Source organism: Streptomyces sp. BoleA5 (assembly GCF_000373665.1).
In the GTDB taxonomy this organism is placed as follows: domain Bacteria; phylum Actinomycetota; class Actinomycetes; order Streptomycetales; family Streptomycetaceae; genus Actinacidiphila.
The window spans coordinates 282,640-337,749 of the sequence record NZ_KB892113.1 but is presented as its reverse complement, the minus strand read 5'-3'; the positions used below and the strand labels follow the sequence as shown (position 1 = coordinate 337,749).

Annotated in this window: 59 protein-coding genes (1 of these 59 only partly in view); 19 read left to right on the top strand and 40 right to left on the bottom strand. The window is 73.4% G+C overall.

Annotated elements, in window-relative coordinates; translation table 11 throughout:
- The 12 genes from moeZ to B085_RS0125790 all read right to left on the bottom strand — a co-directional run.
- A protein-coding gene (gene moeZ / locus B085_RS0125845; protein WP_018561509.1) for an adenylyltransferase/sulfurtransferase MoeZ crosses the window boundary here: on the bottom strand, positions 1 to 1,012 show its 5' portion. It extends 167 nt beyond the left edge of the window; 1,012 of the gene's 1,179 nt are visible here — the first part of the coding sequence; it begins with the start codon at positions 1,010 to 1,012; its stop codon lies beyond the left edge, outside the window.
- 105 nt (positions 1,013 to 1,117) lie between these two features.
- On the bottom strand, positions 1,118 to 1,879 hold the full coding sequence (locus B085_RS0125840) for a spherulation-specific family 4 protein (protein ID WP_018561508.1): 762 nt from the start codon (positions 1,877 to 1,879) through the stop codon (positions 1,118 to 1,120).
- Positions 1,867 to 2,787: an NAD-dependent epimerase/dehydratase family protein gene (locus B085_RS0125835; RefSeq protein WP_018561507.1), complete on the bottom strand. Its 921-nt coding sequence runs from the start codon at positions 2,785 to 2,787 to the stop codon at positions 1,867 to 1,869. Before B085_RS0125835 ends, B085_RS0125840 begins: the two co-directional genes overlap by 13 nt.
- Before the next feature lie 121 nt (positions 2,788 to 2,908).
- Positions 2,909 to 3,952: a hypothetical protein gene (locus B085_RS43775; protein WP_018561506.1), complete on the bottom strand. Its 1,044-nt coding sequence runs from the start codon at positions 3,950 to 3,952 to the stop codon at positions 2,909 to 2,911.
- Entirely contained in the window at positions 3,949 to 5,613 is a 1,665-nt protein-coding gene (locus B085_RS43770) for a DUF3492 domain-containing protein (RefSeq protein ID WP_037732406.1), read from the bottom strand. The genes B085_RS43775 and B085_RS43770 overlap by 4 nt, the downstream gene beginning before the upstream one ends.
- A 354-nt stretch (positions 5,614 to 5,967) precedes the next feature.
- Positions 5,968 to 7,587, bottom strand: a complete 1,620-nt coding sequence (locus B085_RS0125820) for a dipeptide ABC transporter ATP-binding protein (RefSeq protein ID WP_018561504.1) — start codon at positions 7,585 to 7,587, stop codon at positions 5,968 to 5,970.
- On the bottom strand, positions 7,584 to 8,582 hold the full coding sequence (locus B085_RS0125815) for an ABC transporter permease (protein ID WP_018561503.1): 999 nt from the start codon (positions 8,580 to 8,582) through the stop codon (positions 7,584 to 7,586). The genes B085_RS0125820 and B085_RS0125815 overlap by 4 nt, the downstream gene beginning before the upstream one ends.
- Positions 8,579 to 9,448, bottom strand: a complete 870-nt coding sequence (locus tag B085_RS43765; RefSeq protein ID WP_018561502.1) for an ABC transporter permease subunit — start codon at positions 9,446 to 9,448, stop codon at positions 8,579 to 8,581. The genes B085_RS0125815 and B085_RS43765 overlap by 4 nt, the downstream gene beginning before the upstream one ends.
- A gap of 79 nt (positions 9,449 to 9,527) precedes the next feature.
- Positions 9,528 to 11,240, bottom strand: a complete 1,713-nt coding sequence (locus B085_RS0125805; protein ID WP_018561501.1) for an ABC transporter substrate-binding protein — start codon at positions 11,238 to 11,240, stop codon at positions 9,528 to 9,530.
- A 163-nt stretch (positions 11,241 to 11,403) separates the two neighbouring features.
- Positions 11,404 to 11,520 carry an Ms4533A family Cys-rich leader peptide gene (locus B085_RS51715; protein ID WP_018561500.1) on the bottom strand — a complete coding sequence of 39 codons (117 nt, stop codon included), beginning with the start codon at positions 11,518 to 11,520 and terminating at the stop codon, positions 11,404 to 11,406.
- Between the two features lie 40 nt (positions 11,521 to 11,560).
- Entirely contained in the window at positions 11,561 to 12,967 is a 1,407-nt protein-coding gene (locus B085_RS43760; RefSeq protein WP_018561499.1) for a DUF3152 domain-containing protein, read from the bottom strand.
- Positions 12,968 to 12,971: 4 nt separating this feature from the next.
- Positions 12,972 to 13,940: an alpha/beta fold hydrolase gene (locus B085_RS0125790; protein ID WP_018561498.1), complete on the bottom strand. Its 969-nt coding sequence runs from the start codon at positions 13,938 to 13,940 to the stop codon at positions 12,972 to 12,974.
- 192 nt (positions 13,941 to 14,132) lie between these two features.
- Here B085_RS0125790 and B085_RS0125785 point away from each other — a divergent pair, with 192 nt between their 5' ends.
- The 4 genes from B085_RS0125785 (at position 14,133) to B085_RS0125770 (ending at position 15,860) form a co-directional block, all read left to right on the top strand.
- Complete coding sequence (locus tag B085_RS0125785) at positions 14,133 to 14,351, top strand: hypothetical protein (protein WP_202470921.1); 219 nt, start codon at positions 14,133 to 14,135, stop codon at positions 14,349 to 14,351.
- A 100-nt stretch (positions 14,352 to 14,451) separates the two neighbouring features.
- The gene (locus tag B085_RS0125780; RefSeq protein ID WP_026251442.1) at positions 14,452 to 15,087 is read left to right on the top strand and encodes a TetR/AcrR family transcriptional regulator; all 636 of its coding nucleotides are present in this window, start codon (positions 14,452 to 14,454) and stop codon (positions 15,085 to 15,087) included.
- Positions 15,088 to 15,220: 133 nt separating this feature from the next.
- Positions 15,221 to 15,451, top strand: a complete 231-nt coding sequence (locus B085_RS0125775) for a DUF3107 domain-containing protein (protein ID WP_018561495.1) — start codon at positions 15,221 to 15,223, stop codon at positions 15,449 to 15,451.
- A 133-nt stretch (positions 15,452 to 15,584) separates the two neighbouring features.
- Positions 15,585 to 15,860, top strand: a complete 276-nt coding sequence (locus B085_RS0125770) for a hypothetical protein (protein ID WP_018561494.1) — start codon at positions 15,585 to 15,587, stop codon at positions 15,858 to 15,860.
- Between the two features lie 14 nt (positions 15,861 to 15,874).
- Here B085_RS0125770 and B085_RS0125765 read toward each other — a convergent pair whose 3' ends face one another.
- Positions 15,875 to 16,609: a ferritin-like fold-containing protein gene (locus B085_RS0125765; protein WP_018561493.1), complete on the bottom strand. Its 735-nt coding sequence runs from the start codon at positions 16,607 to 16,609 to the stop codon at positions 15,875 to 15,877.
- Between the two features lie 476 nt (positions 16,610 to 17,085).
- Here B085_RS0125765 and B085_RS0125760 point away from each other — a divergent pair, with 476 nt between their 5' ends.
- Together B085_RS0125760 and B085_RS0125755 are read left to right on the top strand one after the other, a co-directional pair.
- Entirely contained in the window at positions 17,086 to 18,813 is a 1,728-nt protein-coding gene (locus B085_RS0125760) for a DEAD/DEAH box helicase (protein WP_018561492.1), read from the top strand.
- Between the two features lie 132 nt (positions 18,814 to 18,945).
- Positions 18,946 to 19,845, top strand: a complete 900-nt coding sequence (locus B085_RS0125755) for an alpha/beta fold hydrolase (RefSeq protein WP_018561491.1) — start codon at positions 18,946 to 18,948, stop codon at positions 19,843 to 19,845.
- Positions 19,846 to 19,871: 26 nt separating this feature from the next.
- Here the strand turns inward: B085_RS0125755 and B085_RS0125750 are convergent, their stop codons facing one another.
- Positions 19,872 to 20,780, bottom strand: coding sequence for an NYN domain-containing protein (locus B085_RS0125750; protein ID WP_018561490.1), 909 nt, complete (start codon positions 20,778 to 20,780; stop codon positions 19,872 to 19,874).
- A 224-nt stretch (positions 20,781 to 21,004) separates the two neighbouring features.
- Between B085_RS0125750 and B085_RS43755 the strand changes: the two genes are divergently transcribed.
- Positions 21,005 to 21,154 carry a hypothetical protein gene (locus B085_RS43755; protein WP_158689826.1) on the top strand — a complete coding sequence of 50 codons (150 nt, stop codon included), beginning with the start codon at positions 21,005 to 21,007 and terminating at the stop codon, positions 21,152 to 21,154.
- A 107-nt stretch (positions 21,155 to 21,261) separates the two neighbouring features.
- On the opposite strand, the gene B085_RS0125740 is transcribed toward B085_RS43755, so the two are convergent.
- The 4 genes from B085_RS0125740 to B085_RS0125725 form a co-directional block, all read right to left on the bottom strand.
- The gene (locus tag B085_RS0125740; protein WP_018561488.1) at positions 21,262 to 21,876 is read right to left on the bottom strand and encodes a MarC family protein; all 615 of its coding nucleotides are present in this window, start codon (positions 21,874 to 21,876) and stop codon (positions 21,262 to 21,264) included.
- Between the two features lie 81 nt (positions 21,877 to 21,957).
- A complete protein-coding gene (locus tag B085_RS0125735; protein ID WP_018561487.1) occupies positions 21,958 to 22,824 on the bottom strand; it encodes a PHP domain-containing protein in 867 nt (288 codons plus the stop codon).
- Between the two features lie 82 nt (positions 22,825 to 22,906).
- Positions 22,907 to 23,545 (bottom strand): DUF6758 family protein, encoded by a 639-nt coding sequence (locus tag B085_RS0125730; RefSeq protein ID WP_026251441.1) that lies wholly within the window; start codon positions 23,543 to 23,545, stop codon positions 22,907 to 22,909.
- Between the two features lie 173 nt (positions 23,546 to 23,718).
- Complete coding sequence (locus B085_RS0125725; RefSeq protein WP_026251440.1) at positions 23,719 to 24,309, bottom strand: suppressor of fused domain protein; 591 nt, start codon at positions 24,307 to 24,309, stop codon at positions 23,719 to 23,721.
- Positions 24,310 to 24,746: 437 nt separating this feature from the next.
- Between B085_RS0125725 and B085_RS0125720 the strand changes: the two genes are divergently transcribed.
- Positions 24,747 to 25,862 carry a magnesium and cobalt transport protein CorA gene (locus B085_RS0125720; protein WP_018561484.1) on the top strand — a complete coding sequence of 372 codons (1,116 nt, stop codon included), beginning with the start codon at positions 24,747 to 24,749 and terminating at the stop codon, positions 25,860 to 25,862.
- Positions 25,863 to 25,869: 7 nt separating this feature from the next.
- On the opposite strand, the gene B085_RS0125715 is transcribed toward B085_RS0125720, so the two are convergent.
- Positions 25,870 to 26,817 carry a DMT family transporter gene (locus B085_RS0125715; RefSeq protein WP_018561483.1) on the bottom strand — a complete coding sequence of 316 codons (948 nt, stop codon included), beginning with the start codon at positions 26,815 to 26,817 and terminating at the stop codon, positions 25,870 to 25,872.
- Between the two features lie 136 nt (positions 26,818 to 26,953).
- On the opposite strand from B085_RS0125715, the gene B085_RS0125710 reads away from it, so the two are divergent.
- Positions 26,954 to 27,481: a hypothetical protein gene (locus tag B085_RS0125710; RefSeq protein ID WP_018561482.1), complete on the top strand. Its 528-nt coding sequence runs from the start codon at positions 26,954 to 26,956 to the stop codon at positions 27,479 to 27,481.
- Positions 27,482 to 27,491: 10 nt separating this feature from the next.
- On the opposite strand, the gene B085_RS0125705 is transcribed toward B085_RS0125710, so the two are convergent.
- Complete coding sequence (locus B085_RS0125705) at positions 27,492 to 28,193, bottom strand: hypothetical protein (protein WP_018561481.1); 702 nt, start codon at positions 28,191 to 28,193, stop codon at positions 27,492 to 27,494.
- Between the two features lie 174 nt (positions 28,194 to 28,367).
- On the opposite strand from B085_RS0125705, the gene B085_RS0125700 reads away from it, so the two are divergent.
- The 3 genes from B085_RS0125700 (at position 28,368) to B085_RS0125690 (ending at position 31,404) form a co-directional block, all read left to right on the top strand.
- A complete protein-coding gene (locus B085_RS0125700; protein WP_026251439.1) occupies positions 28,368 to 29,672 on the top strand; it encodes a magnesium transporter MgtE N-terminal domain-containing protein in 1,305 nt (434 codons plus the stop codon).
- On the top strand, positions 29,669 to 30,163 hold the full coding sequence (locus B085_RS0125695; protein ID WP_018561479.1) for a DUF1003 domain-containing protein: 495 nt from the start codon (positions 29,669 to 29,671) through the stop codon (positions 30,161 to 30,163). The genes B085_RS0125700 and B085_RS0125695 overlap by 4 nt, the downstream gene beginning before the upstream one ends.
- Positions 30,164 to 30,243: 80 nt before the next feature.
- Positions 30,244 to 31,404 (top strand): Mrp/NBP35 family ATP-binding protein, encoded by a 1,161-nt coding sequence (locus tag B085_RS0125690; protein ID WP_051102159.1) that lies wholly within the window; start codon positions 30,244 to 30,246, stop codon positions 31,402 to 31,404.
- A 93-nt stretch (positions 31,405 to 31,497) separates the two neighbouring features.
- Here B085_RS0125690 and B085_RS0125685 read toward each other — a convergent pair whose 3' ends face one another.
- From B085_RS0125685 to sigE, 5 genes are all read right to left on the bottom strand, one after another.
- The gene (locus B085_RS0125685) at positions 31,498 to 32,109 is read right to left on the bottom strand and encodes a hypothetical protein (RefSeq protein ID WP_026251438.1); all 612 of its coding nucleotides are present in this window, start codon (positions 32,107 to 32,109) and stop codon (positions 31,498 to 31,500) included.
- A 78-nt stretch (positions 32,110 to 32,187) separates the two neighbouring features.
- On the bottom strand, positions 32,188 to 32,625 hold the full coding sequence (locus tag B085_RS0125680) for a sec-independent translocase (protein ID WP_018561476.1): 438 nt from the start codon (positions 32,623 to 32,625) through the stop codon (positions 32,188 to 32,190).
- 133 nt (positions 32,626 to 32,758) lie between these two features.
- Entirely contained in the window at positions 32,759 to 34,249 is a 1,491-nt protein-coding gene (locus B085_RS0125675; RefSeq protein ID WP_018561475.1) for a S1C family serine protease, read from the bottom strand.
- Positions 34,250 to 34,318: 69 nt separating this feature from the next.
- The gene (locus B085_RS43750; protein ID WP_018561474.1) at positions 34,319 to 35,284 is read right to left on the bottom strand and encodes a zf-HC2 domain-containing protein; all 966 of its coding nucleotides are present in this window, start codon (positions 35,282 to 35,284) and stop codon (positions 34,319 to 34,321) included.
- Entirely contained in the window at positions 35,281 to 36,057 is a 777-nt protein-coding gene (sigE, locus tag B085_RS0125665) for an RNA polymerase sigma factor SigE (RefSeq protein ID WP_026251437.1), read from the bottom strand. Before sigE ends, B085_RS43750 begins: the two co-directional genes overlap by 4 nt.
- 136 nt (positions 36,058 to 36,193) lie before the next feature.
- Between sigE and B085_RS0125660 the strand changes: the two genes are divergently transcribed.
- Positions 36,194 to 36,859 (top strand): O-methyltransferase, encoded by a 666-nt coding sequence (locus tag B085_RS0125660; RefSeq protein ID WP_026251436.1) that lies wholly within the window; start codon positions 36,194 to 36,196, stop codon positions 36,857 to 36,859.
- A gap of 106 nt (positions 36,860 to 36,965) precedes the next feature.
- Here the strand turns inward: B085_RS0125660 and B085_RS47365 are convergent, their stop codons facing one another.
- On the bottom strand, positions 36,966 to 37,133 hold the full coding sequence (locus B085_RS47365; RefSeq protein ID WP_018561471.1) for a DUF3117 domain-containing protein: 168 nt from the start codon (positions 37,131 to 37,133) through the stop codon (positions 36,966 to 36,968).
- A 262-nt stretch (positions 37,134 to 37,395) separates the two neighbouring features.
- Here B085_RS47365 and B085_RS0125650 point away from each other — a divergent pair, with 262 nt between their 5' ends.
- Entirely contained in the window at positions 37,396 to 38,187 is a 792-nt protein-coding gene (locus B085_RS0125650) for an enoyl-CoA hydratase/isomerase family protein (RefSeq protein ID WP_018561470.1), read from the top strand.
- A gap of 48 nt (positions 38,188 to 38,235) precedes the next feature.
- On the opposite strand, the gene B085_RS0125645 is transcribed toward B085_RS0125650, so the two are convergent.
- On the bottom strand, positions 38,236 to 38,826 hold the full coding sequence (locus tag B085_RS0125645) for a DNA-3-methyladenine glycosylase I (RefSeq protein WP_018561469.1): 591 nt from the start codon (positions 38,824 to 38,826) through the stop codon (positions 38,236 to 38,238).
- Positions 38,823 to 39,203: a hypothetical protein gene (locus B085_RS43745; protein ID WP_018561468.1), complete on the bottom strand. Its 381-nt coding sequence runs from the start codon at positions 39,201 to 39,203 to the stop codon at positions 38,823 to 38,825. The genes B085_RS0125645 and B085_RS43745 overlap by 4 nt, the downstream gene beginning before the upstream one ends.
- Positions 39,204 to 39,322: 119 nt before the next feature.
- Here B085_RS43745 and folP point away from each other — a divergent pair, with 119 nt between their 5' ends.
- Complete coding sequence (gene folP / locus B085_RS0125635) at positions 39,323 to 40,183, top strand: dihydropteroate synthase (protein WP_018561467.1); 861 nt, start codon at positions 39,323 to 39,325, stop codon at positions 40,181 to 40,183.
- Positions 40,184 to 40,189: 6 nt separating this feature from the next.
- Here folP and B085_RS43740 read toward each other — a convergent pair whose 3' ends face one another.
- The gene (locus tag B085_RS43740) at positions 40,190 to 40,984 is read right to left on the bottom strand and encodes a TIGR00730 family Rossman fold protein (protein WP_018561466.1); all 795 of its coding nucleotides are present in this window, start codon (positions 40,982 to 40,984) and stop codon (positions 40,190 to 40,192) included.
- An 81-nt stretch (positions 40,985 to 41,065) separates the two neighbouring features.
- Positions 41,066 to 42,133, bottom strand: a complete 1,068-nt coding sequence (gene dapE / locus B085_RS0125625; RefSeq protein WP_026251435.1) for a succinyl-diaminopimelate desuccinylase — start codon at positions 42,131 to 42,133, stop codon at positions 41,066 to 41,068.
- 64 nt (positions 42,134 to 42,197) lie between these two features.
- On the opposite strand from dapE, the gene B085_RS0125620 reads away from it, so the two are divergent.
- Both B085_RS0125620 and B085_RS0125615 read left to right on the top strand, forming a co-directional pair.
- Positions 42,198 to 43,217: a hypothetical protein gene (locus tag B085_RS0125620; protein WP_018561464.1), complete on the top strand. Its 1,020-nt coding sequence runs from the start codon at positions 42,198 to 42,200 to the stop codon at positions 43,215 to 43,217.
- 285 nt (positions 43,218 to 43,502) lie between these two features.
- Positions 43,503 to 43,913, top strand: a complete 411-nt coding sequence (locus B085_RS0125615; RefSeq protein ID WP_018561463.1) for a hypothetical protein — start codon at positions 43,503 to 43,505, stop codon at positions 43,911 to 43,913.
- 87 nt (positions 43,914 to 44,000) lie between these two features.
- Here B085_RS0125615 and dapC read toward each other — a convergent pair whose 3' ends face one another.
- Both dapC and fdxA read right to left on the bottom strand, forming a co-directional pair.
- Positions 44,001 to 45,113, bottom strand: coding sequence for a succinyldiaminopimelate transaminase (gene dapC, locus B085_RS0125610; RefSeq protein ID WP_018561462.1), 1,113 nt, complete (start codon positions 45,111 to 45,113; stop codon positions 44,001 to 44,003).
- Between the two features lie 95 nt (positions 45,114 to 45,208).
- The gene (gene fdxA / locus B085_RS0125605; protein ID WP_018561461.1) at positions 45,209 to 45,529 is read right to left on the bottom strand and encodes a ferredoxin; all 321 of its coding nucleotides are present in this window, start codon (positions 45,527 to 45,529) and stop codon (positions 45,209 to 45,211) included.
- Positions 45,530 to 45,642: 113 nt separating this feature from the next.
- Here fdxA and B085_RS0125600 point away from each other — a divergent pair, with 113 nt between their 5' ends.
- Entirely contained in the window at positions 45,643 to 46,665 is a 1,023-nt protein-coding gene (locus tag B085_RS0125600; RefSeq protein WP_078620066.1) for a GNAT family N-acetyltransferase, read from the top strand.
- Between the two features lie 10 nt (positions 46,666 to 46,675).
- Complete coding sequence (locus B085_RS0125595) at positions 46,676 to 47,500, top strand: transglutaminase-like domain-containing protein (RefSeq protein WP_018561459.1); 825 nt, start codon at positions 46,676 to 46,678, stop codon at positions 47,498 to 47,500.
- A 242-nt stretch (positions 47,501 to 47,742) separates the two neighbouring features.
- Here the strand turns inward: B085_RS0125595 and B085_RS0125590 are convergent, their stop codons facing one another.
- The 8 genes from B085_RS0125590 to B085_RS0125555 all read right to left on the bottom strand — a co-directional run bounded on the left by B085_RS0125590 (position 47,743) and on the right by B085_RS0125555 (position 55,088).
- Positions 47,743 to 48,351 (bottom strand): response regulator, encoded by a 609-nt coding sequence (locus B085_RS0125590; protein ID WP_026251434.1) that lies wholly within the window; start codon positions 48,349 to 48,351, stop codon positions 47,743 to 47,745.
- Positions 48,281 to 49,528, bottom strand: coding sequence for a sensor histidine kinase (locus B085_RS0125585; RefSeq protein WP_018561457.1), 1,248 nt, complete (start codon positions 49,526 to 49,528; stop codon positions 48,281 to 48,283). The genes B085_RS0125590 and B085_RS0125585 overlap by 71 nt, the downstream gene beginning before the upstream one ends.
- A gap of 13 nt (positions 49,529 to 49,541) precedes the next feature.
- Positions 49,542 to 50,255 (bottom strand): ABC transporter permease, encoded by a 714-nt coding sequence (locus B085_RS0125580; RefSeq protein WP_018561456.1) that lies wholly within the window; start codon positions 50,253 to 50,255, stop codon positions 49,542 to 49,544.
- A complete protein-coding gene (locus B085_RS0125575) occupies positions 50,252 to 51,157 on the bottom strand; it encodes an ABC transporter ATP-binding protein (RefSeq protein ID WP_026251433.1) in 906 nt (301 codons plus the stop codon). Before B085_RS0125575 ends, B085_RS0125580 begins: the two co-directional genes overlap by 4 nt.
- 136 nt (positions 51,158 to 51,293) lie before the next feature.
- Positions 51,294 to 53,402, bottom strand: a complete 2,109-nt coding sequence (locus B085_RS49535; protein ID WP_026251432.1) for a hypothetical protein — start codon at positions 53,400 to 53,402, stop codon at positions 51,294 to 51,296.
- Between the two features lie 194 nt (positions 53,403 to 53,596).
- Complete coding sequence (locus B085_RS0125565; protein WP_018561453.1) at positions 53,597 to 53,953, bottom strand: DUF6113 family protein; 357 nt, start codon at positions 53,951 to 53,953, stop codon at positions 53,597 to 53,599.
- Entirely contained in the window at positions 53,950 to 54,843 is an 894-nt protein-coding gene (gene mshB, locus B085_RS0125560) for an N-acetyl-1-D-myo-inositol-2-amino-2-deoxy-alpha-D-glucopyranoside deacetylase (RefSeq protein WP_018561452.1), read from the bottom strand. Before mshB ends, B085_RS0125565 begins: the two co-directional genes overlap by 4 nt.
- A gap of 50 nt (positions 54,844 to 54,893) precedes the next feature.
- A complete protein-coding gene (locus B085_RS0125555; protein WP_026251431.1) occupies positions 54,894 to 55,088 on the bottom strand; it encodes a hypothetical protein in 195 nt (64 codons plus the stop codon).
- Positions 55,089 to 55,110: the final 22 nt, after the last annotated feature.

Genomic DNA, 55,110 nt, shown 5'->3' with positions numbered 1-55,110 from the left:
GCAGGGCGCTGCCCATGAGGAACTCGTTCTTGGGGATCAGACGGGCGCCCGGGATGGAGACGATCTCGTACTCGTTGGGCTCGCGGACGTCGATGATGTCGATGTTCTCGCCGTCCTCGATCCACTCCTTGAGCTGCTTCGGAGTGATCGTCGACCCCATCGCCGCCTCCTGCGCCTCCTCGGAGACGACACCGCAGAAGGCCTCGTAGTCGATGAGCTCGGTGACGGTCGGGTTCTCGCCGCAGACCGCGCAGTCCGGGTCCTTGCGGACCTTGACCTGGCGGTACTGCATCTCCAGGGCGTCGTAGATCATCAGCCGGCCGACCAGCGGCTCGCCGGTGCCGGTGAGGACCTTGATCGCCTCGGTGACCTGGATGGAGCCGATGGACGCGCACAGCACGCCCAGGACGCCGCCCTCGGCGCAGGAGGGGACCATGCCCGGCGGCGGGGGCTCGGGGTAGAGGCAGCGGTAGCAGGGACCGTGCTCGGACCAGAAGACGGACGCCTGGCCGTCGAAGCGGTAGATCGAGCCCCAGACGTACGGCTTGTTGAGCAGCACGCACGCGTCGTTGACCAGGTAGCGGGTCGCGAAGTTGTCCGTGCCGTCGACGATCAGGTCGTACTGGCTGAAGATGTCCATCACGTTGTCGGCCTCGAGCCGCTCCTCGTGAAGGACCACGTCGACGTAGGGGTTGATGCCCTTGACGCTGTCGCGGGCGGACTCCGCCTTGGAGCGGCCGATGTCCGCCTGGCTGTGGATGATCTGGCGCTGCAGGTTGGACTCGTCGACCTCGTCGAACTCCACGATGCCGAGCGTGCCCACACCGGCGGCGGCCAGGTACATCAGGGCGGGTGATCCGAGACCGCCGGCGCCCACACAGAGCACCTTCGCGTTCTTCAGCCGCTTCTGCCCGTCCATCCCCACATCGGGGATGATCAGGTGGCGGGAGTACCTGCGGACCTCGTCGACGGTGAGCTCGGCGGCCGGCTCGACCAGGGGTGGCAGCGACACGGGGACTCCGTTTGTCGATCGATCACTACGGATGTTCTTCCCGTAACACTGCCACGCCCTTCTTCATTCCGAGACTGCCGTTCCGAAGGCCGAGACGGATTCCGGTCACATGCTGGGCGGCGGCTGGCGGCGCAGCATGCGCGAGGCCTCGTCCCAGTAACCCGGCAGGCCGTCCCAGGCCGCGTGGTCGGTGCGGTCGGTGAAGTAGACCGTCGCCGCGCCCTGCCAGCGGGCGATCCGCATGGCGTTCTCCAGGTGGGGTGCGGGGACGCCGTGCACGAGGTGGCAGAAGCGCTCCGGCGGGTACGCGGCCGTCCATTCCGGGGCCTCCGACCAGCGGTACTGGGTCCACGGCCCGGCGAAGGTCACCAGTTGGTCGGCCGCCTCGGCGTAGCCCTGGTACGGATGGCAGCCGTGGCCCAGCACGACGTGGCCGGTGCTGCCGCCCTCCACGCTCAGCAGCGCGCGCACGGTGGTGATCACACGCCGGCAGTCCGAGAGCTCCGAACTCGTGGTCGGGGCGCGGTCGAGGTAGAAACCGTCGACCCGGTACCAGTCGAGGAAGCGGTGCGCGTCGGCGACCAGCTGGCCGAAGGGGCGCGCCCCGTGCCGGGTGTCCAGGTAGCCGAGCACGGGCACCGCCGCGTCGCGCAGCCGGGCGCACGCCTCGGTGTAGAGCGGGTCGATCCGGGCGCCGGGGCCGCGCGCCACGTTGAGCACCACCCAGTGCATCGGGGCCTCCGGGCGGGCCAGTTCGGCCCATTCGCCCGGGGCGACCAGCGGGTGCGCGTACGCCGGGACCCCGAAGCCCAGTCCCTCACAGCGGTCGACCGGCCTGCGCAGGCCGCTCGGGTTCACACGCGGCATGCCGCCTCCATCCAGACGTCGGCGAGGGATTCCTCGAGGGCGATGCGCGGGCGCCACCCGAGGCGGTCGCGGGCGGTGCGGATGTCGGCCTGCTGCCAGACGCCGCAGCCGTCCGGGTAGTGGGGGTGGCCGCTGCCGTTCGCCGTCAGGTGCGGGTCCTCCACCTCGTGGAGGGCGCCCGTATAGCCCGCGGCGTTGGCCAGGGCCGCGGCGACCTCGCGCAGCGGTACGGCGCGGCCCGTGCCGATGTTGACCAGCCCCTGCGCGGCGGAGAGCGAGGCCGCGTGCACGGCGCGGGCCACGTCGCGCACGTCCACGAAGTCCCGCTGCACGCCGAGGCCGGTCAGCTTCAGGTCGCCGTCACCGGTCTGCATCGCCCGGCGCATCGCCTCCGCGAGCCGCCCGATCGGCGAGGCGGTGGACGTCCCCGGCCCGACCGGGGTGAAGACCCTCAGCACGACGGCGTCGAGTCCCGAGCCGAGGACGAGTTCCGTCCCGGCCAGCTTGCTGACCCCGTACGGGCCGCCCGGCCGTGGCACCGCGTCCTCGGCCGTCGAGGAGCCGGCGGGCGAGGGCCCGTACTCCGCGGCGCAGCCCACCTGGACCAGCCGGGCCGAGGTGGCGCTGCGGCGCATCGCCTCGCACACGGAGGCGACGGCGATCGTGTTGTGCCGGGTGAGTTCGCGCGCCCCGCCGCGTGTGGCGCCCGCGCAGTTGACGACCACCCCGGGGTGGACGGCGTCCATGAAGCGCGCCAGCGCGCCGGGGCTGCCGGACGACAGGTCGAAGCGCACGTCGGCGTCGTCGCTGCGGCCGAGCGCGGTCAGCTGCACGGCGGGGTCGGCCAGCAGTCGCTCGGCCACGTGGCGGCCGACGAATCCGTTGGCGCCCAGGAGGAGGACTCTCATAGCGAGCGCCTCCGCTGCGCGTGCCGTGGCCTGGGGTGCGGGTGGGTCATCGTGGGTGGCTCCTTGGCTTCTTCTTCGGAACTGTGGGGTGTGCCGGGCCGATCCGGCCGCCGCCGCCCGCTCATCGCGGCGCCGCCGCGGCCGTGTACGCCGAGGCGCGCGAGAGCGTGGTCAGGGCATGGGCCGCCAGCGCCAGGGCGGCGGCCCCGCAGGCCAGGGCGGGTACGGCGCCCGGCGGAAGGGGGAACCGGTCCAGCAGGGCGGCGGCGAGGGCCACGGCCTCGGCGGCGCAGGCGAGCCCGGTGCCGATGGCGGCGGGGTCCGGGTGGCCGTGCACCGCGAGCAGCCGGGCGGTGAACAGCAGCAGGGCGAGCGCGGCGGGACCGGCCAGCGCGGCGGGGGTGAGCGGGGCCCCGGTCAGGGCGCGGGCGGCGCACAGCAGGACGAGCGCACAGGCGAGGAAGAGCGCGAGCGTGCCCGCCAGCAGCGGCCGTACGGCGCCGCCGAACTCCTCCAGGGTGCGGCTGCGCAGCAGATGGGCCCGGGAACGCACCGCGAAGCGGTGGGCGCACCAGGCGGCGGGCGCGAGGGAGAGCGCCAGCGCGGTCAGCTCGGCGGCGTCCGCCGCGGGCAGCGCGCCCCCGGCGAGACCGTCGACGGCGCGCGGCCCGTACAGCCCGAAGACCACCAGCCAGCAGCTCCACACCGCGCCGCCCGGACCCGTGCCGTAGGGCGCTCTCAGCGGTCCGCGGCGCAGCGCGGCGAGGAGCGAGAGCAGCAGCAGCGGCACGGCCACGGCGACCACCGTGACCTGCGACAGCGCGTGCAGCGCCCCGCTCGCGGCCGCGCAGACGGCACCCGGGGCGAGGGTGAGCAGCAGGGCGGGGCGGCGCACCGGCCGACCCGCGGCGGGCGGGGCGCCGGCGCGGGGCACCCGGGCGTACAGCTCCTCGGCGAGGGTGAAGACGTCGCGGTGCCGGAAGCCCGCCGCGACGCGGTCGGTGACGCCCTGCGCCTCCAGTCCCGCCACGATCTCCAGCGGGTCCACGGCCTCGGCGCACAGCCGCTGGTGACGGTGCATCAGGGCGCGGACGGGGTCGGCGGGGCCGCGTCTGCGCGGGGCGCCCCCGCGGGCGCCGGTGCCGCTCTCCTGCACGTGGCTCATGCGCGCTCCCGCCTCTCGGCTCCGGCGTACGCGGGCTCGCGGGCGGCGAGCGCCCAGGCGGGCGCGGCCGTCCAGCGGCCTGGGACACGCGACTCGGCGGGCCTGCCGAAGGGGACGGGGGTGCCGTCCGGGTCGCGCAGCGGGGCGTGGCGCCCGGGCGCGTGGGCGACCAGGTCGAGGTAGATCTCGCGGAACGCCGCCAGGTTCCGCTCGACGGTGAAGAGCTCCAGGGCGCGTTCGCGGGCGGCGGCGCCGAGCCGCTGCCGGCGCTCGGGGTCGCGCAGCAGGGCGACGCAGGCCTCGGCGAGCGCCTTCGGGTTGCGCGGCGGCACGACCAGACCGGTCCCGCCGATGACCTCCCGTACGGCGCCGGCCTCGGTCGACACGGTGGCCCGGCCGCAGAGCATGGCCTCGACCAGGGTGACCGGGAATCCCTCGACGACGCTGGAGAGGACGACCACGTCGCCGGCGGCGTACGCGTCGGGCAGCGCCTGGGCGCCCGGCGAGCCGAGCTCCTCGAAGGTGACCGGGTTCTCCCCCGCGGTGACGGCGTCGGCCGCCTCGTCGGGGAAGAGCTGCGCGGCCAGCGAGCGGCACTGCTCCAGGTACGCGGGGTCGCCCTCACCGGCGCGGACGACGCGCAGCCGCGCCCCGGGCTCCTCCTTGCGCACCTCCCCGAAGGCGTGCAGCAGCCCGATCAGGTCCTTGCCGCGGTCGGCCCGGCCGACCCACACCAGCGTGGGGTCGCCGCCCTCGGCCTCGGCGGCCGGCTCGGGCAGGGGCCCCTGGTAGCCGGGGTAGACCGTGCGGACGCGCTCCCGGTCGGCGCCGCAGTGCTCCTGCCAGCGGCGCGCGTGGGCGTTGCCGGGGGTGACCAGGGCGGCCCTGTGGTAGGCCTCGCCCGCCAGATGGCGGTGGAAGGCGGCGAGCAGGGCGCGTACGGGGGCGGACAGGCCCGCGGCGCGGTGGAGCAGCAGGGTCTCGCGCAGCCGCACGCCGTACTCGGTCACCAGCAGCGGCGTACCGAAGAACCGTTTGGCCAGCAGCGCGGGCAGCAGCGCGGTGCCGCCCGTCACGGCGTGGCAGAGGTCGGCGGTGGCGAGGGCGTCGCCGAACTCGTCGTACCAGGGGGCGGAGAGCGGCCGCAGCGCGCGCTCCACCTGGTCGGCGGCGAGCAGGAGGTCGCCCACCCCGGCCTCCGCGACGAGGGGTCGCGCGCCGGGCGCCCGGCACACCTCCTCCAGCACGCGCACCGCGTGCTCGGAGCGCAGCAGCGCCGGGACGCCCCCGTCCTCCCGGGCGAGTTCGGCGAGGCCGTAGAGCGCGGAGGCGAAACGGTCCGCCACACCATTGGCCCCGGCGTCCCCGGCCAGCACACCGACCAGGTCGCGGTACTGCTCCAGCGCCTGCGCCCGCCTGCGGCGCGCCTTGCCGGGCACCGCCCCCGGCCCCGGCGGGGGCCCCCACAACGGCAGCGCGCGCACGTCCCGCACCTGCGGCGGCAGCGCCACCATCCCCGCCGCCTCGGCCCGTTCGCTCCTGCCGAGCGCGTACACCGCGAACTCGTGCCCGGTGAGCCCGCGTACGAGCCGGTCGACCCAGGCACCCCCCTCACCCCGGGCGTACGGATAACCACCCTCCGCGAGTAATGCGATACGCACGTCTTCCCCCTCTCGGCACCGGTCTGTTCGGGCGCGATGACCGTATTCCGGCGAAGTGGGGGCACGGCGGACGGTTGTCCGCCGTGCCACCGAAAGGGGTGAAGAGACGTAACTTTTCCCAGCGTTGTACGTTGTGACCGAGTAGACGTCCGCCTGGGCGGGTGCGCCGGGCCGGGCGGGGCGCGTTCCACTCGCGCACCGGCCCGTGTCACGAGGAAGCCCCGGGGCGAGTGCCCCGGGGCTTCGGTTTGCGGTCGATCGGCCGCAGGCCGAAGCCGGCGGCGCGGCCCGCTCCAGGCGCGGAGCGGCACGCCGGGGCGCGCCCGGCCGACCGGCCCGGGCGCGCCCGGCGGGTCAGGCGGTGGTCGCCAGGGCGCGCCGGCGGGCGGCGCGGCGAGCGGCGGACTCGTCCGGGTCGAGCACCGGGACCGCCGCCAGCAGCCCCTTGGTGTACTCGTGCTCCGGCGCCTCGTAGACCCGGCTCGCGGGCCCGTACTCGACGATCCGCCCCGCCCGCATCACCGCGACGTTGTCGCTGACCTGGCGCACCACGGCCAGGTCGTGGGCGATGAAGACCAGCGCGAGTCCCAGCTCGCGCTGCAGTTCGTCCAGCAGCCGGATGACCTGGGCCTGCGTCGTGACGTCGAGCGCCGACACCGGCTCGTCGCAGACGATCAGCCGCGGCTCGGGCGCCAGCGCCCGGGCGATGCCGACCCGCTGCCGCTGCCCGCCGCTGAACTCGTGCGGATAGCGGTGGTACCAGCCGGGGTCGAGCCCGACCCGCTCCAGCAGCTCACGCACGCGGGCGACGATCGCGGCCTCGTCGAGCACTCCCGCCGTGCGCAGCGGGTCCGCGATGGATTCGCCGATGCTGCGTCGCGGGTTGAGCGAGGACACCGGGTCCTGGAAGACCATCTGGAGTCCCGGCGTGCCCGTGACGGGGCGTGCGCCCGGGCGCCGCAGTTCGCCGCCGGTGGGCTCCAGGAGCCCGACGAGCATCCGCCCCAGCGTGGTCTTGCCGCTGCCGCTCTCCCCGACGACGCCGAGCGTCTCGCCCGCGCGCACGGTCAGCGAGACACCGTCGACCGCCGCGACCCGGGCGCCGCGCCGGCCGAACTCCCGCCGTACGCCCACGGCTTCGAGGAGGACCTCACCCGTGGTGGCGCCGCGCGGCTTCGCCGTCCCCACTCGCGGGACCGCGGCCACCAGGTCACGGGTGTACGGCTCCCGCGGCGCGCCCAGCACGGTGCCGACCGGTCCGCGCTCCACGGCGCGGCCGTCCTTCATCACCAGCACCTCGTCGACACTCCCGGCCACCACGCCCAGGTCGTGGGTGACCAGCAGCAGCCCCATCCCGGTCTCCTGCCGCAGTTCGCCGAGCAGGTCGAGGATCTGCGCCTGGACGGTGACGTCGAGCGCCGTCGTCGGTTCGTCGGCGACGAGCAGCCGCGGCTCGCAGGCGAGCGCCATGGCGATCAGGGCCCGCTGGCGCATGCCGCCGCTGAACTCGTGCGGCCGGAAGCGGGCCCGCCTCGCCGCGTCGGCGATGCCGACCCGGCCGAGCACCTCGACCGCCCGCTCACGGGCCGCCCGCCGGGACGCCCGCGGGTGGTGCACCCGGTACACCTCGGCGATCTGGTCACCGATCGCGAAGTACGGGTCGAGCGAGGACAGCGGGTCCTGGAAGACCATCGCCGCCAGCCCGCCGCGCAGCCCGCGCAGCTCCTTCTCCCCCGCGGTGAGGACGTCGACGCCGGCCACCCGCACCGATCCGCCGATCCGCGCGCCGCTGCCGCGGTGCAGTCCCAGCAGGGTGAAGGCGGTGGCGCTCTTGCCGCTGCCGGACTCGCCGACGACGCCCAGGGCGCCGCCCTGCTCCAAGGAGAAGGAGAGCGCGTCCACCGCGCGGACGGTGCCCGTGCCGGTGGGGAAGTCGATCGTGAGGTCCTCGACCTCGATCAGCGGTGACGTCATGCCAGCACCACCCGTCGGTCGGCCACCGCGTACAGGACGTCCGCGAGGGCGTTGGCGAGGACCACGAAGAATCCGGTGACCAGCACGAGCCCGACGACGACCGGCAGGTCCTCGGTCCTGACCGAGTCCACCAGGCTCTTGCCGAGCCCGGGGATGCCGAAGAGCGACTCGGTGAGCACCGCGCCGCCGAACATCGTCCCCAGGTCCAGTGCCGTCAGCGCGATGACCGGCGGCAGGGCGCCGCGCAGGGCGTGCCGTCCGATGACGGAACGCTCGCGGACGCCGTAGGCGCGGAAGGTGCGCACATGGTCCTCGGAGAGCGTGTCGAGCATCGAACCGCGGGTCAGCCGGGCGTACTTGGCGCTCTCCAGGATGGCCAGGGAGAGCCAGGGCAGCACCAGGTTCCAGGCCCACTGCTCGGGGTCCTCGGTCAGCGGGACGTAGGAGGGGAAGGGCAGCCAGCCCAGCACCGAGACGAACAGCAGCATCAGCAGGATGCCGATGATGAAGACGGGCACGGCGTTGCCCGCGAGGGTGAGCCCGGTCAGCAGCCGCTCGGTGAGCCCGCCGTGGCGCAGCGCCGAGAGCACGCCGGTGCCGACCCCGATGACCAGCCACAGCACCATCGCGCCGAGGGAGAGCGAGGCGGTGGCCGGCAGTCGCTGCGCGAGCAGGGAGGTGACCTGCTCGCCGTTCTGGTACGAGAAGCCCAGGCACGGGGCGCCGCAGTGCTCGGTGCCGACGCCGGTGCTGATGTCGGTACCGGCGAACAGGCCGTGCAGGAAGTGGGCGTACTGCGCGAGGGCCGGGTCGTCCAGGCCGAGCTGGGTGCGGACCTGGGCGACCTGGTCGGCGGTGCACTTGGGCCCGCAGGCCAGCCGGGCCGGGTCCCCGGGCAGGACGTAGAAGAGCGCGTAGACGGCGACGCTCAGCACCAGGAGCACCAGCAGGGCGGCCAGCAGGCGGCGGAGCGCGAAGCGGGCGAGGAGCGTCACGGCCGCGCCTCCTTCCGCCTGCGGACCACGGCCCGCAGGCGGCTGCCCGCCCGCGGGTCGAGGGCGGTGCGCACGCCGTCGCCGAGCGCGGTGAAGGCGAGGACGGTGACGAAGATCAGGCCGGCGGGCAGCAGCACGTACGTCGGATCGGCCTGGTACCAGGTGGTCGCGGAGGAGAGCATCTGTCCCCAGGAGGGCGTGGGCGGCTTGACGCCGATGCCGAGGAAGGACAGTCCCGCCTCCGAGGCGATGTTGGAGGGCACCAGCAGCGCGCTGTAGGTCACCACGGGCGCGGCCAGCGACGGCAGCAGTTCGCGGCGGGCGATCCGCCACCGTCCGGCGCCGCCGAGCCGGGCGGCGGCCACGTAGTCGAGGGACTTGAGACTCAGGGTCTGGGCCCGGACGATGCGGGAGGTGCCGCCCCAGCCGAGCAGGCCGAGGACGAGGACCAGCAGCACCGGCCGCGGGAAGCCGGCGGGGACGATCGCCAGCAGGGCGATGGCGAAGACCAGGGTGGGCAGCGCCAGCATGACGTCGGTGGTCCGGCTGAGCAGGTTGTCCAGGAAGCGGTTGCCGAGTCCGGCGGCGAGGCCGACGGCGACCCCGAGGACGACCTGCACGACGGTGGCGGCGAGGCCGATGCCGAGCGAGATCCGCGCACCGTGGACGAGGCGGGCGAACAGGTCGCGCCCGGTGCCGGGTTCGACGCCGAGCCAGTGGTCGGCGCTCACACCGCCGAAGGAGCCGACCGGGACGCCGCCGAGGGCGGAGTCGACGGCGGAGGCGTGGTACGCGTCCGGGTCCTGGCCCTCCAGGGCCGCGAGCAGCGGGGCGGCGAGGGCCACCAGGACGAGCAGGACGATCACGGCGACGCCGGCGAGGGCCGCGCGCTGGGCGCGCAGCCGCCGCCAGAGCTGCCGGGCGCGGCGAGCACGTCGGTGGTGGTCACTTGACCGAGACCTGCGAGACGTCGAGGACGCCGGTCCAGTCGCTGATGACGACGTTCTTGACGTCCTTGCCGTACAGGCGCTTGTAGACGGGGTGGACCAGCGGCACGGTCAGCGCCTGCTCGCCGATCTTCTTGTCGAGGGCGCCCCAGCGGACGGCGGCGGCCTTGAGGTCGGTGAGCTTGTTGATCTCGTCGATCTCCTTGTTCACCGCCGGGTCGTCCAGCTGCGCGTTGTTGAAGTTGTAGCCGTCCTTGACGATCTGCCGGCCGTCGAAGATCGGGGCCAGGAAGGGCCCGCCGGACGGCCAGTCGGCGCCCCAGCCGGCGAGGAAGAAGCCCGGCTCGGTCGTGACGCCGTGGATCTTCTCGCTGTAGGCGCTGGACTCCAGGCCCTCCAGCTTGACGGTGATGCCGGCCTTCTTCAGAGCGTCCTGCAGGGCGGTGGCGACCTCGGGGCCCTGCTCGTCGCCGCCGCTGCTGTCGTGGGTCAGCGTGACGGTCAGGCCGTTCGGGTGACCGGCCTCCTTCAGCAGCTCCCTGGCCTTGGCCGCGTCGCCGCTCTTGCCCGCCGGGAACGCGTCGTACGGCGTGTAGCCGAAGGACTCCTGCGCGGGCAGGAAGGTGGTGGCGGGCTCGGCGAGCGAGGAGCCGCCGAGGGCGTTGACGACGGTGCTGCGGTCCACCGCGTAGGAGATGGCCTGGCGCACCTTGGGGTCGTCGAAGGGCTTCACCTTCGGGTTGAAGGAGATGTAGTCGGTGTAGCCGAAGTGGCCGGTGCCGACGCGGCCGGCGAGCTCCTTGTCGCCGGTGATCTTGGCGAGTTCGGCGGCGGTGAGGTTGGTGTCGGTGGTGACGGCGGCCGCGTCCTTGCCGGCGCCGGAGGACAGGCGCTGGTTGATCACGGCGGCGTCGAGGCCGGAGCGCACGTCGATGCGGTCCGGGTAGGCCTTGCGCTCCTCGTCGGTCTTCGCGTCCCAGTGGGTGTTGCGTTCCAGGACGAGGTGCTCGCCGTCGTTCTCGTTGGCGACGACCTTGTAGGGGCCGGAGGAGAACGGGTGGTTCTCGTACTTGGTGCCGGTGTCCTTCGCCTTCGGCACGGGGGCGAAGGAGGTCTGGGTGGCCAGGAACGGGAAGTCGCCCTCGGGCTTGTTCAGGTGGAAGACGATGGTCTTCGCGTCCGGGGTCTCGATGGAGGCCAGGCCGCCCTTGTCCTTGTACGGGCCCTGGTACTCCTTGCCGCCAACCAGCCAGTCGCGCAGGTAGGGGGCACCGCCGGACAGTTCGGCGGCGAAGGAGCGCTCGATGCCGTACTTGATGTCGGCGGTGGTGATCGCGCTGCCGTCCTCGTACTTCAGGCCGTCCTTGAGGTGGTACGTCCAGACGGTGGCGTCCCCGTTGGGCGTGCCGGTGTCGGTGGCGAGGTCCGGGACGACCTTCGCACCGTCCGCGCCGTTCTCGCGGTTGCGCGTCGTCAGCGTGCGGAAGACCAGGCCGGGGACGTTGCCGCCGCCGGAGGTGTAGAGCCGCGCCGGGTCGAAGTCCTCCTGCGGGGCCTGGTTGAGGACGTAGAGCGTGCCGCCCTTGGCGGGCTTGCCGTCGGCCGCCTTGGCCCCGCTGTCCTCCGGGCCGCACGCGGCGGCGCCGCCGGTGATCGCCAGGACGACGGCGGCCGCTGCGAGGCGGCGGGGTGTGACGGACAGGTGAGACATCGAAGATCCCTTTCGCGGCTGCGAGATGGAGAAGAAGGCGGGGCTGGTGAAGACCCGCAGGCAGCGGCGACGGACCCCGCGAAGGGGACCGTGATGGATCGATCAAGCGTCGAGACGCGCGCCCACGGGTCGGAGAGGACCGGGGCGAGGGGAGTTGCGCCCTCTACGCGCCCGGCACCGTGGAACGGCGACACAGGATGTCGGCGACGCAGTGCCCGGCCACGCCGATGAGCGCCAGCTCGATGCTGGCGTCGGCGTCTGTGGCAGGGCTGTGCGGCATGCCGAAAACATTGAACGATTAATCGCCCGATGTCAAAAAGCTAGCCCCGGGGGTAGGGCCAGGCGTTGGGCTTGCAGGTCAGGCCCCCGTAGTTGAGGAACTTGGTCTGCTGCATCATGACCGGGGCCAGGGCGCCCTCCTTGGGGCAGAGCACATGGCCGTAGCCGAGCCGGTGCCCGACCTCGTGGTTGATCAGCATCTCGCGGTAGGCGAGCATCCGCTCCCGGCCGTAGGTCTCCGACCCCTGGGCCCAGCGGTACGCGTTGATCATCGTTCGCGGAGTCGACGCCGCGTCACATGACACGTTGTCAACCGTGGTGTCCAGGTCGGACTTGGCGCACCAGGTGGCCGTGGTTCCCGGACTGGCGAGGGTGATCACGATGTCGGCGGGGCCCGTTGAGACCCGCTCGAAGGTGCGGGCCCCGCCGTGGGCCCAACTTCGCTTGTCATTCAGCGTCTTGTAGACCGCGTCCGCGAAGAGCCGGGCATTGAGCGGCAGGCCCTTCTCGACGTCCACCCGGACCCGTAGCAGTGTGCCCCTGCCGGGGGCCTTCTCGCGGCCGCCCACGGTCTGGAACTTCCCGGCCAGGCTCAGGTCCTGGTCGAGCGGGTAGGCCTTGGTCATCGCCTGGCCGTAGGTGAGCGGAGCGGCGACCGCGGAGGGTGAGGCCGAGGGGGTCACCCGGTCCTTGGAGCGTGACGCGGCGTCGTCGGAGTCCCGGCCGGCGCCCGGCGCCGCGGCGGCGGCGGACGAGTGACGCTTCTCACCCCCGGCGGCCATCTGGCCCGCCACGACGACGGCCAGCACGGTCACGACCGCCGCGGCCGCGGCGCCGCTGAGGGCGCGAGTCCTGACGGTCTTCTTGGGCTGTTCGGGTTGTTCCCCGCCCTCGCCGCCCTCCCCGGTGCCCTCGACGGGGGCCCCGGGTCCGGTGGCGGCGGAAGGGGCGGAGGCGGAGGGGACGTCGAAGGCCTCGACGAAGTCCTTCCGCGGGCCGGGGACGTCACGGAACCCAGCGCCGGGCGCCCGGCGCTGGCGCGGGAAGCCGGATATTCGGGGCGCGGTGCGGACGCGCCCGTCGAGGGGGTCGTCGTCCTCCGGGTACTCGGTGCCGAGCGCGGTGTCCGCCAGCTCCGCGGGCCGGGTGCCGCGCGGTGTGCGCGGCGGAACCCAGGAACCGGCCCGGCCCCAGGCGGAGTGCTCCTGGTGCTCGGGGTGTGCGCGGCCCGGTGCGTCCTGGTGGCCGTGCCCGGGGTCGCCGGGCCGGAAACCGTCCCGGCCGGCCGGCGCGGAACCACCGGGCGCCTGGCCCGGTCCGCCCGTACGGGGCGGGGTCGGCGCCGGGCCGGGACGGCGGCGGCGGCCGCCGCCCGGGGTGCCGCCGGCTATACCCGGTACGTCGTCGCGGCGGCCGTCACGGCCGCCCGGTGCGCTGTGCCTGCCCATGAAGTCAGTGATCCGTCCGCGCGTCCGTGGCGTCCAGCAGTTCGCGGAAGGCCCGCTCCACCGCATCGGGGTGCTCCATCATCGCGACGTGCCCGCTGTCGGGGAGCGTCAGCAGCCGCGCGTCACGGAACGTCCGGGCGGCACGGTACGCCATCCGGGGGGAGATCAGCTTGTCCCGGCCGCCGTACACCAGCAGCGTCGGCGCGAGGACCCGCTCGGCCTGCCGCCACAGGTTGTGCTGGCCGCCGAGCGTGTAGGCGTCGACGATGCCGCGCGCCGAACGGGTCAGCGCGTCCCAGAAGTACGGCAGCTTCAGCCGGCGCTCGTACTCCGTGGCGTGCTCGGCGAAGGACGCCTCGCTGACCAGCGACGGGTCGCCGTAGCAGAGGTCCAGCAACTGCTTGGTGCGCCGCTCCGCGGACCAGTCGCGGGTCGCGCGGGTCACCACCGCGGTGGCGCCCGGCACCCCGAGGAGTGCGGTCGGCCACGCGCCGCGCCGGGGCGGCACCTCCGGCAGCGCCGGCGAGATCAGCGTCAGGGTGCGGACCAGGTCGGGCCGGGCCGCGGCGACCTTGGTGACGACGGCTCCGCCCAGCGAGTTGCCGAAGAGGTGCACGGGCCCGCGCCCGGAAGCCTCCAGCAGGCGCACGACGGCGCGCGCGTGCCCCCCGATCGAGTAGTTGCCGTCGTCCGGCGGCGGCGAATGCCCGAAACCGGGCAGGTCCAGGGCCTCGCAGGTCACCCGGTCCGCCAGCAGCCGCATCAGTGCCGACCAGTTGGAGGAGGACCCGCCCAGGCCGTGGACGAAGAGAGCGGACGGCAGCCCTTCGGCCTGCTCCGCCCGCGCTCGTACGGTCAGCGTCCGCCCTGGCAGGGCCACGGTCCGCACCGTCTCCCCGTCCCCGGCTCTGGCTCCCGAAGGCGGTACGGGCACGGCGGCGAGTGCGGCTTCGGAGGACTCCGTCGAGGACATGGGGCAATGTTACGAGGTGATCACGCGTGGGCTCGTGTGTTCGCACTCACACGCGTCGTGGGGATTTTCCGCCTCTCCCGTCACTCTGCACACCCCATCCCTGTCTCCTACGCTCGCAGAAGGGGAAAGAGGGGGACAGTGGGTAGCAGCGGGGGGACGCCAGCGCACGACCAGAGGAATCGGGAGGTGCCCGTGTCCGACGACATCGAGACCTTCGACGACGACGTCATCGACGACCTGGAGGACGCCGAGGCCGACATCGAGGCCCCCGAGGCGGACATCGCCGAACAGCATCTCGAACTGCTGCAGCACCGCGATGTCCCGATCACCGAACGCCCTGACGACGCCGATCCGGCGGACGTGGCCGAGCAGCACAGGGTGGTCGAACTCGACGAGGACGACTATCGCTGAGTTCCACTTGGTGAGAATGTGCGTTCGCACAGCGCATGCCCCCGCTACCGAAAAGTACGATGGCACCCGCAGCGCAGAACGACATCACTTGGGAGGCGGCGTGACAGCCATCGAGCAGACTGAGGCGCGCCCTCGCGGCACACGCCTGCCGCGCCGGGCCCGGAGGAACCAGCTGCTGGGCGCGGCTCAGGAGGTGTTCGTCGCCCAGGGTTACCACGCCGCCGCGATGGACGACATCGCCGAGCGTGCGGGCGTCAGCAAGCCCGTGCTCTACCAGCACTTCCCCGGCAAGCTCGAGCTCTACCTGGCGCTGCTGGACCAGCACTGCGAGGCCCTGCTGGACGCGGTGCGCACCGCACTGGCCTCCACCACCGACAACAAGCAGCGGGTGGCGGCGACCATGGACGCGTACTTCGCGTACGTGGAGGACGAGGGCGGCGCCTTCCGCCTGGTCTTCGAGTCCGACCTCACCAACGAGCCGGCCGTCCGCGAGCGCGTCGACAAGGTCGCGCTGCAGTGCGCCGAGGCGATCAGCGAGGTCATCGCCGAGGACACGGGTCTGACCACCGAGCAGTCCATGCTGCTCGCCGTCGGCCTCGGCGGCGTCTCGCAGGTCGTGGCCCGCTACTGGCTCTCCAGCGGCAGCTCCATGCCCCGCGACACCGCGGTGCAGTTGCTGACCTCCCTGGCCTGGCGCGGCATCGCCGGCTTCCCGCTGCACGGCACCGAGCACTGACGACGTCCCCCCGGGTGTTCGCTCTGGGCGTGCCCGTCCGCCGGTGTCCCGGTGCCGGGCGCGGCTAATGTGTCCTGCGTACGGCGCGATTTCCAACCGCGCACACCGCAGACCGTTCGGAGGGACGAAAGCCGTGGAGGTCAAGATCGGCGTGCAGCACGCGCCGCGCGAGATCATCATCGAGAGCGCGCAGACGGCCGAGGAGGTCGAGAAGGCCGTCGCCGAGGCGCTGACGGGCACCGGCAAGCTGCTCAGCCTCACCGACGAGCACGGCAAGCGCGTGCTCGTGCCGGCCGACCGGCTGGCCTACGTGGAGATCGGCGAGCCGGCGACGCGCCGGGTCGGCTTCGGCGCCCAGCTGTAGGCCGCAGCCTGACCGCTCCCGTGACGGGGAGGACGTACGGCGGGTCACCCCCGAATGGGGTGACCCGCCGTTTCGCCGTCCTGACCCGCGGGGTAGGACCCGTGCGACCGAAGTCTCCGGGAGGGGCCGCACGATGATGTGGGAAGCGCTCGCGTTCGCCGCCGTCGGATTGTCCGTCGCGTACGCCGCCACGCGGCTGCTCCCCCGCCGGCGCCTTCCCGAGGCGACGCTGGTGCTCGCCACGGGAGCCGTCGCCGCCGTACTGGGCGGCCTGATCACCCGTACCGTCCTCGGTTCCGACCGGTTCCTGATCAACCTCGCCGTGTCGGTGGGGGTGGCCGCCGTCCTGCTCTCGCTGCTGGTGCGCCCGCCGCGGAGCACCCGCCGGTCCTCGCCGCGCACGGTCTGAGCCGCGCGGTCCGCTCAGGCGGACAGGCCCAGCGCCGCCATCCGCTTGGTGTGGGCCTCGGTGATCCGGGTGAACATCCGGCCGACCTCCGCGAGGTCGAAGCCGTCCGCGACCCCGCCGACCAGCATCGTGCTGAGCGCGTCCCGGTCCGCCACGACCCGCTGCGCCTGCGACAGCGCCTCGCCCATGAGCCGGCGCGCCCACAGCGCGAGCCGCCCGCCGACCCGGGGCTCGGCCTCGATGGCCGAGCGCACCTTCTCCACCGCGAAGGAGGCGTGGCCGGTGTCGTCCAGCACCGCCAGCACCAGTTCGCGGGTGTCGGTGTCGAGCCGGGCGGCGACCTCGCGGTAGAAGTCGGACGCGATGGAGTCGCCGACGTACGCCTTGACCAGGCCCTCCAGCCAGTCCGACGGCGCGGTCTGGCGGTGGAACTCGTCGAGTGCGGCGGCGAAGGGCTCCATCGCCGCGGTCGGGTCCGCCTCGATGGTGGTGAGCCGCGCGCGGAGCTGCTCGAAGTGGTGGAACTCGGCGGACGCCATCGCCGCGAGCTCCGCCTTGTCCTCCAGGGACGGCGCGAGCTTGGCGTCCTCCGCGAGCCGCTCGAAGGCGGCCAGCTCGCCGTACGCGAGTGCCCCGAGCAGGTCCACGACCGCCGCGCGGTACTGCGGCGCCGCGGAGGCCGCGGCCCAGTCCTTGGCGGCGATGGTCGTCTCGGCGGGGGTGTCGGCGGGGGTGTGAGGCGTCTCCATGCTGCGCACAATAGCCAACCCCGCCAGTGCGGCAACCATCCCGTGCGGCCCGCCGCGCGGGTGCCGCGGGGTGACCTGTCCCGCGTACCGGAAAATCCATCCTCCGCCGGTGCGTGATTCCGGGGTACAGTGATATAGACCCGCCAGGTGACCCGGCGGGTCGCGCATGAATGGATGCCCGGTCGGTGGCCCGATCGGCTCCTACCGACCGCCCTCCCCACGTGGGGAGGGACAGCTTCGCGGCGCGCACGAGGGCAGTGGTCCCGCGCACCTCGGCCATCACGGCCGGACGACACTCCGCGGTCAGCGCAGTTCCTTGCGCCCGACCCTCCCCCGGAAACCGCTCGGCGCCGCGTCCCAATAGAAGAGGCAGCATCCTGACCACCACCACGACTTTCCGCGATCTGGGGATCCTCCCCGAGACCGCCGAGGCCCTCGAGGCCGTCGGCATCACCACTCCCTTCCCGATCCAGGAGATGACGCTTCCCGTCGCCCTCGCGGGCAACGACGTCATCGGCCAGGCCAAGACCGGCACCGGCAAGACCCTGGGCTTCGGCCTCCCGCTCCTGGAGCGGGTCGTCGTCCCGGTCGACGTCGAGGCCGGGCGGGCCAGGCCCGAGGACCTCGTCGACGGGCCGCAGGCCCTGATCATCGTCCCCACCCGTGAGCTGTGCACGCAGGTCAGCAACGACCTGCTGACCGCGGGCAAGGTGCGCAACGTCCGCGTTCTGGCGATCTACGGCGGCCGCGCGTACGAGCCGCAGGTCGAGGCCCTGAAGAAGGGCGTCGACGTGGTCGTCGGCACCCCGGGCCGGCTGCTCGACCTCGCGGGCCAGAAGAAGCTCAACCTGCGCAACGTCCGCGCGCTCGTCCTCGACGAGGCCGACGAGATGCTCGACCTGGGCTTCCTGCCCGACGTCGAGAAGATCATCGAGATGCTGCCGGCCAAGCGGCAGACGATGCTGTTCTCCGCGACGATGCCGGGCGCCGTCATCGGCCTCGCCCGCCGCTACATGTCGCAGCCCACGCACATCCGGGCCACCTCGCCGGACGACGAGGGCGCGACCGTCGCCAACATCACCCAGCACATCTTCCGCGCCCACTCGCTGGACAAGCCGGAGCTCGTCTCCCGGGTGCTGCAGGCCGACGGCCGCGGCCTGGCGATGATCTTCTGCCGTACCAAGCGCACGGCCGCCGACCTCGCGGAGCAGCTGGAGCAGCGCGGCTTCGCCTCCGGCGCCGTCCACGGCGACCTCGGCCAGGGTGCCCGCGAGCAGGCGCTGCGCGCCTTCCGCAACGGCAAGGTCGACGTCCTGGTCTGCACCGACGTCGCCGCGCGGGGTATCGACGTCGAGGGCGTCACACACGTGATCAACTACCAGACGCCGGAGGACGAGAAGACCTACCTCCACCGCATCGGCCGCACCGGCCGCGCGGGTGCGTCCGGCACGGCGATCACCCTGGTCGACTGGGACGACATCCCGCGCTGGCAGCTGATCAACAAGGCGCTGGACCTGCCGTTCAACGAGCCGGAGGAGACCTACTCCACCTCGGCCCACCTCTACGAGCTGCTCGGCATCCCCGAGGGCACCAAGGGCGTGCTGCCGCGTGCGGAGCGCACCCGTGCCGGGCTCGACGCGGAGGAGATCGAGGACCTCGGCGAGACCGGCGGCCGTGGCCGTGGCCGTGGCGGCCGCAGGTCCGGCCCCGCCGCCTCCGCCGAGGCGGAGGAGCGTCCGGCGCGTACCCGTACGCCGCGCCAGCGCCGCCGCACCCGCGGCGGGCAGTCGGTCGGCGAGACGCCCGCCGGGGCGGAGGCGGCCGTGGAGACCGCCGAGCCTCCGGCCACCACCGAGGCTCCGGCGCCGCGCCGTCGCCGCCGCACGCGTGCGGGTGCCGCGGGCACCGCGGGCACCGCGGGCACCGCGGGCACCGCGGGCACCGCGGGCACCGCGGGCACCGCGGGCACCGAGACCGTCGCGGACGCCCCGGCGGCCGAGGAGGTCCCGGCCCCGCGCCGCCGCCGCACCCGGTCCGCCGCCACAGGCACCGCCACCGGCGCCACCGGCGCCGCCGAGGCTCCGGCCGCTTCTGAGGCCGCGGCCCCGGAAGCCGCACCCGCCGAGGGCGAGGGCGCGGCCAAGACCGTCCGCCGCCGTCGCCGCACGCGGACGGCCAAGCCGGCCGACGAGGCCACCGGCTGAGGCCCGCACCCGTACCGCCGACGGCCGGGCGCCCCTGACGGGGGTGCCCGGCCGTCGGCGTTGCGTCCGCGCGGCGCCCGGGGTTGGGGAGCGCGTCGTGTGGGCGCAACCCGGCCCGGCTAGCCTCGCCCCATGAGCCGACCGCCCTTCCTGACGCTGCCCGAGAACGCCAACGCGTACCTCCTGGAGACGGCCCGAGGCGTCTTCGCCGTGCTGGACGCCGTACCGCCGGCCGGTACGCCGCGGCGCGGCACCGCGCTGCTGGTGCCCGGGTTCACCGGCAGCAAGGAGGACTTCCTCGCGCTGCTGGAGCCCCTCGCGGCCGCCGGCTACCGCACGGTCGCGGTGGACGGCCGGGGCCAGCACCAGTCCCCAGGCCCTCGGGACGAGGCGGCGTACGCGCAGGAAGAGCTGGCCGCCGACGTGCTCGCGCAGACCGCCGCGCTGGCCAGCGCGGACGGTGAGCCGGTGCACCTGCTGGGGCACTCGATGGGCGGCCTGGTCGTCCGCGCCGCCGTCCTGGCCGCGCACGACGAGGGCGCCGCCCTGCCCTGGGCCTCCCTCACCCTCATGAGCTCCGGCCCGGCCGCCGTCGAAGCGGCGCAGCAGGCCCGTACGAAGCTGCTGGTGGAGGCCCTGTCGGCGATGGACATGGAGAGCGTGTGGCTCGCGATGCGCGAGCTGGACGCCGAGGACCTCGAGGGTACGGCGAACGCCGCGGGCCCGGTCGAGGAGTTCCTGCACCGCCGCTGGCTGGCCACGGTGCCCGAGCAGCTGATCGTCACCGGCCGGCAGCTGATCGACGAGCCGGACCGGGTGGCGGAGCTCGCGGCGGTTCCGCTGCCGAAGCTGGTGCTCTCGGGCGCGGTGGACTACGCGTGGCCCGTCCCGTGGCTGGACGCGATGGCCGGGCGTCTCGGGGCGCGCCGGGTGGTCGTCGAGGGGGCCGAGCACTCCCCCAACGCCGAGCGGCCGGCCCCCACCGCACGGGCCCTCGCCGACTTCTGGGGCGGCACCGGTCCAGGGGCCTGAGAGCGCCTGGAGGGGCCTTGCGGGACCTACAGGCGCGCCTGGAGGTGCTCCCAGAAGCCGTCGCGCAGCACCCGCCGCAGGTCGGCGTGGCCGCGCAGCGAGATGTTGAGCATGCCCTCGGCCTCGACGAGGAGTTCCTGGTCGAAGGCCGGCGGCAGGTACGGATGGCCGGGCAGCAGCTCGGCCAGGGAGTCGCGGCCGCGGGTCGCCAGCCACTGCGAGGCGACCCGGGCCCCGACGAAGTGCACGTCCTCACGGCTCGGGATGGGCCCGGTGGGGATCGGTGCGTCGCCGTAGACGGGGGAGGTGCGCCGGGTGATGTACGACTTGCAGAAGTCCAGGTCGAGGGTGCGCAGGCTGTCGACCTCCCACAGCAGGGGGTCGGCCTGGTTGCGGCCGTCGGCGGCCTCGATGCCCCACAGGTGGACGCGGGCCCCGTAGCCCTGGGCGGCCTCGACCGCGGACACCAGGTCCTCGTCGCCGCCGATGAGGACGGCGTCGCTGATGGCGCGGTGCCGGGCCAGTGACTCCAGGTCGCTGCGGATCAGGGAGTCGACGCCCTTCTGCTGGCGGCTGGCGTTGAGGTTGCCGAGCCGGACCTTGACGTCGGGCAGCTCGGCGATGCGTTCCTGTTCCGCGGTGTGGATGCGGCGGCGGGCCCCGTCGTACCAGTAGACCCGCAGCAGGCGGCTGTCGGCGAAGAGGGTGCGGGCCCGGTCGATGAAGGCCTCGATGATCCCCTCGGCGTCGAGTTCGAAGGCCCTTCGGTCCTCGGTGCCCGCGACGAGGCGACCGGCCGCGGCGTACACGTACCCGGCGTCGACGAACACGGCGTGGGTCGCCGGGGTCGTGGCGACCTCGGCGAGCACCCGCTGCAGGAGCTCGTTCGTGCGCTCGATGCCGGCGGCGATGGCGGAAAGGGCGTCGTCGTTCATAGAGATCACATTGTCCGGCGCTTCCGTCCGCACACACAACCGGAACCAGGACCGCCGGTACCGGTGGCTACCCGCCGGTAGATGCGTGGGAAGAATTTTCTTTAGGACAGGGAAGGTTTTCGCCGGGGCAACTGTTGTTGATACATGAATGACCCCGGCAGGTAACGGCTGCGAAGCAGCCCCGTACTCCAATGGAGGAGTGCCCGGACGCGAAGGGAGAAGCCGTGAACACCATGCGCTTCGAGATCATGCGCCTCAACGACCAGGACGGCCGTGCCGTCGACTGCACGGTCGTGGACGCCGCCTCCGTCGACCAGATCGTCCAGCAGGCCGCCGCAATCGGCCAGCGCATCTACATCCGCCCCGCCCAGTAAGGCTCCGTCACCCCGGCGCGGCCGCAGGGCCGTAGGCCATGAACGCGAAGGGCCCCGTACACCACGGTACGGGGCCCTTGTCGCGTCCGGGTTCCGCCGACGGTCCGTCAGCCCTCGCCCCGGATGAAGCCGAAGACCCCGTTGGCGACCTGCTGCACCGCGATCGCCGAGAGCAGCATGCCGGAGAGCCGGGTGACCAGCACCACACCGCCGTCCTTGATCAGACGGATGATCACCAGCGAGTAACGCATCGTCAGCCAGAGCACCACGTGCATCGCGGCGATGGCGATCCACACCGACAGCTGCTGCCCGAACCCGTGGGCGCGCTGCACCGCGAGGATCACGGTGACGATCGCGCCTGGTCCGGCGAGCAGGGGCATGCCCAGCGGCACCAGCGCGACGTTGACGTCCTTGGTCTGGGTGGGCTCGTCCGCCTTGCCGGTGAGCAGGTCGAGGGCGATGAGCAGCAGGAGCAGCCCTCCGGCGATCATCAGGGCCGGCACCGAGACGTGCAGGTAGTCGAGGATCTGCTGGCCGCAGATGCCGAAGACGGTGATGACCCCCAGCGCGACGGCGGCGGCCTGCCAGGCCATGCGGCGCTGGACCTTGGCCGCGCGGCCGGAGGTGAGGGCGAGGAAGATCGGGGTGATCCCGGGCGGGTCCATGATCACGAAGAGTGTGACGAAGACCGAGCCGAACAGGGTGAGGGAGAAGAGATCCATGGGCCTAGCGGTGGTGCGGTTACAGGGGCAGGGGGCGGAAGGTCGGAACGTCAGGGGTTCACGGGTGATGGGCGCCGCGATTCACGGGGTGATGGGCGCCGCGCCGGTGGCCCGGCGGACGATCTCCCGGTAGACCTCGGGGTCGGTGGTGTACTCGCCGAGCCGGACGGTCTTGCGGGTGCCGTGGTAGTCGCTGGACCCGGTGGCCAGCAGTCCCAGCTCCGCGGCGAGGGAGCGCAGGCGGGCGCGGGTGGGCTCGTCGTGGTCCATGTGGTCCACCTCGATGCCGTCCAGCCCGGCCGCCGCCAGCTCGTGGATGACGCTCTCGGGCACGCAGGTGCCGCGCTTGACGGCGGCGGGATGGGCGAAGACCGTCACCCCGCCCGCGTTCCTCACGAGCCGGACCGCCTCGAAGGGGTCGAGTTCGTGCTTCTCGGCGTAGGCGCGGCCACCCGGCCCGATCCACTCGGGTGTGAACGCCTCGGCGATGCTGTCCACCAGCCCGGCCTCGATCAGCGCCTGGGCGATGTGCGGCCGGCCCACGGCGCCGTCGCCGGCGATCTGGGCCACGCGGTCCCAGGTCACCGGCACACCGTGCTCGCGGAGCCGGGCGACCATGGCCTGCGCGCGGGGCAGCCGGTCGTCGCGTACGAGCTCGCGCTCCCGGTGGAGCTCCGGTTCCTGCGGGTCGAAGAGATAGGCGAGCATGTGCAGGCTCACCCCGTCGATGCGGCAGGAGAGTTCGGCGCCGGTGACCAGGACGGGCGCCGCGGCGCCCGCGGCGCGCAGTTCGGCCAGCGCCTTCTCGGCCTCGGCGTAGCCGCCGACCGTGTCGTGGTCGGTGAGGGCGACGACGTCGAGCCCGGCCGCGCCCGCGGCACGGACCAGCTCCGCGGGGGTGTCCGTGCCGTCGGAGGCGGTGGAGTGGGCGTGCAGGTCGATTCGCACTCAGGTCACTCCAGGCGCTCGGTGCTCGGACGGATTCAGGGGTTGCGATTACCAGGATAACTGCCTGGCCAACCTCTGAATCTCAGGAGAGCAAGCGAGGGGACAGCGCCCCGCACGGTACGAGATCGACTTCGGCGCCGGCCTCGCGCAGATCGGTCAGTATCAGCTCGTCGTACATGAGCAGGCCCGACTCCTCCGGCCACACGATCGCCCACAGCCAGAGCCCGAACGACTCCCCCGCGAAGACCGCGCGGTCCGGTGGGGTCCCGTTCACGTGCCACAGGCCGGTCGGCCGCCCGGCGGCGATCACCTTGGCGGCCGGCGGCTTGCCGAGGCACATCGCCGGTCCGGGGTCCGGCCCCGGGATCCCGGCGAACCGCGCTCCGAGCCCGACCCCCAGCTCCTCCGCCACCAGCACCATCTCGCCCTGCCCGCCGAGCGGCCCCGGACCCGAGCACGCCACCGCCGTGGCCCGCCCGCCGCTGCGGTCGTCCCCCGCGGACGCGACCCCGGTGAACAGCCAGCCGACGGGCAGCGGCCAGGGCATCCACACCGGGACGCGCGACCGGCTCACGACCACGCCGAGGGCTTCCACACTCGGCGGGACGACAGGCTGCAACGGGTACACGGCGCCGTGCTCGTCGCACTGCCAGGAATCGGCGAAGAGCCCGGGCGCTCGGACCCGGCCACCGCACTTCGGGCAACTGGGTTCGCCCCTCATAACGCCCCACGGTCCTCCGGCGGCGTGCCCGCGTCAAGGACGATCACCCGTCCGGGTTCGGCGCGTGGCGCCGTCGTACGGCACACCTCCCCCGGCCACTCCCGGGCCGGCGAGGCGTCCGCCTGGCCCGCCTGAGGAGGTGTCACGGACCCCCGGGGTCCAGTCCGTCAGCCTCAGTCCGTCAGCGCGACCGCCGCGCGCAGGGGGTCACGCAGGTCGGTCCCGGCCTGCAGCCAGCGCTCCTGGAGCGCCCCCGCGCCCCGCACCCGCTTCCAGGCGGCCTCGTTCGCCGTCATCGGCAGCAGCGGGAAGAAGCGGACCGGGTCCATCGGGTCGTCGAGTTCAAGGTCCTCCACGAGACCGCCGGGCTCGGCGACCAGGACGGCGGAGAACGCCGCCCCGGGCCACAGCGGTTCGCCCACGTCCAGCGAGTTCCCCGGCGTGACGACGACGCCCTCGACCTGGGGGCTGGCGGCCAGCACGGCGAGCGGCCGCAGGACCATGTCGGTGTCGGCGCCGCGCCCGCCGCGCAGGGTGAGCACGAGTTCCGCGCGCGGGCCGCGCACCGGGTCCGCGACGACGGTGACGGGGTCGTTCATCGGCGCGCGCGACATGCCGAGGGTCACGTAGCGCAGCAGCTCACCGTCGCGGAAGCGCAGTACCTCGATCCGCTCGGCGCCCAGGAAGGTGACCGCGGCGCGGGCGTCCGGTTCCCCGAAGGCCATGCGCAGTCGCGTCTCCACCAACCCCAGTACGTCGACCATGGAGTGAGCATAGAGCGCGTATGGAACGTGCAAAGCAGCGGCTTCGCTCCAGGGCCGCCTGATAAGGTGGGCCGTCGGCTACGCCGCTCGAGGCGTGCACATCTTCCCCCAGCGGGGATCGGCCGGAGGAGGTGGGGCTGCAATGGATCCTAGTCGACCGTGCAGTACCGGCAGCTCTTCCGCCCGGCAACCCTCCTGATCCCCAGCGTTCCGTACCCGGTCGTCCGGGCGTGAAACCAGAGAACCACGGAACCGCCGGGGAATCCCGGAAATTTTCGCGAGCGCGATCGCGTGACATCGCCGCGTGCCCGCTCCCGAGACCTGTCCGGGTCACCCTGCCGCCTCCGGAAGAGCTCCCTGAACTGCGCAGTGATCAACGGTGATCACCCCTGCCCTGATCCGCATTTCAGCCCGGCCAGTCCGTGAAGGAGCTTGCCATGTCGATGATCCGCGACCTGCGCGCAGTCGTCCGCCCCGCCCTGCGCAAGAGCAGCACGTCATACGACTACGGCCCGGACCGCTCCCGCACCTCGTCGGCCACGCCCAGCTCGGTCGTGGACTGCGCCGTCTACCGGGACGGGCGCCGCGGCAGCGACCACATCTCGCCGCGCGAGGCCCTGGAGAAGGTGTGCGGCGGGGACGAGGGCTTCGTCTGGATCGGCCTGCACGAGCCGTCGGAGCGGGAGTTCGCTGAGATCGCCGAGGTGTTCGGGCTGCACCCGCTGGCGGTGGAGGACGCCGTCCACGCCCACCAGCGCCCCAAGCTGGAGCGTTACGACGACACGCTCTTCATGGTCTTCAAGACCATCCGCTACGTCGAGCACGCCGAACTCACCGCCACCAGCGAGGTGGTGGAGAGCGGCGAGGTGATGGTCTTCACCGGCCGGCACTTCGTCATCACCGTCCGGCACGGCGGCCACGGCTCGCTGCGCGCCCTGCGGCACCGTCTCGAGGACGACCCCGAGCTGCTCGCCAAGGGCCCCTCCGCGGTGCTGCACGCCATCGCCGACCAGGTCGTCGACGACTACCTGGCGGTCAGCGAGGCCGTCCAGGACGACATCGACGAGGTGGAGATCGACGTCTTCTCCGCCCAGGGCAAGTCCCCGCGTGCCACCGACGCCGGGCGCATCTACCAGCTCAAGCGCGAGGTACTGGAGTTCAAGCGGGCGGTCTCCCCGCTGCTGCGCCCGATGCAGATGCTCAGCGAGCGGCCGATGCGCGTGGTGGACCCGGAGATCCAGAAGTACTTCCGGGACGTCGCGGACCACGTCGCCCGCGTCCACGAGATGGTGGTCGGCTTCGACGACCTGCTCAACTCGATCCTGCAGGCCAACCTCGCCCAGGCGGCCGTCGCGCAGAACGAGGACATGCGCAAGATCACCTCGTGGGCGGCGATCATCGCCGTCCCGACCATGATCTGCGGTGTGTACGGCATGAACTTCGAGCACATGCCGGAACTCCACTGGCGGTACGGCTACCCGATGGTGCTGGTCGCGATCGGCGGGATCTGCCTCGCCATCCACCGCATCCTGCGCCGCAACGGCTGGCTGTAGGACAGGCCTAGCCGGCCTTCCTGCGGTCCGCCAGGATCACCAGGGCCAGTCCGGCGAGAATCACCACGAGCGCCGGGTAGGCCGCCGCGGGCGGGGTCTGGCCCAGCCAGACCGCCGCCACCAGGGCGGCGCCCGGCGTCTCCAGCAGGATCGCGGTGGACGTGGTCGACGCCCCGAGCCCGCGCACCACTCGGTTGAGCAGGCTGTGGCCGAGCAGCTGCGCGGCCACGGTCAGGGCGATGAGCTTGGCCCAGGTGCCGCCGTCGTAAGAGCCGAGCGCCGAGCCGGAGGCCAGGCAGACGGCCAGCAGGGCCACGGCCGTGGTGGAGTAGCAGACATAGGTGTACGCGGTCGTGCTGACGGTCCGTCGCACCTCCGCGCCGAGCAGGACGTAACCCGCCGCCGCGATGCCGCCGCCCAGCGCCAGCGCGTCCCCGGCCAGGGCGCGCGGCGACATCGACAGGTCGACGCCGGTCAGCAGCACCACGCCGGCGACCGCGAGCGCCGAGCCCAGCCACACCATCCGGGGCGGGCGGTGACCGCGCATCAGCAGGAACAGGGTGGTCCACACCGGTGTGGTGGTGCCGAGCGCCGTGGAGGACGCGACCGAGGTCATGGTGAGGCTCGGCAGCCACAGCCCGAAGTGCAGCGCCAGCACCAGACCGGACGCGACCGACAGCCCGAAGGCCCGGCGGCCCATCCCCAGCAGCTCCCGCCGGTGCCGCAACCAGGCGAAGGGGCTCAGCACCCCGACGGCCATGGCGTTCCGCCAGAAGGCGATGGCCAGCGCGGGCGCGGCGGTCGCGGCGATCAGCGGCGCGGACAGGGAGACACCGGCGATGGCGACCGCCAGGAGCGCGAAGTCCAGGGGCGCCTTCCCGTGCGGGGCCGCGCCGGACTCGGCGTCCGCCTTCGGTACGGCGGGCGTGGTTCTGGCGGGCGGCGCGGCGGACACGCGGGGTCTCCTCGGGCGGGGCGGGACGGTGACCCCCTTAGCGTAAGGCCCGTCCTGGCCCTGAGCTCCTGTCGTCTCAGCATGTGTGCGGAACCACGGCGGCGCCCGGCGCGGGCCACGCCATAGGGTGGGGCGCATGACGGACACCGTGACGCAGCCGCAGCTGGACCAGGCCCTGATCGAGGAGGCCGTGAAGAAGTCCGGCCTGCTCTGGGCCGACGGTCAGGCCCTGTGGCACGCCTGGGCCGACGGTGCCGTGGTGGTCGTCGGCGGCGGCCCCGGCGAGCAGCCGCTGCCCGCGCCGGGACTCACCGACGGCGGCACCGCCACGGTCACCGTCCGCAGCAAGGACAAGGGCGGCCGGCTGGTCGTCTTCCCCGTCCGGGTCACCGAACTGCGCCCGGACGGCGAGGCGTGGACGGCCGCGGTGGAGGAGCTCAAGGGCAAGCGGCTCAACGCGCCGGACGCCGCGACGATGACCCGACGCTGGGCCCGCGAGTGCCGCGTGCTGCGGCTGGAGCCCGCCGGCGACCTCCTGGAACGCCCCGGCGCGATGCCGGACGGCCGCGGCGCGGCGGCCCCGCTGCCGACGGCCGCGATCACCCGCCGCCCGATCCCGGCGGGCCTGCCGAAGCTGCTGCTGCGGCGCCGCAAGAAGGCCTGAGCCCCGTGGCCTACTGGGTGACGGCCTTGCCGTAGTCGACGACGTCGTCCTCGTCGGGCGCGCGCAGCGTGAAGTCCTTGCCCCAGTCGTCCATGGTCAGCGTGCCGGCGCCACCCGCGCGTTCGTAGCGCAGCGGGTACGGCTCGCCCNCCAGGGACACGTCGATCGTGCCGCCGTCGCCGCCCTCCGCGGCAACGGCGATGGTACGGACGCCGCCGACCGTACGGTGGTCCCCGACGGTGAGCGCGCCGCGCAGCACGAACAGGCCCTCCAGCAGCACCTCCTTGTCGGTGAAGCCGCTGAACTGGTCGTACGCGGGGTCCGCGGCGGGCACCTTGACGTACTTGTTCTTGAGCTTGGCGCCGACCTGGTCGCCGTAGAAGCCGGCGCCCGCCTTGAGGTAGAGGTCGTCGCCCACCCGCAGCAGTTCGAAGGTGCTGCCCTTGGAGGTGACCTCGCCCAGACCGCCGTTGCCGCGCAGCCGCATGTCGAGCGTGTAGGTCAGGCCCCTGCTGACGACGGTGCCCGTCAGCCGTACGGTGTCGGCCGCGTCGGCGGCGGTGCGGGCGCGCTTCTCGATGGTCTCGGCCGGCAGCTTGCCGACCCCGTTGGTCCCCGCGTCCGGATCGCCCGCGCACCCTGTCGCTCCGGCGATGAGGAGGGCCGCGCCCACAAGACTCACGAGGACGGACGACCTGCGGCCGAGGATCACGTGTTCTCTTCCTCCTGCGGTGGTGCGCACCCCCTCACACGAGGGGAGCGGCGAAGCGGAGCCGAAGCCACCGCAGCGTACCGCTGGCCGGGTGAACCGCTGTGAACGCCGTGCGAAGCCCCCGTGGAGCATTACCGCGCGCCCTGCCCGCGGGGGCGGCGTTAGCCTGGCGGCATGCCAGCGGGAACCTCCCGGGTCTTCGTCTCGCACCTGTCCGGGGTGCGGGTCTTCGATCCCAACGGCGACCAGGTCGGCCGGGTCCGGGACGTGGTCGTCATGCTGCGCGTCGGGGGCCGGCCGCCGCGCGTGCTGGGACTGGTGGTCGAGGTCGTCAGCCGGCGCCGGATCTTCCTGCCGATCACACGGGTGACGGGAGTGGAGTCCGGTCAGGTGATCACCACGGGTGTCGTCAACATGCAGCGCTTCGAGCAGCGCCCGACCGAGACCCTGGTCCTCGGTGAACTGCTCGACCGCCGGGTGAGGCTCGTGGAGACCGGCGAGGACGTGACCGTGCTGGACGTGTCCATGGTGCGGCTGGCCGCACGCCGGGACTGGGAGATCGACAAGGCCTTCGTCCGCCGCGGAAAGGGCGGGCCGCTGCGGCGCAGCGGCCTGACACTGACGGTGGAGTGGTCGGCGGTCACCGGCTTCTCGCTGGACGAGCACGCGCAGGGCGCGGAGGCGCTGCTCGCCACCTTCGACCAGTTGCGCGCCGCCGACCTGGCGAACGTCCTGCACCATCTGTCGCCCAAGCGCCGCGCCGAGGTGGCCGCCGCCCTCGACGACGACCGGCTCGCCGACGTCCTGGAGGAGCTGCCGGACGACGACCAGGTGGAGATCCTCGGCAAGCTGAAGGAGGAGCGGGCCGCCGACGTGCTGGAGGCGATGGACCCGGACGACGCCGCCGACCTGCTGGCCGAGCTGCCCGTGGAGGAGCAGGAGCGGCTGCTCGGGCTGATGGAGCCGCACGAGGCGGCCGACATGCGGCGGCTGATGTCGTACGAGGAGCGCACCGCCGGCGGTCTGATGACCACCGAGCCGATCGTGCTGCGCCCCGACGCCACCGTCGCCGACGCCCTGGCGCGGGTCCGCAACCCGGACCTGTCCCCCGCGCTCGCCGCCCAGGTGTACGTCTGCCGGCCGCCGGACGAGACCCCGACCGGCAAGTACCTGGGCACGGTGCACTTCCAGCGCCTGCTGCGCGACCCCCCGTTCACCCTGGTCAGCGCGCTCCTCGACAGCGACCTGCAGCCGCTGGCGCCGGACACCCCGCTGCCGGCGGTCACCAGCTTCCTCGCCACGTACAACATGGTGTCCGTACCGGTCGTCGACGACAGCGGCTCGCTGCTGGGCGCCGTCACCGTCGACGACGTCCTGGACCACCTGCTGCCGGAGGACTGGCGCGAGACGGAGTTGCACGAGGCGGAACTCGACGAGGCGGAACTCGACGAGGCGCAACCGAACGAGGCGGACCAGTGAGCGACGAGCGCCCCCGCATCCGCCTCGACCAGCCGCGGGTGCGGCGGATCAGCCTCCTGCCCACCTACGACCCGGAGGCCTTCGGGCGGCTGTCGGAGAAGATCGCCCGCTTCCTGGGGACCGGCCGCTTCATCGTCTGGATGACGGTGGTGATCATCGCGTGGGTGGCGTGGAACGCGCTGGCGCCGCGCCATCTGCGCTGGGACTCGTATCCCTTCATCTTCCTCACCCTGATGCTGTCGCTGCAGGCCTCCTACGCCGCCCCGCTGATCCTGCTGGCGCAGAACCGGCAGGACGACCGCGACCGGGTCAACCTGGAGCAGGACCGCAAGGCGAACGACCGCAGCATCGCCGACACCGAGTACCTGACCCGCGAGGTGGCCGCGCTGCGGCTCGGCCTCGGGGAGGTCGCCACGCGCGACTGGATCCGCTCGGAACTGCAGGAGCTCCTGAAGGACATCGACGAGCGGCAGCGGGCCGAGGCGGAGTGACCGCCGGGGTCCCGGCCAGGGCGGTGTGAACCCGCGCACCGGGGGTCCTGCGGGCACGGTGCGGGACGTACCATCGACGCATGGCTACCGATCCTCACCCAGGCTCCTCCCCCTCGCCCGACGCGGTGCGCGCCGCGCTCGCGACGGTGAACGATCCCGAGATCCACAAGCCGATCACCGACCTGGGCATGGTCAAATCGGTCGACATCGCGGACGACGGCGCGGTGCGGGTGGCGGTGTACCTGACGGTGTCGGGCTGCCCGCTGCGGGACACCATCACCAACCTGGTGACCACCGCCGTCGCGAAGGTCCCCGGGGTCACCGGCGTGGCCGTCGAGCTGGACGTGATGAGCGACGAGCAGCGCCGGGAGCTTGCCACCTCGCTGCGCGGCGGCCAGGCGGAGCGGGAGATCCCGTTCGCCAAGCCCGGTTCGCTGACCCGGGTGTACGCGGTCGCCTCCGGCAAGGGCGGCGTCGGCAAGTCCTCGGTGACGGTGAACCTGGCCGCCGCGATGGCGGCCGACGGCCTGAAGGTCGGTGTCGTCGACGCCGACATCTACGGCCACAGCGTGCCGCGGATGCTGGGCGCCGACGGCCGTCCGACGCAGGTCGAGAACATGATCATGCCGCCCTCGGCCAACGGCGTGAAGGTCATCTCCATCGGCATGTTCACCCCGGGCAACGCCCCGGTGGTGTGGCGCGGCCCGATGCTCCACCGCGCGCTGCAGCAGTTCCTCGCCGACGTGTACTGGGGCGACCTGGACGTGCTGCTGCTCGACCTGCCGCCCGGCACCGGCGACATCGCGATCTCCGTCGCGCAGCTCGTCCCGAACGCCGAGATCCTCGTGGTCACCACGCCCCAGCAGGCGGCGGCGGAGGTCGCCGAGCGCGCGGGCACCATCGCCGTGCAGACCCACCAGAAGATCGTCGGTGTCATCGAGAACATGTCCGGGCTGCCCTGCCCGCACTGCGGCGAGATGGTCGACGTCTTCGGCACCGGCGGCGGCGAGCGGGTCGCCGAGGGCCTGACCCGCACTACCGGCGCCACCGTGCCCGTGCTCGGCCAGATCCCCATCGACGTGCGGCTGCGCGAGGGCGGCGACGACGGCCGCCCGGTCGTCCTGACCGACCCGCAGTCCCCTGCGGGCTCGGCACTGCGGGCCATCGCGGGCAAGCTCGGCGGGCGGCAGCGCGGTCTGGCCGGCCTGTCGCTCGGCATCACGCCGCGCAACAAGTTCTGATCCCGCCCGTCGGGTCCCGTGGTCCGGACCCCACCGGCCCCGGGAACACCTCAGGGGCGCCTTCCCTTCCGGGAGACGCCCCTGAGCCGTCTCTCACGCCTGGTAGGCCTTGATGTCCTTCACCTGGGCCAGGCCGAGGCCGTAGGCACTCATCCCGCGCCCGAAGGCACCCAGGTGCACTCCGCGCGCCGATCCGGCCATCACCCAGCCGTACTCCGACTCCCGGTAGTGGAAGGGCGTGGGGACGCCGTCCACCGGCAGGGTGAGCGCCGACCAGTCGGGGCCCTCGAGACCGTCCGCGAGGTCCCAGGCGATGGCGGTCTGCTGGTCGAGCCAGTTCTGCCGCAGGTGCCGCTCCATCTGGGTGGGCCAGGTGCAGGACAGCAGCCCCGAGCCCGCCAGCCAGGCGGCCGTGGCGACCGAGGTGGCGTCCAGCACGCCGGTACCGTCCGAGCTGCGACGGACCGGGCGCTCGGCGACCGTGACGACCACCACGAAGCGGCGGTTGTCGGGGGTGGGCTCGACCTTGACGGACGGTTCGTCCCCGTGGCCGGTGGAGCCGTGCTCGACCGTGCCGTCGGCGTTCATGCCGACGGGGGCGAGCCAGCGGTCGCCGCTGAACGCCTCGTCCAGCCCGTACCAGGGGAAGTCGGCCTTGAGATAGCCGTCGGCCATACGATCCGCCGGATCAGCTGTGGTCTCCATACGCGCGGGGCCTCCTCCATAAGGGCAAACAAAGGGAGAATAGCCACTCGCGCTGCGTGAACGGGGCAGGCCCCCGGATCAGGTGGCGTCGGAATCGAACGGCGGGGCCTCGCCGGGCGTCAGGCCGTCGCGCTTGCGCAGCCGGTCCGGGGTGCCCGAGGAGCCCGGCGAACCGGAGCCCGCGCCGCTGTCGCGGCCGTGGACGGCGTCGGTGACCGACGACATCTCCTCCTTGAAGTCGAATCCGTTGCGGATCTCCTTCAGGCCCAGCTCGTCGTTGTCCAGCAGCTGCTTGCGGACGAAGTTCTTGGGGTGCAGGTCCTCGAACTCGAAGTCCTTGAACTCCGGGCCCAGCTCGCTGCGGATGTCGGCCTTGGCGCTGTCCGAGAACTCCCGCACCTTGCGGACGAACTGCATCACGTCCTTGATGACCTTGGGCAGCTTGTCCGGCCCGAACACGAGCACGGCAAGGATCACGAGCGCGACGACCTCCAGCGCGCCTATGTCTGAAAACACCGTGCAGCTCCTCGTGGTCCTCGGCCGGCGGACGGAATCCGGCGGATCTCACCGTACCTGCCCCAACCGTCCGCACGGGAGTGGGCAGGGTCAACAGTAGGCCGCGCCCCGGTAAATCCCGAATTCGCCGGGCTCAGCTCCCGCCGGCTGCCGAGCCGAGGGTCAGCTCCACGGCGCGCTCCTTGCCGTCCCGCTTCACGGTCAGCTGCAGCGTGTCGCCGGGCCGGTGGGCGCGGATCCGCACGATCAGCTCCTCGCCGTTGTGCACCCGCTTGCCGTCGATGGCGGTGATCACGTCGCCCGGTTCGATGCCCGCCTTGGCGCCCGGGCCGTTCGGGGTCACCGAGTCCCCCTCGCCCTGGCCCTCGGGGCTGACCTGGGCGCCGTCCCCGGAGTACTGCAGGTTGATGCTGACGCCGATCACCGGGTGGGTGGCCTCGCCGTCGTTGATCAGTTGCTCGGCGACCCGCTTGGCCTGGTTGACGGGGATCGCGAAGCCGAGGCCGATGCTCCCGCCCTGGCTGCCGTTGCCGAAGGGGTCGGTGCCGCTGTCCGCCGACCGGATGGCACTGTTGATCCCGATGACCAGGCCCTTGGCGTCGACCAGCGGACCGCCGGAGTTTCCGGGGTTGATCGGGGCGTCGGTCTGGATGGCGTCGACGTAGCTGACGTCGCTGCTGTTGGTCTCCCCGCCGGCGGTGATCGGGCGCTGGGTGGCGCTGATGATGCCGGACGTGACGGTGCCCTCCAGGCCGTACGGGGCGCCGATGGCCACGACCGGGTCGCCGACCTGGGCGGAGTCGGAGTCGCCGAGGGTCAGCGGGTGGAGCTCCTTGACTCCGTTGACCTTGATGACCGCCAGGTCGTAGCCGGTGTCCCGGCCCACGATGGTGGCGGGCTTCACCTGGCCGCCGTTGAAGGTGACCGAGATGGTGCCGCCCTTGGCGACGCCCTCCACCACGTGGTTGTTGGTGAGGATGTGACCCTCGCGGTCCAGCACGAAGCCGGTGCCGGTGCCCTCCCCGTCGTCGCCCTTGACGTGGATGTAGACGACGCCGGGCAGGACCTGCGCGGCGATGCCCGCGATGCTGTCCGGGGCCCGGGGTCCGGCCGACGCGGTGGCCTGCGGCAGGGTCACGTCCGGCGCGCCGCCGCTGTCGTGGACGTAGGCGCCCAGCGCCCCGCCGATGCCGCCGGCGATCAGGGTGACGGCGACCAGCGCGGCCGCCAGAGGGGCCCGCCGGCTGCCTGTCGCCTGGGACGCGGGCCGCTGCGGGCCGTTGGTGCCGCCCGGGGGCGCCCAGGGGTCGTAGCGCTGCCACTGGCCGACCGACAGCGGCGGCGGAGGCACGGGCGCGGGGGTGGGGGCGGGCGGGCCGCTGGGCGGCGGGGCGGCCCCGCCGGCGGGGTGCTGCACGGGCGGCGCGGGCGCCCAGGGGCCGGGCTCGCCGTACGGCGGGGTGTCGTACGGGTCCGGGGCGTGCCGGGGGGCCGCTCCGGCGGAGGGCCCGGCGGGTGCCTCGGGCGCGTCCGGGGCGGGCCGGTCCTGCGGCTCAGGGGGTACCGGCGCGACCGTCTCCGGCCGGCTCCACCACTTCGGCCCTTCGGCCTTCCCCTCGTCCACGGTGCTCCCCTACGACGACCAGTCCTCCCTGGATTGAACCAGGAGTCGGCGCCGCCCGCAGCCGACCGCTCAGCGGGTCACGGGGAAGTGGCCGACCAGGGGGACGACCGAGTCGAGCGGAACGGGCGCGGCCGGGGAGACCGCGGCGCCGCTCGTGGCGGCGGGAGAGGCGGACGAGGCCACCGTCGACGGCGGGGCCAGGGCGGGTGCCGGGGTCACGCCCGGGACGGCGGACGCGGCCGGTGCGGCGATCGACCGCTCGTCGGCGGACAGGCCCAGCGGCCGGGTGAGGGCGCCGGGCCCGCGGCCGTCGGGCGCGCCGACGCCGTACGGGTGCATGCCGCCCGAGCCGGGGTGGATCAGGTCGCTGGTGGCGGTGCTCCACACGTCGGCCGCCGCACGGGCCGTCCCACCGGTGAACGGTGTCGCGGGGGCACCCGCGCCGCTGCGGGAGAGCGGGGTGCCGCCGGCTCCGTCGACCGCGGCGTCCAGCGGAAGGGCGCCGCCGAGCGCGATGGCCGCCATGGACACCGCGCCGGCCGCGGCGAACGCGAAACGGCGCCGGCCGCGGACCGCGGTGACGGACGGGGAGGGGCCGACGGGCGCGACCGCGGCGCCGGAGCGGCCGCTCTCGTGGATCCGGAAGCCGCGGGACGCGGAGGCCGACAGGGGCAGCGAGAACTCCTCGCGCGCCTTGCCGAACAGGCCGCCACCGAGGCGCTCACCGCCGAGGCTGGCCGTCTCCATCAGTCCGCCGTCGCCGAAGGGTCCCTCTCCGCCGTCGCCGTCACCCCCGGGCAACTCCTGGAGGCGGGCGAGCAGGCCCGCCGAGATCGCGGGCGGCGCGGTGGCGGCCACCACGTCCTTCATCCGCCGCTGCTCGTCGGCCGCGGCCTTGCAGTCGGCGCAGGTCGCCAGGTGGGCCAGCACCCGGTCGCGGGCGTCGTCGTGCAGCTCACCGTCGACGAAGGCGGCGAGATGGTCACCCAAGTGCTGGTCGGCACACGTGAGGTGCCGGCTGACACCGTTGCTCACGTGCTCCCGCCCTCCAGGGCCGGCCGGCCGGTGGCCAGGACGGGCGCGCGGCCGGGACGGGCGGCCGGCGCACGGTGCTCCAGCGCCTTGCGCAGATGCGAACGACCACGGTGGATACGGCTGCGCACGGTGCCCAGCTTCACCCCGAGCGTCGCGGCGATCTCCTCGTAGGACAGCCCCTCGATGTCGCAGAGGACCACGGCCGCGCGGAACTCCGGGGCGAGGGTGTCCAGCGCCTGCTGGATGTCCGCGTCGAAGTGGGTGTCGGCGAAGTGCTGCGCCGGGGACGGCTCGCGGCTCGGCAGCCGCTCGGCGGCGTCGTCGCCGAGGGCGTCGAAGCGGATGCGCTGCCGCCGGCGGACCATGTCGAGGAAGAGGTTGGTGGTGATGCGGTGCAGCCAGCCCTCGAAGGTGCCGGGGGTGTACGTCGACAGCGAGCGGAAGACCCGCACGAAGACCTCCTGCGTGAGGTCCTCGGCGTCGTGCTGGTTACCGGTGAGGCGGTACGCGAGGCGGTAGACCCGGGCGCTGTGCGTACTGACGATCTCCTCCCAGGAAGGGGGAGTCCACGCCTGGTTGTCCCGGTCGGTGGCGAAGGTCGCGTTGGCGGCCACAGTCGCGGACTCGTCGGTGCGCGGACGGTCGTCAGCTGTATCGGTCACGGATTTCGGCTCGCCGGCCGCCCTGCGGAAGCGCGACAGCACTCCCCGGTGACCCGCCGCAGCCGCACCTCCCCTGTCGGCTCTGGTGGTGTCCAGTAGAGCCCCTACCATAGCCACCTCGCCCGTTAGCTCCGGATAAATGCCGGGCGCATCGCTCCCGGCCCCTGTCGTTCAGGTCCGTCGCAGGTACCAACGCGCGGTCCCATCTGCGGGTTCCCGACCGCAACGGATACAGTCGCCGGGCGGGCTGCAACCGTCAGGCGGACAGGAGAGGGCAATTACCGGCAACCGGCAGGCGAGCTGGGCGTTCGCGGACGCCTTCGTCGCCGAGGACGACGCGCTGATACGAGCCCGCGGGCGGGCCCGTGAGGCAGGCGTGCGCCCGGTCTCCCCCGGCACCGGCGCGGCACTGCGGCTGCTGGCCGCCGCCACGGACGCCAAGGCGGTCGTGGAGATCGGCACCGGTGCCGGGGTCTCCGGCATCCACCTGCTGCACGGCATGCGTCCCGACGGCGTGCTGACCACCGTCGACACCGAGCCGGACCGCCAGCAGCTCGCCCGCACCGCCTACCGGGAGGCGGGGTTCGCGGGGAACCGCGCCCGCTTCATCCCCGGGCGGGCGCTGGACGTCCTCCCCCGGCTCGCCGACGGCGGCTACGACCTGGTGTTCTGCGACGGGGACCGGCTGGAGTACCCGGACTATCTGGGCGAATCGTTGCGCCTGCTGCGTCCCGGGGGGCTGGTCTGCTTCGAGGGGGCCTTCGCGCAGGGCCGCTCCATGGACGCCGCCCACTCCGAACCGGAGGTCATCCGGCTGCGCGAGCTGATGCGGACGGTACGGGACAACGCGGCCCTCGCCCCCGTCCTGCTGCCGACCGACGACGGTCTGCTCTGCGCGGTACGGCGCGGCTGAGAATTCCCCGCCCGGAATGCACCCGTTTCCGGAGCGGCGCCGGAACGGACGAACAAGTGGGCCCCCGGCGCATGGCGCCAGGGGCCCAAGGCTTGGATCGGCCGGTTCAGGCGATGGCCTTCTTCAAAGCCTCGCCGAGTGCATCCGCCTCGTCCGGAGTCAGCTCGACGACAAGCCGTCCGCCGCCCTCGAGCGGAACGCGCATGATGATGCTCCGCCCCTCCTTGGTCACCTCGAGCGGGCCATCACCCGTCCGCGGCTTCATGGCCGCCATGCTCGTTCCCCTTCCTGAAACCAGCTCTTCGCACACGGTGGCCCAGGCGCCACCGGACTCGAACACATTGGTTCTCAGCCATTATCCCGCATCGGGTGACCCGATGACCAACATCGGTTCCCATCCGTTCGAGAACCCTGTCCCGCAAAACCGTCCATTTCGGTGATCGCACTCCCGGGCGCGTTTGACGCAGGTCACATGTCCGCACCCGGCGATCTCCGGCATGCTGACCCCGAACATGAGCCGCGACGAAGGGGATTACATGGCCGACACCGTGCTGTACGAGGTGAGCGACGGGCTCGCCACCATCACCCTGAACCGCCCCGAGGTGATGAACTCGCTGAACGTCGACACCAAGGTCGCGCTGCGGGACGCCCTCCAGGCGGCGGGCGCCGACCCCGCGGTGCGGGCCGTGCTGCTCACCGCGAACGGCACGGCCTTCTGCGTCGGCCAGGACCTCAAGGAGCACGTCGGGTTCCTCCAGGAGGAGGGCGGCGGGCCGGCCATGTCCACGGTGCGCGAGCACTACAACCCGATCGTCACCGCCATCGCCACCATGCCCAAGCCGGTCGTGGCGGGGGTCAACGGGGTCGCCGCGGGCGCCGGCGCGGGCTTCGCCTTCGCCTGCGACTACCGCGTGGTCGCCGACACGGCCGCCTTCAACACGTCCTTCGTCGGCGTCGCCCTGACCGCCGACTCCGGGGCCTCCTGGACGCTGCCCCGGCTGGTCGGCCGCAGCCGCGCCGCCGACCTGCTGCTCTTCCCGCGCAAGATCGGCGCGCGGGAGGCGTACGAGCTGGGCATCGCCAACCGTCTGGTGCCGGCCGGCGAGCTGGCCGCGGAGGCCGCCTCGGTCGCCCGCCGGCTCGCCGAGGGTCCGACGGTCGCCTACGCGGCGATCAAGGCCTCCCTCGCGTACGCCGAGGGCCACTCGCTGGCCGACACCCTGGCCAAGGAGGACGAGCTGCAGACGGCCGCCGGCGCCTCCGAGGACCACCGGATCGCGGTCGAGGCCTTCCTGAAGAAGGAGAAGCCCCGCTTCCTCGGCCGCTGAGCCGGGACCGCGAAGGCGCGGCAGGCGCGGCAGGCGCGGCCGGGACGCTCAGCGACGGGCGCAGCAGTCGGCCAGGTGGTCGTCCACCAGGCCGCAGGCCTGCATCAGCGCGTAGGCGGTGGTGGGGCCGACGAAGCGGAAGCCGCGCTTCTTGAGGTCCTTGGCCAGCGCGGTGGACTCCGCCGTGACGGCCGGCACGTCCGCGACCGTTCGGGGTGCCGGGCGTCCGGCGGGGTCCGGGGCGTACGACCAGATGAGGGCGTCCAGGCCGCCCTCGTACCCCTCGCGCAGCGCCAGGGTGGCGTGCGCGTTGGCGACGGCGGCGTCGATCTTCGCGCGGTTGCGGATGATGCCGGGGTCGGCGAGCAGCCGCTCCCGGTCCGCGTCGGTGAAGGCGGCGACCGCCTCCGGGGAGAACTCCGCGAAGGCCTTCCGGAAGCCCTCTCGGCGCCGCAGGATCGTGATCCAGGACAGGCCCGACTGGAAGGCCTCCAGGCTCAGCCGCTCGTAGAGGGCCGCCTCGCCGTGCACCGGGCGGCCCCACTCCGTGTCGTGGTACAGGACGTAGTCGTCCGTGGACAGCCCCCACGGGCAGCGCGCCAGGCCGTCCGGCCCGGTCACCGCTCCGCCGTCGCTCACAGCCCGCTCCCGGGGCCACGCGGGTCCTCCGGGGGCAGCGGGGCCTGCTCGGCGTCCTTGACCAGCGAGTGGCCGCCGAGCCGGGTGGCGTGGGCGCCGGCCAGCGCGGCCTCCAGGTCGGCGATGTGGGCGTCGCGCTGGGCCAGTTCCGCGCCGAGGCGCTCCAGTACGTCGTCGACGTCCAGCATGCGGTAGCCGCGCACGGTCACCGGCAGGCGCAGCCGCTCGACGTCCGCGCGGCCCACCGGGCGCTCCGGCGGCAGCCGGTCGTCCACCCGGTCCGGCTCCACGTCGCGGAGCACCCCGCCGTCGCCGAGCACCGCGAGGGCGACCGCGGCGACCACCGCGACCAGCGCGATGAGAATGAACCAGAACAAGACCTCTCCCGGGGTCGGCGCGACGTATACGCCACGATCGTGCCACGTCGCGCCGTGCCTGCGGTGTGCGGTCGGCGACTATCTTCGATCGGCGTACGACATTTCGAGGGAGGCGCGACATGCTGCGGCTGGGCACACGGGAATTCGGCGGGCACGAACCCGTGATCATGGCGATCGTGAACCGGACGCCGGACTCGTTCTACGACCAGGGCGCCACGTTCACCGACGCGCCGGCCCTCGAACGCGTCGAGCGCGCGGTCGCCGAGGGCGCCGCGATCATCGACGTCGGCGGAGTGAAGGCGGGCCCCGGCGAGGAGGTCTCGACGCAGGAGGAGATCCGCAGGACCGCGGGTTTCGTCGCCGAGGTGCGCCGGCGCCACCCGGACGTGGTGATCAGCGTCGACACCTGGCGCCACGAGGTCGGTGAGGCGGTGTGCGAGGTGGGCGCGGACCTGCTCAACGACGCCTGGGGCGGCGTCGACCCCCGGCTGGCCGAGGTCGCCGCGAAGCACGGCGCCGGCCTGGTGTGCACCCACGCGGGCGGCGCGCGGCCGCGGACCCGGCCGCACCGGGTGGGCTACGAGGACGTGATGGCCGACATCCTGGAGGTGACGGTGGGCCTCGCCGAGCGGGCGGCCGCGCTCGGGGTGCGGCGCGACGCCATCCTCATCGACCCGGGACACGACTTCGGGAAGAACACCCGGCACTCGCTGGAGGCGACGCGGCGGCTGCCGGAGATGACGGCCACGGGCTGGCCGGTGCTGGTCTCGCTCTCCAACAAGGACTTCGTGGGCGAGACCCTGGACCGCCCCGTCAAGGAGCGGCTGATCGGCACCCTGGCGACGACCGCCGTCTCGGCGTGGCTCGGCGCCCAGGTGTACCGGGTGCACGAGGTCGCCGAGACGCGTCAGGTGCTCGACATGGTGGCCTCGATCGCGGGACACCGGCCCCCGGCGGTCGCCCGGCGGGGGCTGGCGTAGCGCCTGTCAGTCGCCGATCTCCTTGGTCACCAGGGCGACCGCCTCGTCGACGTCGTCCGTGACGTGGAGGAGTTCCAGGTCGACGGGGGACGCCTTGCCGCCGTCCACGACGGTGTCGCGGACCCAGTCGACCAGGCCGCGCCAGTAGGCGGAGCCGAACAGGACGATGGGGAACCGCGTGACCTTGCGGGTCTGGACCAGCGTGAGGGCCTCGAAGAGCTCGTCGAGGGTGCCGAAGCCGCCCGGCAGCACGATGAACCCGGAGGCGTACTTCACGAACATCGTCTTGCGGACGAAGAAGTACCGGAAGTTCACGCCGATGTCGACGTACGGGTTGAGCCCCTGCTCGAAGGGGAGCTCGATGCCCAGGCCCACCGAGACCCCGCCTGCCTCGCAGGCGCCCCGGTTGGCCGCCTCCATGGCGCCGGGGCCGCCGCCGGTGATGACGGCGAAGCCCGCCTCGGCCAGGGCACGGCCGATGCGGACGCCGGTCTCGTAGTCGGCCGAGCCCTCGGCCATCCGGGCGGAACCGAAGACGCTGACCGCGCTGCCGAGTTCGGCGAGCGCGCCGAAGCCCTCGACGAACTCCGACTGGATGCGCATCACGCGCCACGGGTCGCCGTGGACCCAGTCCGAGGGTCCACGGGTGTCCAGCAGCCGCTGGTCGGTCGTGGACTTCTGCACCTGGCCCCGGCGCCGCAGGACGGGACCGGTGTGGCGCTCGGGCCAGCCGCGCCCCGTGGGGCGGCCCTCCGCCGCGGCTGTCTCGGCGGCCGACGCCTCCTCCGCGTCACTGTCCATGTCGCGCTCCTTTCGCTGCCGTCCGGTCAGGGTACGACCGCGTCCGGCGGGCGGATCAAGAACGCGCCGCTGAATTGCCCGTTACGAGAGCCAGGCACGCAGCTTCTCCTCCGCCTCCAGGACGGCGGCGACGGCGACGTGCTCCTCGCGCGTGTGGGCGAGCCGGGGGTCACCGGGACCGTAGTTGACCGCGGGGACGCCCAGCGCGGAGAAGCGGGCCACGTCGGTCCAGGCCTCCTTGGGCGCGGGCTCGGTGCCGATGGCCGCGACGAAGGCGGCCGCCGCCGGGTGGGACAGGCCCGGCAGGGCACCGGGGGCGCTGTCGGTGAGCCGCACCTCGTAGCCCTCGAAGACCTCGCGGACGTGGTCGAAGGCCTCGGCCTCGGAACGGTCGGGGGCGAAGCGGAAGTTGACGATCACCGCACAGGAGTCGGGGATCACGTTGCCGGCGTGACCGCCCTCGATCATGACCGCGTTGAGCCCCTCGCGGTAGACGAGGCCGTCGACGGCCGCCTGCCGCGGCTCGTAGGCGGCGAGCCGGGCCAGCACGGGCGCGGCCTTGTGGATGGCGTTCTCGCCCAGCCAGCTGCGCGCGGAGTGGGCGCGGCGGCCGGTGGTCTCCACGCGCACCCGCAGGGTGCCCTGGCAGCCGCCCTCGACCTTGGCGTCGGTGGGCTCAAGGAGGACGGCGAAGTCGCCGGCGAGCCATTCCGGGTGGTTCTCGGCGAGCCGCTTGAGGCCGTTGTGCTCCGCCGCGATCTCCTCGGCGTCGTAGAAGACGAAGGTCAGGTCGCGGTTGGGTGCGGTGAGGGTGGCGGCGAGCCGCAGCTGGACGGCGACCCCGGACTTCATGTCGGAGGTGCCGCAGCCCCACAGGACGCCGTCCTCGTCGAGGCGGGACGGCACGTTCTCGGCGATCGGCACGGTGTCCAGGTGCCCGGCGAGCACGACCCGCTCGGCCCGGCCGAGCCGCGTGCGGGCGACGACGGCGTCCCCGTCCCGGTCCACCGTCAGGTGCGGCAGGGCGCGCAGGGCGCTCTCCACGGCGTCCGCCAGCGGTTTCTCGGCGAGGCTGACGGAGGGGATGTCGACGAGCTGCGCCGTCACGGCGGCGGCGTCCTGGCTGAGATCGAGCACGGGCCGTTCCATGCCGCCGACCCTACCCGGGGGCGGGTCGGGGCCCCGGCGCAGCGGGCTTCGGTACGGTGTGCGCGTGCCGAAGCCACCGTCGACCTCGACACCCGCCGCACGCGCCCCCCGCAGGCGGGGGCGCGCTGCCCGTCTGGTCACCGCGGGCCTGGTCCTGCTGGGGGTCGCGGGCTACGCCGCCTACCACCTGGCCGGTGTCGGGGGCGGTCCGCGCCATCCGGCGTGCACGGTCACCACGCAGGCGGGCAGCCTCACCCTGGAGCCCCAGCAGGCGGCGAACGCCTCGACGATCGCCGCGGTGGCGACCTCGCGCGGGCTGCCGGAGCGGGCGGTGACGATAGCGCTGGCCACCTCCATGCAGGAGTCGGCGCTGCGCAATCTCGACCACGGCGACCGCGACTCGGTCGGCCTGTTCCAGCAGCGCCCTTCGCAGGGCTGGGGCACGGCGGCGCAGATCATGGACCCGGTCTACGCCTCCAACGAATTCTTCGACGGCCTGGTGAAGATCCACGGCTATTCCCGGCTCCCCCTCACGGTGGCCGCCCAGAAAGTGCAGAAGAGCGGCTTCCCGCAGGCGTACGCCAAGCACGAGGCGGACGCCGCCCTGCTGGCCGGGGCGCTCACCGGCCGCCACGCCGGGGCGCTGACCTGTGTCACCCCGGTCGCCGCGGGGAGGACGGTCTCCGGGGGCGACCCGGCGAAGGTGCGGCAGCGGCTGGTGCGGGAGTTCGGGGCCGATGTGGCGCCGCGGACCATCGAGACGCCCGCGGACCCGGAGGACGATGCCGCGCGGGACGAGGCCGCGCAGGACGCCAAGAACGGTGCGCGGGGCGGGGGTCCGGCCCGGCGCACGGTGTCCGTTCCGTCGGCCCCGGCGGGGAACCAGGCGCACGGCGACGAGAGCCGGCGGGGCTGGGAGCTGGCTCAGTGGGCGGTGGCGCACGCTCAAGAACTGAGGGTGGAGAAGGTGTCCTTCGGGGACCGCCAGTGGTCGGCGGAGACCTCCGACCGGGGCTGGACCGAATCGCGTTCCGGTGCCGCGCACAAGACCGGGGGCGACGTCAGGATCACCGTCGCGCAATAGTGCGGGTATTCACCCCCAGGCGGGTGATTGATACGCCAAACCCATCAGATGCGAATCCCCTCGTTCGGGGGTGCGAAAAAAGCTTCTGATCAAGGGCTGTGACGTTTCCGCGACACTTACCGCTCCGCCCGAATTGATCCGCTTTACCGCCCCGGGAATCCCATCGCATTACCAACTCTTTACTCTTGGCGGCCGCAACCTTCGGCCCCCTTCACGCGGTAGTCACGACGTCCGCCCCGCGGACATGTCACGTCGAAACCGTCGTCTCTCCGTAAAAGGAGCACCATGTCTCTCCCCCTCGCGCGTCGGATCGCCCGGGCCGCTCTGCTGGTCGGCGCGGCCGCGGCTCCCCTCATCGGTGCCGGTGCCGCGTCCGCCGCCGCGCTGCCGCAGGTCGGCGACCTGGGTGGGCTGACCAACGTGGACAAGGCCCCCGAGCTCACCGGCACCGTGAACGGTGTGGCCAAGAAGTCCGGCGCCGTGAAGACCGTGCAGGAGGCGCTGCCCGCGACGACAGAGACGGTCGGCGGCCTGGCCAAGAGCGCACAGCCGACCGTCAAGGGCACGGCGACGCAGGCCGCCACGACCGTCGGCGGCGCCGCCCAGGAGCTCGGGAAGACCGCCAAGGGCGGGCTGCCGGGCGGCCTCCCCTCCACCGGCCAACTGCCCCTCCAGGGCCTCCCCATCGGCGGCTGACCCCCCACAGCCGGACCGAAAGGGCCCGGGGAGCGGTGCTCCCCGGGCCCTTTGCGCCGTCGTGTGCGCCGTCGTGGTGCCGCGGGCTCAGGAGGACAGCCGGCGCACCGCCGCCGCGACCCGCTCGTCCGTGGCCGTGAAGGCGATCCGTACGTACCGCTCCCCCGCCGCACCGTAGAAGTCGCCGGGCGCCACGAGGATGCCGTGCTTGGACAGGTCCGCCACGGTGTCCCAGCAGGACTCGTCGCGCGTGGCCCACAGGTACAGGCTCGCCTCGCTGTGCTCCACGCGGAAGCCGGCGGTCTCGAAGGCCTCCCGCAGCGCCGCCCGCCGCCGCGCGTAGCGCTCGCGCTGCCGGGCCACATGGGCGTCGTCCCCGAGCGCGGCGACCGTGGCGGCCTGCACCGGGGCGGGCGTCATCATGCCGCCGTGCTTGCGGATCTGCAGCAGCTCGCCCAGCACGGCCGGGTCGCCCAGGAGGAAGGCCGAGCGGTAGCCGGCCAGGTTGGAGCGCTTGGACAGGGAGTGGACGGCCACGATGCCCTCGTAGGAGCCGCCGCAGACGTCCGGGTGCAGCACCGAGACCGGGTCGGCGTCCCAGCCCAGCTCCAGGTAGCACTCGTCGCTGAACACCAGCACGCCGTGCGCGCGAGCCCAGGCGACCGCACGGGTCAGCTCGTCCTTGGACAGCACCCGACCGGTGGGGTTGGAGGGGCTGTTGAGCCACAGGAGACGCAGTCCGGCCGGGTCGGGCTCGGTCGGTTCGTCGTAGACGACCGCCTCGGCGCCCGCCAGCCGCGCCCCGACCTCGTACGTCGGGTAGGCGAGCCGCGGGTACGCCACCTTGTCGCCCGCGCCGAGGCCCAGTTGGGTCGGCAGCCAGGCGACCAGCTCCTTGGAGCCGACCACCGGCAGCACGTGCGCGTCGGTCAGCCCGGTGGCGCCCAGCCGGCGCCCGGCCCAGCCGGTGATGGCGGCGCGCAGCTCGGGCGTCCCCCACACGGTCGGGTACCCGGGGCTGTCCGCGGCCCCGGCCAGGGCCCGCTGCACGATGTGCGGGACGGGGTCGACCGGGGTGCCGACCGACAGGTCGACGATGCCGCCGGGATGGGCGGCCGCCGTGGCCTTGTACGGTTCGAGCCGGTCCCACGGGAAGACGGGGAGTCTGGACGAGACTGGCTGCGCCACGGTGGTGCTCACTTTCCGTTCCTCGCAGGCACGCGGCCTGCCACTGCCTCAAACACGGCGGTCCCGCACGGCGATGTGCCGTACGGGACCGCCCGGCAACTGTCGGGTCACTCGCCCTGCGGCGGCAGGGCGGCGATGAAGGGGTGGTCGCGCTCGATCAGCCCGAGCTTGGAGGCACCACCGGGCGAGCCGAGCTCGTCGAAGAACTCGACGTTCGCCTTGTAGTAGTCCTTCCACTCCTCCGGGGTGTCGTCCTCGTAGAAGATGGCCTCCACCGGGCAGACCGGCTCACAGGCTCCGCAGTCGACGCATTCGTCCGGGTGGATGTACAAGGACCGCTGGCCCTCGTAGATGCAGTCGACGGGGCACTCCTCGATGCACGCCTTGTCCTTGACGTCGACACAAGGCTGCGCGATGACGTAGGTCACGCTGTCGTTCCTCCTCGATAGGGCTGTCTCGCGCGGGAGCGCGGCGTCGTAGATGCCCGCCCCTAGTATCTCCGTTCTTGGGCAGCAGACGAACAGGAGGGGCGGTCATGAGCATGGATTTCACCGCCGGAGGCCGGCTCGAGGTGCGCATAACCCCTTCTGACGTGGGCAAACGCGTCTCGGTACGGAGAGTCGCGGAGATCGTCGAGGGACGGCCGGTGTTCGCCGACGCCGTCGGAATTCTCACATCGTGGGACGAAGGGGTGCTTGTCGTCACCCGTAGGGACGGGGAAACCGTCCGCATCGCGGAATCGTCCCTGGTGGCAGGCAAGATCGTGCCCGACGCACCGGCGCGCCGCGGGGCCCGGGCGCCCCGCGCGACGGCCCGGGAACTGCAGGAATCGGCCTCCCGCTGCTGGCCCGCGCAGGAGACCGCCCGGCTGGGCGCGTGGACGCTCCGCGCGGCCGGCGGCTTCACCCGGCGCGCCAACTCCGTGCTGCCGCTCGGCGATCCGGGCGTACCCCTGACGGAGGCCGTCGCACGGATCGCCCGCTGGTACGGGGACCGCGGACTGCCGCCGTATGTGCAGGTCACCACGGGCGCGGAGGACTCCGACGAGACGCTGGCGGAGGCGCTGGGCGGCCTCGGCTGGACGGCGGAGGGCCACGCCCTGCTGCGCACGGCCGCGCTGGCGCCGATCGCCGACCTCCCGGGCGCCGAGGCCGTGCACCTGTCCCGAGAGGCCGACGCGGCCTGGCTCGCCCGCTACCACCGCACGGGTGACCTGGGCGACGCGGCGCTGAAGGTGCTGGGCGGCGGTCCCTCCGTGTGGTTCGCCACCGTGCCGGGGGAAGGCGACCCCGCCGCCGGGCCGGCGGCGATCGGCCGCTGCGCCGTCGACGGCCGGTTCGCCTCCTTCGGTGCCGTCGAGGTGGTCCCGGACCAGCGGCGGCGCGGGCTGGCCCGGGCCGTGATGGCCGCGCTCGCCCGCAGGGCGCTGGACGAGGGCGCCTCCGGCGCGTACCTGCAGGTCGAGACCGACAACGAGGGCGCACGCGCCCTCTACGACCGGATGGGCTTCACCACCCACCACGCCTACCACTACCGGCGCGGCCCGCTGCCCGCGGGAGGGTGAGAAGCCCGGTATGGACGACGCCATCAGGCAGCGCTTCACCGAGGCCGCCCGCGAGCCGCGCCCCGACCTCGCGGAGCTGTGCCTGCTCATCGGGGCCGTGGCCGACCCGTCCCTCGACGAGGCCGGGACGGACGCGGCGCAGATGGAACTCGACCGCCTCGCCGGGCTCCTGCCGTACGGTCTCACCGCACCCGCCGACTGGGCCGACGCCGCCGCGGAACTGCTCGGCGGCCGCTGCGGGTTCGGCGGCTCCCCCGCCGACTACCAGCGGCTGGAGTCCTCGCTGCTGCACGAGGTGCTGCGGCGGCGGCGCGGGCTGCCGATCCTGCTGTCGGTGGTCTGGATGGAGGTCGTCCGGCGGGCCGGCGGACCGGTCCACGGGGTCGCCCTCCCCGGGCACTTCGTCGTGGGCTTCGGCGACCCCGCGGGCGCCTTCGTGCCGGCCGACCCCTTCAACGGCGGCCGGCGGCTCGGCGAGGAGGACGTGCGGCTGCTGGTGGCGGGCGCGACGGGGACCGCGCCGTCCCCGGCGATGATGGAGCCCGCGGATCCGCTCGACATCGTGCTGCGCGTGCTCAGCAACATCCGCGCCTGGGCCTCGGCGCGGCCCGAGCACCTGGGCACGCAGCTGTGGGCGGTGGAGCTGGCGCTGCTGCTGCCCCACCATCCGGCGCGGTTGCGCTTCGAGCACGCGCAGTTGCTGGTGCGCAAGGGGGACTTCGCGCGGGGCGCGGCGGAGATGGAGGCGTACGCGGACGTGCTCGCGGAGGCGGAACCGGACGCCGCGACGGCCATGCGCCGGCAGGCGCGGGCCGCCCGCGCGCTGCTCAACTGACGGGGTTCGGGTCGGGTGGGTGCCGGTGAGTGCCGGTGGGCGGGTGCGGGTTCGTCTCGCGCCCTTCGGACGCGAAGCGGCGGGCTGCGGACGGGAGGGTGCGGCCGGGGCCGGTCGGCGGTCAGCAGGTCGGTTCGTGCCGGGGTTCAAGCTCCGGAGCGGGTGGGCTTGATGGTGGGCCGGGCGCCGCAGCCCGCGTGTTTGCGCCCGCAGGGCGCGAGACGGCGGGAGACGCGGACCGCCTAGAGCCAGCCGCGTTCCAGGGCGATGCGCACCGCCTCGGCGCGGTTGCGGGCGGCGGTCTTCTGGATCGCGGTGGAGAGGTAGTTGCGGACGGTCCCCTCGGAGAGGTGGAGACGGCGGGCGATGTCCGCGTTGAGGGAACCGTCGGCCGCCGCACGCAGGACGTCGCGCTCCCGCGGGGTGAGGGGGTCGGCCCCCTCCGACAGCGCGGCCGCCGCGAGCACCGGGTCGATCACCTTCTCCCCCCGCAGCACCCTGCGTACCGCATCCGCGAGTTGCCCCGCGGGCGCGTCCTTGACCAGGAACGCGTCGGCGCCCGCCTCCATCGCCCGGCGCAGGTACCCGGGCCGCCCGAACGTCGTGACGATGACCACCCGCACCTGCGGCAGTGCCGCCCGTACGGCGGCCGCAGCGTCGAGGCCGGTCATCGCGCCGGGCATCTCGATGTCGAGCAGCGCGACCTGCGCCCCGGCGTCGTGGGCCGCGCCGACGACGTCCTCGCCGCGGGCGACCTGGGCGACCACCTCGATGTCCCCCTCAAGTCCCAGCAGCGCGGCCAGGGCCTCGCGCACCATCGACTGGTCCTCCGCCAGCAGCACCCGGATCATGGCCGTGAGCGTAGTCGGCCGGGACGACGGCGCGGAGGGTGAAGCCGCCGTCCGCGACGGTCTCCAGGCGGCCGCCGGCGAGCAGCAGGCGCTCCCCCAGGCCGGTCAGGCCGTTGCCGCGGCGTGTGCCGCCGGCTCCGGGGCCCCGGCCGTCGTCGGCGACGGTGAGCCGTACCGTGCCCTCGTCCTCGTCGACCGTGACCGCGCAGCGGGAGGCACCGCTGTGCCGTACGACGTTGGTGACGGCCTCGCGCAGGGCCCAGGCCAGCGCTGCCTCGGCCTCCGGGGTGAGCGGGGCGGTCACCGTCCCGGGCAGCCGGGCGCGGATACCGGCGGCCTGCAGGACGCCTCGGGCGCCGGCGAGCTCGGCGGCGAGGGTGGGCCTGCGGTAGCCGCTGACGGCCTCGCGGACGTCCACCAGGGCCTGCCTGCTGACCCGCTCGATGTCGGCGACCTGCGCGGCGGCGTCCTCGGGGCGGCCGGGGAGCATGCGTCCGGCCAGTTCGCTCTTGAGGGTGATCAGCGACAGCGAGTGGCCCAGCAGGTCGTGCAGGTCGCGGGCGAGCCGCAGCCGCTCCTCCGTGGCCGCGAGCTGGGCGACGGCCGCCCGGGCCTCGCGCAGCTCGCGGGTGGTCCGCACCAGCTGGCGCACGCCCATCATGGCGTAGCCGCCGAGCAGGCACGGCACGAGCAGCGAGAGCACCAGGTCCCGGGCCGCCCCGGTGAGCCCGGCGACGGCCGCGAGCACCGCGGTGACCAGCGGGATCGCCCAGCGGGCCTGGCGGCCGGGCAGCACCGCCCCGCAGCCGACGGCGAGGTAGACGAACAGCACGAGGAAGGCCTCGCCCAGGGTGAACGTCATCAGCAGGGCCAGCGCGCCGAGCAGCAGGAGCTGCCCGTACACCCAGCGCGGCTGGTGTTCGGCGTTCGTCCGCAGGAAGACGATGCCCAGGTAGGCGCCGACGAAGGCGGTGAGCCCGAGCCAGCCGAGCACGGTCGCGGTCAGGCCGTGCCCGCCCTCGGCGAGGTCGCTGACCGGGGCGCCGAGGTAGAGCATCCACATGGCCACCCAGACCAGCTTGACGACTGCCTGGCGGCGGTTCTCCGGGGCCCTGCCGATCGCCGGGGCGTCCCGGGGCTCGGCGGACTCCCGCTGCTGCGTCGTTCCGGCGGGCACGGTCCTTCTCCTCTCAGGCCTTCGCGGTGTCCTTGCGGTACATCCAAGCGGCTGTCCCGGCGAACACCAGCCCGTACACGACCAGCACCGCGACGTCCCCGGCGTGCGGGGCGCGGCCGGACTCGACGGCCTGGCCGAGCGCCGCGTACGGCCGGGACGGGAGCAGCTCCGCGATGTCGCGCAGCCAGCCGGGGAAGGAGTCGAAGGGCACCCACAGACCGCCGAGCAGGGCGAGCCCGAAGTAGGCGATCATCGCGACGGGGCGGGCGGTCTCCGCCGAGGCGACGTAGCCGATGGCCACGCCCAGCGCCGCGAAGACGAAGCTCCCCGCCCAGCTGGTCAGGAGCACCCCGGCCCACTGCCAGGCGGCCATCCGCACGCCCTTCACGGCGCCGCCGGCGAGCAGCACGAGCACGATCGAGGGCAGGCTGACGGTGGCGGCCGCGGCGACCTTGGCCAGGACGTAGCCCCGCCCGGGAAGGGCGGTGAGCCGCAACTGGCGCACCCAGCCCTTGTCGCGCTCCCGCGCGATCCGCTCGGAGTTGCCCATGAGCACGGCGGTCATGGCGCCGAAGGCGCACATCGCGACCATGTAGTACGGCACCATCGCGGCCTTCTGACCGGCCGTCAGGATCATGAAGAGCAGCACCGGGTACAGCACCGAGAAGAACATGAACTTGCGGTTGCGCAGGACGCGCAGGATCTCCAGCCGGGCCAGCGTCCTCATCGCGCCGCCACCTCCTTCTCGGACGACTCCGTGATGGCCAGGAAGGCCTGCTCCAGGCCGAGCCCGGCGACCTCCAGGTGCCGGGGGTAGAGCCCGGCGGCGTAGACGGCGTGCACCGTCGCGTCGGCGTCCGTGGAGCGGATGCGCACCGTGCGGCCGGTGATCTCCACGTCCGTGACCCGCGGCAGCGCCCGCAGGGCGGACTCCTGCGGCGCGGTGTCCAGGTCGAAGACGATACGCCGGACCCCGGCCCGCGCCTTGATCTCGGCGGCGGTGCCGTCGGCCACCAGCCGGCCGCCCTGCAGGACGAGCACCCGGTCGGCGACGGCGTCCGCCTCCTCCAGGTAGTGGGTCGCGAAGAGCACCGTGCGGCCCTGCTTCACCTGGCCGCGCATGGCCTCCCAGAAGGCCTGCCGGGCGGAGACGTCCATGCCGGTGGTGGGCTCGTCGAGGATCAGCAGGTCGCTCGCGCCGGCCGTGGCCAGGGCGAAGCGCACGCGCTGCTCCTGGCCGCCGGAGAGCTTGTCGACCTTGCGGTCGGCGATGGACTCCAGTCCGGCGGCCGCCAGCACCTCGGCGACGGGGTGGGCGCGCGGGTGCAGGTCGCAGGCGAGCCGTACGAGCTCGCGCACGGTGACCTCCTCCATGAGGCCGCCGCTCTGCAGCACGGCGCCGACCCGGCCCTCGGCGATCGCCCGGCGCGGGGTGGTGCCGAAGACCTCGACGGTGCCGGAGTCGGGGACGCGCAGCCCCAGGAGCAGGTCGAGGGTGGTCGACTTGCCGGCGCCGTTCGGGCCCAGCAGGGCGACGGTCTCACCGGGGTGGAGGGTCAGGCTCAGGTCGTCGACGGCCCGGACCTGACCGAAGCTCTTGCTCACGTGCGTGAACACTGTTGCGGTCATGACGAAAGCCTCGCGGACGGCGGTATCCGGGCGGCAGTGCCCGGCGTCCTGTCCCGCGGGTGACAGATGTCATGGGTGTGGCCCCGGTACGGGTACCGGGGCCACAGCCGTCACACGTGGAACGGGCGACCGGGGGTCAGGAGGTGCCCTCGATGGTCACGGTCTTCTTGGCGGCGTCGGAGGTCTGCAGCGCGGGCAGCATCGCGGAGGCGACGTCCTCCGGGGTGACGGCGGTCTTGCTGCCGTCGCCGCGCTCGACCAGCACCCCGTCGAAGGCGCCGCCGTACAGGCCCTGGAGCACCTTGCGGTCGATGTACGGGGTCAGGTTGCCGTCCTGGTCCGGAACCATCGTGAGGATCTGCGACAGCGACTTCTGCGGGCTGAACGGGATCTCCGCGGCGCCCGCGCGGACGGTGACGAAGCCGGACATGGCCGTCTTCCCGAAGCCGTCGACGGCCTTGTCGAGCTCCTCCTGGGTCACCTTGGGCTGGACGGTGGTGGCCTTCAGGCTCACGGTGCCCGGCTTGCCGGTGGCGACCTGCGTGGAGTACGCGCTGATGACGACGTCGACCGAGGCGCCCGCGTCCACGCCCTGGTGGGGCTTGCCGGGGACGGCGACGGCCTTGCCGTTCACGAACTTGACCATGCCCTCGGAGCCGGAGCCGCCGAGCCCCTGGGAGAGCTTCTCCAACTGGGCGCGGAGCTTCTCGTTGTCCGTGGTCAGCACGGGGTCGGCCGCACGCGAGACGCCGAACAGCGAGCCGATGACGGTGACCGGGTTGTAGTCGCGGTGCGCCACGTTGGCGACGGTCGCGTCGGTGTCGAAGACGAGACCGGCGGCCGCCGGCTTGAGCGCCTTGCGCTCGTCGCCGATGGTGACGGTGATCGGCGCGTTCTTGCGGGAGCCGAGCGCCTGGTCGAGGAGCGCGACGGCCTGGTCCTTGGACTTGCCGCCGATCCCGACGCCGTAGACGGTCGTGCCGGCCGGCACGTCGGAGTGGTCCATCAGCAGTCCGGCGCCGTAGGCGATGCCGAGCACGCCGAGCACGCCGACGCCCACCAGTATGAGCTTGGAGCGGCCCTTGGCCTTGGGCTCCGCCGCGCTCTGGCGGGCGGGGGGCGCCGCCGGCTCGTCCTGCTCGAAGCGGTACATCTCGCCGCCGGCCGGGGCCGGCCGGTTGACCGAGGGCCCCGCGGGGGGAACCGCCGGGATGCCGCTGACGACGGTGTCCCCGGACAGCCGCTCGGACGCGGAGGGCGGGAACGGGGTCGGGTACGGGGAACGGCCGGCCGCGGGCCCCGCCGGGGGCACGCGCATCTCACCGGTGACCGGGCCCGCGGTGGGCCCGGACGGCTGCTGCTGCTGCCCAGGGAAGGGCAGACCGGCTCCGGGACCCGCGGGTCCCGCGCCGGGACCGCCGGGGAACGGGCGCTGCGGCGGAGCGGGGCGCCCCGGTCCGCCGGGGCCACCGGGACCGCCGGGACCACCAGGACCGCCGGGACCCACCGGTCCACCGGGACCCACCGGTCCGCCGGGACCACCAGGACCGCCCGGCGCCACGGGACCGCCGGGGCCGCCGGGGCCGGCCGGGCCGACCGCGCCGTCGTTCAGGTACGGGATGCCACCGCGCCGGGGCAGGCCGGGGGCGGCACCCGGTCCGGGAACCGGACCGCGCTCCGGGGGACCGGGCTGGGCGGGGATGTCGCCGCGCTGGATCGGCTGGGTGAGCTCGGGGGCGGAGAACTCCTGGGTCACCTCGGGGGTGGCCGGCGAGGCCTTCCGCGGCGCGAACCAGTCGCTCGTCGGCTTCTCGCCCCGCGGCGCGGGAGCCGGCTCCGCGGCGGGCTCGGGCGCGGGCGCCGGGGCGCCCTGACCGGCCCCGGTGCCGCCTCCGGCGTTCCAGCCGGCGGGCGGGGCCGCCTCGGCCGCGGGGGCGGCCGGTGCGGACCCGCCGAACGCCTCGCCCTCCGTGCCGCCCTCGACGGGCGTGCGGACGACGACCGGCGGGATCGGCCGGGACCCGGGGATGTTGATGCGCACCCGGGTGGTCAGTGTGGTCTCGGTCTTGGTCTCCTCCGCTGCGGGAGCATCGGCGGGCTCCCCGTTCGCAGCGCCCTCGCGCGGGCCCTCCTGCGGATGCAGCGACGGAAACGGTCGGGTTCCGTACGGCGGGGTACCCGACGGGTACGCGGCTCCGCCCCGGCCCTGGGGGCCGGGGGACGGACGATCAGTTTCACGACTCAAAGCAGGCTCTCCCGGTTCGCTTCGCCACCCGTCACGGCCTTTCCGCGGGCGGCCCGGCGGCGCGCACCACCATACTGGGCACCGCGTCGGAGCCGCCTGCCCGCCGGATGGAGACCGCCCTGATCAAAGGGGTTTATGCGACGTCGGCCGCCAAAACGGACGACGTTCGCTCCGTAACGGACGCAACGTGGCGCCTATGGTGCCTCAAGTGATCCACCAGCGGGAGGACGGGGTTGCACAAGCGTGGCCGACATCACGCCCGCCATCGCTCCGCCCAACAGGTAGACGTACGGGCTGATTCCGTTGGCGAACAGGAAATCACCCTCCGGGCGGGCGGAACTGAGCAGCATCACGGTGATCAGCCACACCGCCGCCGGCACCACGGCGCCCAGCCGCGTGCCGGTGAGCCTGGCACCGCCGTGGAAGAGCGCCGCGCTCCCGGCGAGCGCGAGCAGCAACCCGCCCGGGAACCAGGCGGCCTGCACCAGGGACCCCGCGACGCCGACCAGGGCGCCCAGGATCGCGAGCACGGGGTAGGCCGCGCGCCTCATGCCCCGGTCCCCGCGAACAGGTCGTCCTCCAGGTCCCCGGCCGGCTCGGGGGCGCCCTTGACCAGGCGGTAGAACTCGGCGCCGAACAGGGGCTGTCCGAGGTCGTTGGAGAGCGCGAAGAACGGGCCGTCGACCGCGATCTGGGTCACATGGGCCTTCATCGCCGCGGCCTTGCGCTCGGCGTAGCGGGCCTCCACGTCGATGGCGGCCGTCACCTGGTCGTCGTCGACCAGGCCCGGGACGTCGTCGGCGGTCGCGATGCCCTCGAAGGGGATCTGCCCGCCGGCCGCGCGCAGCCGGGCGAAGCCCTCCTCGACCACGCTTCGCGGGACGCAGTTCCAGTAGACCTTGGCGATGGAGTGCGGGTCGCCGAGGTCGCGCCGGTAGGCCGGCTCCGCGGCCAGCTCCGCGGCGCGCATGGCGACCCGGTGCGCCTTGATGTGGTCGGGGTGCCCGTAGCCGCCGTCGGGGTCGTAGGCGACCAGGACCTGCGGACGGACCTCGCGGATCACCTCCACGAGGTAGGAGGCCGCGAGGTCGAGGTCCGCCTGCCAGAAGCTGTCGGGCCGGTCGTTCTGCGGCACGCCCATCATCCCGGAGTCCCGGAAGCGGCCGGGGCCGCCCAGGAAACGGTGGTCGGTGACGCCGAGCTGGACCATGGCGTCGGCGAGTTCGCCGGTCCGGTGCGCGCCGAGGGTGTCGTCGCGATCGGGCGCCAGGTGTGCCAGCTCGGGCGGGATGACCTCGCCCTCCTCACCGAGTGTGCACGTCACCAGGGTGACGTGCGCGCCCTCGGCGGCGTACTTGGCCATGGTGGCGCCGTTGTTGATCGACTCGTCGTCGGGATGCGCGTGGACGAGCAGCAGTCGCCGGGCGGGCAGTGCGGTCATGAGGAGAGCCTAGGGCAGGCCCTGGGGCTTTCCCGGAGTGAGCCACGGGCTCAGAACTTGAAGTCCCCGATCATGCCCGCGACATTGCTCGTGAGGTCCCGGATCGTCGGCGCGATGGAGGAACTCGCGAGGTAGAACCCGAGCAGTACGCAGACAACCGCGTGCCCCGCCTTCAAACCGGCCTTCCTGACCAGCAGGAAGACGACGATCAGCAGCAGCAGCACCGCCGAAATCGAAAGTGCCACAGCGGCTCACCTCCAGGGCCTC

Bases quoted from the DNA above. Each gene is read 5' to 3' on its own strand.
- B085_RS0125770 (WP_018561494.1), top strand. From the start codon at position 15,585: ATGATGTGGGAAGCGCTCGCGTTCGCCGCCGTCGGATTGTCCGTCGCG.
- B085_RS0125590 (WP_026251434.1), bottom strand. From the start codon at position 48,351: ATGATCCGGGTGCTGCTGGCGGAGGACCAGTCGATGGTGCGCGAGGCC.
- B085_RS0125755 (WP_018561491.1), top strand. From the start codon at position 18,946: ATGAGCCGACCGCCCTTCCTGACGCTGCCCGAGAACGCCAACGCGTAC.
- B085_RS0125720 (WP_018561484.1), top strand. From the start codon at position 24,747: ATGTCGATGATCCGCGACCTGCGCGCAGTCGTCCGCCCCGCCCTGCGC.
- B085_RS0125685 (WP_026251438.1), bottom strand. From the start codon at position 32,109: ATGGAGACCACAGCTGATCCGGCGGATCGTATGGCCGACGGCTATCTC.
- B085_RS0125730 (WP_026251441.1), bottom strand. From the start codon at position 23,545: ATGAGGGGCGAACCCAGTTGCCCGAAGTGCGGTGGCCGGGTCCGAGCG.
- B085_RS0125690 (WP_051102159.1), top strand. From the start codon at position 30,244: ATGGCTACCGATCCTCACCCAGGCTCCTCCCCCTCGCCCGACGCGGTG.
- B085_RS0125725 (WP_026251440.1), bottom strand. From the start codon at position 24,309: ATGGTCGACGTACTGGGGTTGGTGGAGACGCGACTGCGCATGGCCTTC.
- B085_RS0125765 (WP_018561493.1), bottom strand. From the start codon at position 16,609: ATGGAGACGCCTCACACCCCCGCCGACACCCCCGCCGAGACGACCATC.
- dapE (WP_026251435.1), bottom strand. From the start codon at position 42,133: ATGGAACGGCCCGTGCTCGATCTCAGCCAGGACGCCGCCGCCGTGACG.
- B085_RS0125575 (WP_026251433.1), bottom strand. From the start codon at position 51,157: ATGACCGCAACAGTGTTCACGCACGTGAGCAAGAGCTTCGGTCAGGTC.
- B085_RS43775 (WP_018561506.1), bottom strand. From the start codon at position 3,952: ATGAGCCACGTGCAGGAGAGCGGCACCGGCGCCCGCGGGGGCGCCCCG.
- folP (WP_018561467.1), top strand. From the start codon at position 39,323: ATGCTGCGGCTGGGCACACGGGAATTCGGCGGGCACGAACCCGTGATC.
- B085_RS0125750 (WP_018561490.1), bottom strand. From the start codon at position 20,780: ATGAACGACGACGCCCTTTCCGCCATCGCCGCCGGCATCGAGCGCACG.
- B085_RS0125760 (WP_018561492.1), top strand. From the start codon at position 17,086: ATGACGCTTCCCGTCGCCCTCGCGGGCAACGACGTCATCGGCCAGGCC.
- B085_RS0125835 (WP_018561507.1), bottom strand. From the start codon at position 2,787: ATGAGAGTCCTCCTCCTGGGCGCCAACGGATTCGTCGGCCGCCACGTG.
- B085_RS43760 (WP_018561499.1), bottom strand. From the start codon at position 12,967: ATGGGCAGGCACAGCGCACCGGGCGGCCGTGACGGCCGCCGCGACGAC.
- B085_RS0125565 (WP_018561453.1), bottom strand. From the start codon at position 53,953: ATGAGGCGCGCGGCCTACCCCGTGCTCGCGATCCTGGGCGCCCTGGTC.
- B085_RS0125615 (WP_018561463.1), top strand. From the start codon at position 43,503: ATGTCTCTCCCCCTCGCGCGTCGGATCGCCCGGGCCGCTCTGCTGGTC.
- B085_RS0125580 (WP_018561456.1), bottom strand. From the start codon at position 50,255: ATGAGGACGCTGGCCCGGCTGGAGATCCTGCGCGTCCTGCGCAACCGC.
- B085_RS0125820 (WP_018561504.1), bottom strand. From the start codon at position 7,587: ATGACGTCACCGCTGATCGAGGTCGAGGACCTCACGATCGACTTCCCC.
- mshB (WP_018561452.1), bottom strand. From the start codon at position 54,843: ATGACCGCACTGCCCGCCCGGCGACTGCTGCTCGTCCACGCGCATCCC.
- B085_RS0125805 (WP_018561501.1), bottom strand. From the start codon at position 11,240: ATGTCTCACCTGTCCGTCACACCCCGCCGCCTCGCAGCGGCCGCCGTC.
- B085_RS47365 (WP_018561471.1), bottom strand. From the start codon at position 37,133: ATGGCGGCCATGAAGCCGCGGACGGGTGATGGCCCGCTCGAGGTGACC.
- B085_RS0125840 (WP_018561508.1), bottom strand. From the start codon at position 1,879: ATGCCGCGTGTGAACCCGAGCGGCCTGCGCAGGCCGGTCGACCGCTGT.
- B085_RS51715 (WP_018561500.1), bottom strand. From the start codon at position 11,520: ATGCCGCACAGCCCTGCCACAGACGCCGACGCCAGCATCGAGCTGGCG.
- B085_RS0125740 (WP_018561488.1), bottom strand. From the start codon at position 21,876: ATGGATCTCTTCTCCCTCACCCTGTTCGGCTCGGTCTTCGTCACACTC.
- sigE (WP_026251437.1), bottom strand. From the start codon at position 36,057: ATGGTAGGGGCTCTACTGGACACCACCAGAGCCGACAGGGGAGGTGCG.
- B085_RS0125600 (WP_078620066.1), top strand. From the start codon at position 45,643: ATGGATTTCACCGCCGGAGGCCGGCTCGAGGTGCGCATAACCCCTTCT.
- B085_RS0125650 (WP_018561470.1), top strand. From the start codon at position 37,396: ATGGCCGACACCGTGCTGTACGAGGTGAGCGACGGGCTCGCCACCATC.
- B085_RS0125710 (WP_018561482.1), top strand. From the start codon at position 26,954: ATGACGGACACCGTGACGCAGCCGCAGCTGGACCAGGCCCTGATCGAG.
- B085_RS0125700 (WP_026251439.1), top strand. From the start codon at position 28,368: ATGCCAGCGGGAACCTCCCGGGTCTTCGTCTCGCACCTGTCCGGGGTG.
- B085_RS43740 (WP_018561466.1), bottom strand. From the start codon at position 40,984: ATGGACAGTGACGCGGAGGAGGCGTCGGCCGCCGAGACAGCCGCGGCG.
- B085_RS0125595 (WP_018561459.1), top strand. From the start codon at position 46,676: ATGGACGACGCCATCAGGCAGCGCTTCACCGAGGCCGCCCGCGAGCCG.
- B085_RS0125790 (WP_018561498.1), bottom strand. From the start codon at position 13,940: ATGTCCTCGACGGAGTCCTCCGAAGCCGCACTCGCCGCCGTGCCCGTA.